Below are 52,845 nucleotides of genomic sequence, written 5' to 3' on the forward strand. Positions count from 1 at the left end.
GCCTCGCCCCCCAACGCGTGGATTTCGGCGACCACCGCACGGGCGGCATCGGAATGCCCGGCGCCGTCGCGCGCTGCGCCCAGATCGTTCACCACGACGCGCGCACCGCCGCCCCCGGCCGCGGCCCCCGCACCGGCCATGGCTGCAGCGCCCCCGCCGCCGTCCGATCCGGCGAGCTATCCGCGCTGCTCGCGCACGGTAAAGGACCATTGCCGCCAGCCCGGCGGCAAGTAAGCCCTGACCCCCCTCCCCTCCCGCTTGGGAGGGGAGCGTGGTTGGCGTCTTGACCAACCTGCCCTAGGCTCTCCGCAGAACATTGGACGGAGAGCATTGCCCATGACCATCCGCTTCGACGATCGCGTCGCCATCGTTACCGGTGCCGGCGGCGGAATCGGCCGCGCCTATGCGCTGGAGCTCGCCAGGCGCGGTGCGCGCGTCGTGGTGAACGATCTGGGCGCAGCGCGCGACGGCGCCGGGCATTCCGATGCCGCCCGTGCGGTGGTCGCCGAAATCCACGCGTTGGGGGGCGAGGCCATCGCCGATGGCGGCAGCGTCACCGATGCCGCGGCGATGACGGCGATGGCCGAGACCGCCAAGGCGCGCTGGGGCCGGATCGACATCCTGATCAACAATGCCGGGGTGCTCCGCGACCGGAGCTTCGCCAAGATGACGCCCGAGGATTTCGCCTTCGTCGTCGACGTCCATCTGATCGGGTCTGCCAATGCCACCAAGGCGGTGTGGGAGACGATGCGCGAACAGGGCTATGGCCGCATCCTGATGACCGCCTCCTCCACCGGCCTGTTCGGCAATTTCGGCCAGGCGAATTATGGCGCGGCCAAGCTCGGCCTCGCCGGGCTCGCCAAGACGCTGCACCTCGAAGGCGCCAAGCATGGCATCCGCGTCAACACCATCGCGCCGGTCGCGGGCACCCGCATGACCGAGGACATCTTTCCCGAAGCCGCCTTTGCGGCTTTCGCGCCGGAACAGGTCGCGCCGGCCGCGCTGTTCCTGGTCTCCGAGGATGCGCCCAGCAACATGATCGTCGGCGCGGGCGCGGGCGTGGTGCAGGCGGCCTATGTCACCCTCACCCAGGGCGCGGTGCTGGCCGAACCCACGCCCGAGGCGGTGGCGGCGCAATGGGCGCAGATCACCGATCGCACGGGCGAGGTCGTCCCCGGATCGGGTGCCGAGCAGACCATGGCGATACTGAGTAAATTGCAGCGCTGAGCGTCTGCGTCGTACCGTATTGCATCACCAATACACCTGTGGCATTCTCGATGCTTCGAAGGAGAAGGCCGATGTATAGCGAAAGCGAACTGGCAAGTGCCGTAGAAGCGGGGGCGCTCACGCCCGAAGCTGCCACGGCGTTCCGCAATCATGTCGCCGCGAGCCGGGCCACCCCGGCGGTGGACGAGGAGCATTTCCGGCTGCTGAGCGGCTTCAACGACATTTTCGTAACCATCGCGGCGGCACTGATCCTGCTGGCCATTGGCAAGCTGGGAGGGAGCCTGATACATACGCTGGTGGGCGGCGGCACGGAGCCGCAGGTGATCGGCGCCAATTTGATTGGCGGCGGGGCGGCGGTGGCCGCGACCAGCTGGATGCTGGCCGAATATTTCACGGCGCGGCGCCGGCTTGCCCTTCCCTCGATCCTGCTGCTTCTCGGCTTTGTCGGCGGTGCGGGCGCGACGATCGCGGGGCTGTTCGTGATCAACATCCCCTGGATCGAAACCGCCTTCCAGATCACCACCGAAGGGCAGCAGGAACGGCTGGCCGGCGTGATCGCCGCCGTCGCCGGGACGCTTACCGCCGCCGCCGCCTGGGTGCACTGGCGCCGCTTCATGGTGCCGATCACGGTGGCAGCGGGCGCGCTCGCTGTCGTCGGGGTCTCGGTGGGCCTGATCACCTCGCTGATCCCCGCCGCCAAGGACTGGGTCAACGCGATCCTGCTGGTCGGCGGCATCGGCACCTTCATCGCGGCGATGCGCTGGGACATGACCGACCTCGAACGCCGCACCCGCCGTGCGGACGTGGCCTTCTGGCTGCACCTGGCCGCGGCGCCGTTGATCGCGCACCCGGTATTCCACATGCTCGGCGTGTTCGACGGTCAGATCGGCGCGCCGATGGCGGCGCTCGTCTTCGCGCTCTACCTGTTCTTCGCCTTTGTCGCGCTGGCGGTGGACCGGCGGGCGCTGCTCGTCTCCAGCCTCGCCTATGTGTTGTGGGCGATGTATTCGCTGTTCAACCAGAGCGGCGCGGTGGAACTCAGCGCCGCGCTTACCGGGCTGGTGATCGGCTCGGCGCTGCTGTCGCTCTCCGCCTTCTGGCACCCGATGCGCCGCGCCGCGGTGGGCGTGCTCGGCGATCTGGCCCGGCGCCTGCCGCCGACCCAGCAGGGCGCGCCCGCCTGATCGAACCGCCTATGCTCCCCCCACCCCGGGGGAGCAGGGCGCGTCCTATTCTTCCACCAGCTTCATCAGTCGGCGCTCGACCGGCGCCAGCACCGGGCCAAGTTCATGCCCGCGCTTCAGCACCGCCCCGCTTTCGTTGACCAGCGCCCACATGCCCTGGCGATTGCGCAAGGACGGCCGCTTCTCGATACGAAATTCGGGTCGCTCGGCCGCCCGACGGAAGGCGGCGAAGACGGCGAAGTCCTTCTCGAACTGCATCGCATAATCGCGCCAGTGCCCGGCCGCGACCATCCGGCCATAAAGATCCAGGATCCGGTTGAGCTCCAGGCGGTCGAAGCCGACCTGTTCGGGGCGGGCGAGAGGAAGCGGGGTGACCGTTCCCATCAGGCCCGGTCGCGCCGTTCGGCATCGGCCTCGCGCTCGGCGATCATCGCGTCCAGCCGCTTGCGCAGCGTTTCGATCTCGCAGCGCATCAGTTCAAGCTTCTGCGTCGACGGATCGAACACGTCGCTGCACGGCGTGCCATAGGGGACGAAGTCCTTCTGCCAGGCGACCGCCTCGACCAGCGTCGGCTTGGCGGGGATCCCGACCATCACCGCGCCGGGAACCACATCCTTGGTGACGACGGCATTGGCCCCGATGCGCGCGCGCTCGCCCACCGTGATCGGGCCCAGCACCTGCGCGCCCGAGCCGATGATCACCCCGTCGAGCAGCGTCGGGTGGCGCTTGCCGCCCACGCCGTTGTCCGGACTGGTCCCCCCCAGCGTCACGCACTGGTAAATGGTGACGTTGTCGCCGATCGTCGCGGTTTCGCCGATCACCACGAAGCCATGATCGATGAAGAAGTTGTGGCCGATCGTGGCGCCCGGATGAATGTCGATCGCGGTCATCCAGCGCGACCAATGGTTCACCAGCCTGGCGAGGAAGAAGAAGCGGCGACGGAACAGCGCGTGCGCGATGCGATGATAGCCAAGTGCCCAGACACCTGGATAGAGCAGGATTTCCAGCCGGCTGCGTGGCGCGGGATCGCGCGCATGGATGGAATCAAGATAGCGCTTCAGACGCTGGTACATGGCCGGACCCCTTTGCAGCACGCAAAATAGGGGAGCATCTCCGCAATTTCCAGCGTCGCCCCGTGCCATGCCGGTGCGGCGCATACACTATCGGGCTTGTAGGATTTGGCGGAACCCGCCATCTCGGGGGGCCGACCCATCGCAGCAGGGGCATGGATGTTCGCTGGAATTACGCTCGCCGAGATGTTGCCCTATGTCGCCGTCGGTTTCGCCGCCCAGTTGGTGGACGGCGCGCTGGGCATGGCGTTCGGCGTGATTTCGAGTACGCTGCTGGTCAGCGTCCTCGGCATCGCGCCCGCCACCGCCTCTGCAGGCGTGCATCTGGTGGAGACCATGACGACCGGGGTTTCGGGGATCAGCCATGTCCTGCACCGCAACGTCAACTGGCGCCTGTTTGCCCGGCTGCTGATCCCGGGCATGATCGGCGGAGCGCTGGGTGCCTATGTGCTGACCTCGCTCGACGCATCGGTAACGCGGCCGTTCGTGATGGCCTATCTGTCCGCGATCGGCCTGTATCTGCTGTTCCGCGCGATCCGCTTCGCACCGCAGCACCGCGAACCGAGGATCGTCGAGCCGCTGGGGCTGGCGGGCGGCTTTCTCGATGCCGCAGGCGGCGGCGGCTGGGGGCCGGTGGTGACCAGCAACCTGCTCGTCCAGGGCGCGCAACCGCGCACCACGATCGGCACGGTCAACACTACCGAGTTTTTCCTGACGCTGACCATCTCCGCCACCTTCCTGTTCCACATCGGCGCGCAGGGCTTCACGCCTGCCTTCTGGCATCCGGTGCTTGGTTTGCTGATCGGCGGCGTGGTCGCCGCGCCCTTCGGTGCGATGTTCGCCAGGCGGATGCCGACGCGGCTGTTGCTGAGCCTGGTGGGCACGGTGCTGACCGCGACCAGCGCGTTCAGCCTGTATCGGGCGCTCGCCTGAGAGCATCGCTTCAGCGCAACGCGTGCAACGAAAGTGGGTGCATGGTAGTGCGCGAAGCCACCCCGCCGTGACAAGAGGTTAACCTACGTGCGTATACCGGTCGACGCCCTCACGCTGAGCTTCCTCTTCTTCTACGTCGCATCTCTTGTCGCCGCGGTGCTGGTGGGCGGCACGCTGCGGCGCAGCGGCTTCCCGGTACCCAAGGGTCCGCGTTTCGGCCATATCGATGGCCTGCGCGGCTTCCTCGCGCTGTCAGTGCTCAGCCATCACTTCTGGATCTGGACGCACGTCGTGATGTTCGGCCGACCTTGGTCGGAGGCCGACCTGCCCTTCGTCAACCAGCTCGGCGCTGGCGCAGTGGCGCTGTTCTTCATGATCACCGGACTGGTCTTCTACCCCACCGCGCTCAAGGGGATCGGCAACATTTTCTGGCCAAAGGTCTATATCAGCCGCTTCTTCCGCATTGTGCCGCTGGTGGCGGTATCGTTCCTGCTGATCTCGCTGGTCATCATGCTCCGCACCGGCGCTCGGCCGGACGCCCGCTACGCCCTGGCGGCGCTGGAATGGATCAGCGCGCACCGCGAAGTGCCGATCATGGGCTATGCCGACAGCGGACTGGTCAACGCGCTTGTGCTTTGGTCGCTGTGGCAGGAATGGCTATTCTATCTGCTTCTTCTCCCGGGCGTTGCGCTGGGCCTGCAAGTCGCCAAGAGGATCCAGCTGCCGAGCTGGACGGTCCCTCTTCTGGTCCTTGCGACGGGATCCATCGCCCGTCTGTTGGGACTCGGCGGCAACCTCCTCGCCTTCTGGCCGCTCTTCGCTGCGGGCATGCTCACCTATGAACTCTGCGCGCGCGAAGCGATCCGGTGTTGGCTGGCGTCGCGTACCGCTGCGATCCTCGCCGCGCTCGGCATGATCGCTGCGGTCACGCTGTACAGTCACGCACTTAGTCCCGCCTTCGTGCCCTTTGCCTTCTTCTTTTCCTGCGTCGCGGCCGGGAACCGGTTCGGCGGCATCTTTTCGCTGCCGGGTGCTGCGGTCGTCGGCGAGATTTCCTTCGGCATCTATCTGCTGCACGGCATTCTGCTCAACCTGCTGTTCGTAGACGCCGCGGCGATCGTTCGGGGCATTCCGCTCGCGGCGCTGCCGCTGCTCATCCCCATATTGGCGGTGCTGATCGTGCTGGTCACCGCGGCAACCTATTTGCTGATCGAGCGGCCGGCATGGCGCTTCGGCAAGCGGCTGGGCGAGCGGCTTCGCCCCAATCAACCCGCGGCCAAGGCAGCGGCGGCGGAACCAGCGCGCGCACCAAAGCGAGGCTGATCGCCGTCGGATCATCCCGGCAGCTCCGCAGCCTGTCAAAACCATGGGCCTCCGCTTCAAAAACGCGCAGATGAGCGATTAAAACTCGGCCACTGAGTGACCCACTCGATCAACGCGAGCGGGTCTTCCAATTTCACACCGCAGGTGCGTCCTCCTATATGCTGCTTTGCAACAGCAACCCCGTTCTGGAGGAACAAGACTCATGGCTCTCATCGGCAGCACCATCAAGCCGTTCACCGCGCAGGCCTACAAGGAAGGCAAGTTCGTCGAAGTCACCGACGCCGACGTGAAGGGCAAGTGGGCGGTCTTCTTCTTCTACCCGGCGGACTTCACCTTCGTGTGCCCGACCGAACTGGAAGACCTGGCCGATATCTACCCGACCCTGCAGGGCATGGGCGTTGAAGTCTACTCGGTCTCGACCGACACCCACTTCAGCCACAAGGCGTGGCACGACACTTCGCCCGCGATCGGCAAGATCAACTACTATATGCTCGGCGACCAGAACCACACCATTTCGAACAACTTCGACGTTCTGCGTGCGGGCCAGGGCCTTGCCGACCGCGGCACCTTCGTGGTGGATCCGGACGGCGTGATCCAGATCATGGAGATCACTTCGGAAGGCGTCGGCCGTAACGCCACCGAGCTGCTCCGCAAGATCAAGGCTGCGCAGTACATCGCCGCGCATCCGGGCGAAGTCTGCCCCGCCAAGTGGGAAGAAGGCGCCGAGACCCTCGCGCCGTCGCTCGATCTGGTCGGCAAGATCTAAAGGCCATCTTCCCGGCTTCGGGAAGAGGTTTAGGACTACGGCGCCTGCCCTGCCCCCCTTGCGGGCGTCGGTTGCGACCCGGAGCGGATCCCCCCTCCGCTCCGGGTCGTTTTAGTAGAAGATACAGGAGTTTTCCCATGCTCGACGCCAATCTGACGCAGCAGCTCAAGGGCTATCTCGTGAACATCCGCGAGCCGATCGAGCTCGTCGCCAGCCTCGGCGACGACGCCAAGTCGCGCGAGCTGGGCGAGCTGCTGGCGGCCATCGCCGCGCTTTCGGACAAGATCGACCTTGTCCATACAGATGACAAGCGCAAGCCCAGCTTCATGATCCGCCGCAAGGGCACCGATATCGGCGTGCGCTTTGCCGGCATCCCGATGGGGCACGAGTTCACGTCGCTGGTGCTCGCGCTGCTCCAGGTCGGCGGCCACCCCAGCAAGGCGGCGCAGGAACTGATCGAGCAGGTGCGTAACATCGAGGGCGATTTCACCTTCGAGACCTATTTCTCGTTGTCGTGCCAGAACTGCCCGGATGTGGTGCAGGCGCTGAACCTGATGGCGGTGCTCAACCCCAATATCCGCCACACGGCGATCGACGGCGCGCTGTTCAAGGACGAGGTCGAAGGCCGCAAGATCATGGCCGTGCCGACCGTGTATCTGAACGGTGAGCCCTTCGCCTCGGGCCGGATGGACCTGGAGCAGATCGTCGCCAAGATCGATACCGGCGCCGAGGCGCGCGCGGCCGAGAAGATCAAGCAGAAGGATCCGTTCGAGGTGCTTATCATCGGCGGTGGTCCCGCAGGGGCGGCGGCGGCGATCTACACCGCGCGCAAGGGCATCCGCGTCGGCGTCGCTGCCGAGCGCTTCGGCGGCCAGGTGCTCGACACCATGGGCATCGAGAATTTCATCTCGGTCTCGCACACCGAGGGGCCGAAGCTGGTCGCCCAACTCGAGCAGCATGTGAAGGACTATGACGTCGACGTCATGAACCTGCAGCGCGCCGAGAAGCTGATCCCGGCCAAGCGCGAAGGCGGCCTGCACGAGATCGTGCTGGCCAATGGCGCGAGCCTGAAGGCGAAGGCGATCATCCTCTCCACCGGCGCACGCTGGCGGCAGATGAACGTGCCCGGCGAGGACGAGTACAAGAACAAGGGTGTAGCCTATTGCCCGCACTGCGACGGCCCGCTGTTCAAGGGCAAGCGCGTCGCGGTGATCGGCGGCGGCAATTCGGGCGTCGAGGCCGCGATCGACCTGGCGGGCATCGTCGCGCACGTGACGCTGATCGAGTATGACAGCCAGCTTCGTGCCGATGCGGTGCTGCAGCGCAAGCTCGCCAGCCTGCCCAACGTCAAGATCCTCACCTCGGCGATGACCACGCGGGTCAACGGCGATGGCGAGAAGGTCTCCGGCCTGACGTACAAGGACCGCAACAGCGGCGCCGAGCATGACATCGCGCTGGAAGGCATCTTCGTCCAGATCGGCCTGGTGCCCAACACCGAGTGGCTGAAGGACGCGGTGGCGCTAACCCAGCGCGGCGAGATCGAGATCGACGCGCGTGGCGAGACCAGCCAGCCCGGCATCTTCGCGGCGGGCGACTGCACCACCGTGCCGTACAAGCAGATCGTGATCGCGATGGGCGCGGGTTCGACCGCGGCGCTCTCGGCGTTCGACTATATGATCCGCCTGCCGGAAGAAGAACTCCAGGCTGTTGCCGCCTGAGCCCCTGCGCTCCCCCGATTGTCCCTGCGATCGGGGGAGCGCCTATTCGCTTCCCATGTTCGATACAGCCACTATATACCCGCTCGACAATCGAGAGAGGCGATCAGTGGCGCAAACCTACCTCCCTACCCTCAAGCAGCTGCAATATCTGGTGGCGCTCAACGATGCGGGTCACTTCGGCCGCGCGGCGGAGGCGTGCTTCGTCACCCAGTCGACCCTGTCCGCCGGCATTCGCGAGCTGGAGACGCTGATTGGCGTCGTGCTGGTCGAGCGCACGCGCCGGGTGGTGCGCTTCACGCCGCTGGGCGAGCGGATCGTGGAGAAGGCCCGCCGCGTGCTGCGCGAGGCCGACGAACTGGGTGACCTCGCCCGCGCCGCCGGTCGGCCGCTTTCGGGCGAGATGCGGATGAGCGTAATACCCACCATCGCGCCCTTCCTGCTGCCGCGCATCCTGCCGCGGCTCCGCGAGCAATATCCCGACCTCAAGCTCTATCTGCGCGAAGAGACCAGCGGCCAAGCCTGCGAGGCGCTGAGCCATGGCCGCACCGATTGCGTGCTGCTGGCCCTGCCTTTCTCGTGCGGCGACGTGGAAAGTGCGCGGCTGTTCGACGACCGGCTGTTCGTGGCTTTCCGCGAGGGCGAGATGGACCCGACCGGCGCGATCCATCCCAATGCGATCGACGAGACCCGGCTGCTGATGCTCGAAGACGGCCACTGCCTGAAGGACCATGCGCTCGCCGCCTGCAACCGCCCCGAGATGCGCGCCGAGGCGACGATGCTCGGCACCTCGCTCCATACCATGGTGCAGATGGTCGACAATGGCCTGGGGGTGACGATGCTGCCGGAGATGGCGGTGGATGCGGGCATCCTGGAGCATACGTCGGTCAAGGCGCGGCCGCTGGATTCGGACAATGCCGCACGCAACATCGCGCTGGTCTGGCGCAAGGCTTCCCCGCGGGAACGCGACTTCCGGCTGCTCGCCGACGTGCTGACCGCCGCGCGGACTTAAGGCTCCCAAACGGCGCGGAGGTGTTCGAGCAGGTGCATCCGCTCGTGGAGGATCGCGACGATCCGAAGCTGGTCGTCGCTCGTCACTCGCCAGTAGAGGAAATGGTGCTCACAGCGGCAGAGATAGCCGTCCGCACCAAATTCGGCACCGATCCTGCGCCACACGACCCGCCGAGCGGCGACCGCGTCGAAACAGTCGAAGATTTGGCTATAGTAGCGATCCGCCTGCGCGCGCCCCCATATCGAATGCGTATAAGAGTAGATCTCGGCGACCTGCTCCTTGGCCAAGGGCGACAGGTGGTGGCAACTCATTCGTGCCGCTGCCGCAGCTCTTCGAGGAAGGTGTCGCGATCCACTTCGACATAGTCTTCATCCGGCGTAGCAAAGGCGCGCTGTAGTTCCGCCTTCAGCGTCTCGAAAACCTCGCGCTCGACGCGTTCCTTGTCACGCCGGATGAGATCCCGGACATATTCGCTGACATTCTCGTACAGCCCGTCGTCGCCGACATTGCGCGCGACGAAGTCGCTCAGGGGGCCGGAGACTCGGACGTTGAGGTTCATCGGCTTGGTCATGCGCGTACAGATATCATGGAATATCCTGTACAGCTACGCCCAGCCAGCGGCCGCCTCCGCATCGGTGGCGCGCGGTTCCACCCACCGCGTGCCGCCCGCCAGCCATTCGCGCTTCCAGAAGGGCGCGTCGGTCTTCAGCCGGTCGATCAGATAGGCGCAGGCCTCCAGCGCCTCGCGCCGGTGCGCCGCCGCGGTGCCGACGAAGACGATGCGCTCGCCCGCGGTCATCCGCCCGACGCGGTGGACGATGGTGACGCCGAGCAGGTTCCAGCGGTCGATCGCGCTTTCCGCCAGCGCGCAGAGCGCCGCCTCGGTCATGCCGGGATAATGTTCGAGCTCCAGCGCCTCCACACCGTCATCGGTCCGCACCACGCCGGTGAAGGTGGCCACACCGCCGGCGCCGCGCTCCTCCAGCGCCGCGACTTCGATGCCCAACTCGATCGGTGCGGGATCGACCGAGACGCGGATCATCCGCCCGTCACCGGCGGGAAGATCGCGACCTCGCGCGCATTGCCGAGCAGCGCGTCGAGCGGCACGAAGGTCTGGTCGATCGCCGCGCGCAGTCTGGACGGCTCGGAAAAGGCGGCGGCATGACCGTCGCTGCGCTGCGACAGCCAGTCGATCAGGTCGGCAACGTTGCGTACCGCCTCCGGCGGCTCGACCTGTTCCTCGCCGGCCCCCACCGCCTCGCGCACCCAGGCGAAATAGAGCATCGAAATGGCCATCAGCTGTCCATGTGGCTCAGGCCGACGCGGAGATAGTCCCAGCCGGTGATCGCGGTCAGTAGCGCGGCGCCCCACAGCGTCGTCAGCCCGACCAGCAGCACCCAGCCCCATTCGGGCACCGCGCCGGAGAGGATCAGCGCGCCCAGCGACACCAGTTGCAGCGTCGTCTTCCACTTGGCCAGGCGAGAAACCGGCACCGAGACCTGGATGCCGCCGAGAAACTCGCGCAGGCCGGACACGGCGATCTCGCGCAGCAGGATCACCAGCGCGGCGATGATGTGCCAATCGGCGATCACGCCCTTGCCGACCAGGATCAGGATCACGGCTGCCACCATGATCTTGTCGGCGATCGGATCGAGGAACACGCCGAGCTTCGACACCGTGCCCTGCGCGCGCGCCAGATAGCCGTCGAAATAATCGGTGATGCCCATCAGGCAGTAGAGCGCGAAGGCGACCGCATATCCGACCGCCCAGGCCGGCCACCACAGAAACCCCACCAGCAGCGGCACCGCAAAGATGCGCGACAAGGTTAGAATGTTCGGCAACGTCAACATCGGCACAGCCCTAGCACCGCCGCCCGCGAAGCGGGAGGGCCAAAGCCCCGCGGCATCAGAAGAATTCGTCGAGCCGCAGGTGAAAGTCCAACCGCGCGGGATCGGGCATGACACCATAGGCCGCCAGCATCGCCGCTGCGGCATCCTCTCCGAATTCCGAGAGGCTGTGCCAGAGGATGGCGAGATCCTGCCACGGATCGGCGATGCCCACGCGCCCCAGATCGATGCAGCCGGTCACCTCGCCGTCGACGACGAACAGATTGTCGAGCGAGAAATCGCCATGCGTCACCACGCGCTCGAACCGGTCAGGGAGCGCGCCCAGCATTTCGTCCCACAGCGCGCGGGCCGACATGCCCTGACGGGACTCGTCGAAATCGTCCTCGTCGACGAGCCCCGCCGCCATCCGCGCCTCCGCCGATGCGAGCCGCAGCGCATGATCGGCGTTGAACGGGCAGCGCTCGACCGGCACGGCGTGCAACCGGCGCAGGAAACGCGCCAGCGACACCGCCAGCGCCGGCGCGGCGGCGGGGTTCGCTTGCAGCGCCTGATAGGCGGTCTGCCCCGCCAGGCGCCCGGTGAGCATCCAGCCGCCCCCGCTCTCCAGCCCGAAGCCGTGCAGCGGCGGCACCGGCAGATAGGACGACAACCAGCGCAGCCGCACCATCTCGTCGACCAGATCCCCCAGCGTGTCGGCATCCGCCATCTTCAGGTAGAGGTCGTTCTTGCCGTGCTCCGCCAGCCGATAGACCGCGCAGCCGGATTCCCCGACCTGGTCGCGGAACCACGACCTTCCGGTGACCGCCCCCGCCAGCCCTGCCGGCACCGCAACCGCCGCTGCCGCCACTTCCCGTTCCATGTTCCCCACCCGTTCCCGTCCTTCCCGATTAATCGATTGAAGCCGCGCGCGCCCCCCGGTATGCCGCCCCTTCACGATGCGGAACACCGCGGCAGGGAGCTTTTATCGAATGATCGGTGCGCTCGGGCTCATGAAGGAGCGCCGGTTCCTGCCCCTTTTCATCACGCAGTTCCTGGGAGCGTTCAACGACAACCTCTTCAAGAACGCGATGATCTTTTTCGCGACCTACCAGATCTTCAACTCGGTGGAGCAGGAGACGCAGTTCAGCGCGATCGCCACGGGTATCTTCATCCTGCCCTTCTTCCTCTTCTCCGCGCTGGCCGGGCAGCTCGCCGATACGCATGACAAGGCGAAGATCATGCGGATCATCAAGGCCGCCGAAGTCGTCATCATGCTGGTCGGCGCCGCGGGCATCTTCGTCAAGAGCCTGCCGCTGATGCTGGTCGCGCTGGTCGGCATGGGCATCCACTCGACCTTTTTCGGCCCGATCAAATATGCGGTGCTGCCGCAGCATCTGGCGGACGACGATGTGCTGGGCGGCACCGGCATGATCGAGGCGGGCACCTATGTGGCGATCCTCTGCGGCACGATCGCCGGCGGGCTGATCAGCGCCCATGCCGCCGCCTTCGCGGTGATCGGCGTGGCGCTGGCCGGCTGGCTGGCGTCGCTGAAGATTCCGCCCGCGCCGCCGCTGACCCATCTCGAGATCGACCTCAACATCTTCCGCGCCTCGGCACGGCTGATCTCCGCCACCATGCACATCCGCCGGCTGTTCCTGGCGATCGTCTCGATCAGCGTGTTCTGGTCGATCGCGGCGGTGCTGGGCGTGCTGTTCCCGCCGCTCGTCAAGAACGTCTTCCATGCCCAGAAGGACGTGGCGAGCGTGTTCCTCGGCATCTTCTCGATCGGCATCGCAATCGGATCGGTGATCATCAACAAGCTGCTGAAGGGCAATGTCTCGGCGCGCTACTGCGTGCCCTCGGTGCTGGCGATGACCGTGTTCGTGATCGATTTCCACTTCACCGCGCGCTACTGGCCGGTGCACGAAGGGCCGCTGCTCAAGACGATGGACTTCGTCCGGATGCCCGCCGCCTGGCATGCGCTGGGCGACCTGATCATGATCGCCACCACCGGCGGCATGTTCGTGGTGCCGCTCTACGCCTTCCTGACGACCACCGTCGAAAAGTCGCAGACCGCGCGGACCGTGGCGGCGAACAACGTCGTCAATTCGGGCGCGATGGTGCTGGGGTCGGTGGGCATTTTCGGTTTCACCCGCATCCCGGGCGTCAATGTCGAGGATGCTCTGTGGGTGGTGGCGGTGCTGGCGCTCGCCTCGGCCTGGTGCGCGCGCAAGCTGCACAAGGAAGGCGACGTGCCCCGCCGTGGGGAAGCGCCCGAGGCCTGAGCCCGGATTAGAGCAGGAACGTGTAGAAGCAGACGAAAAAGGCAGTGAAGCTCAGCGCGAAGAGCTTCACATCGCCATCCTCGCTCGCCTTGCGCTGGGTAGCGATCACCCGCCGCACATGGCGGCGAAACGGATGGCGGCGGGTGCCGCGAAGGGCGAACGGCTGCTGCATGACGGCAGGTTAACGCGCCGTTTACGATCTCGGCCAGCGCCAAGCATGGTTAACGCCGTCCCGGCGCGGGATAGCGGCGTGGCCGATCAGGCTTTCGGCGCCGATCCCGTGGTGGCGCGGACTTTCAGTTCGTGCTCCAGCATCACCTGCGGCGTGACGGCGTTGCCCGCCAGCATCAGGTCCGCCGCGGCATAGGCAAGCTCGCGCACCGGCTGGCGGATCGTGGTGAGCGGCGGCCACACCGCGCGGGCGAGATCGGAATCGTCGAAGCCCGCGATCGACAGCGCATCCGGCACGGCGATGTCCGCCTCATGCGCCGCCGCCAGCGCGCCTGCCGCCATGTCGTCATTGCCGGCGAAGATCGCGGTCGGCCGCGGTTCGCGCGCGAACAGCACCCGCGCCGCTGCGCCGCCCGACTGGAAGCTGTAGTCGCCCGCGATGACGAGCGCCGGATCGAAGGGGATGCCGTGCGCTTCCAGCTCCTGCCGATAACCGGCGAGACGATCGGCGGACGAGACGTGGCTTTCGGGTCCGCGCAGGAAGGCGATGGCACGATGACCCAGATCGATGAGGTGCCGGGTAATCTCCCGCGCCGCCGCCACGTCGTTCATCGTCGTGGCGAGGCCATGGTCCTTACGAAGACCCGGCGCGATGCGGACATAGGGCAGCTTGCGCTTGTCGAGCGCCTCGAGCAGCTCGGGCATCTCGGTGAGCGGGGGCGAGAGGATCAGGCCGTCCAGATGCGCCTCGTCGACCAGCGCCAGCACGTCCGGCACCAGATCGCGCGATGCGCTTTCCAGCGGCTGCATCAGCAGGCGGTAGCCCAGTTCGTGGCAGCGCTCCAGCGCGCCCGCCTGGATGTGGAAAACATAATAGGGGCTGGGATTGTCGTAGAGCAGTGCCACCTGGAACGATCGCCGCCCCGCCAGCGTCCGCGCGGCATGGCTCGGACGGAAGTTGAGCTGCGCCACCACCTCCTCGACCCGCCGCCGCGTCTCCTCGCTGACATGCTTTTCGTTGTTGAGCACGCGAGACACGGTCTTGAACGACACGCCGGCGATCTTCGAAACTTCCTTGATCGTCGGGCGGCTGGACATTCTCACTCCTTCGCGAACGCGCTTCATCACGGCATTGCAACATGCTCTCTGTGCCAGCTTGTAGCGCGCCCGTTCCGGCTTTGCACTGATTTTGGACAGCGCTGCCAGGCGGCCGGCCCGGCAGCGCCCCGCCTCAGCGCTTGCGACCCTGGTGGCGGATGTTGCCGGGGCGGCCGCGCCGGTGGATCACCCGCTTGGGCGCGCCCTTGCCCGGCCGGCCGGTGCGCTGCGGTCCGCCCGCCGACCCCTTGCCGTCGGGCAGCTCGAAGCGCAGCGCGCCGGAGACCGGATTGGCCTCGACCAGCCGCAACTCGATCCGCTGGCCGAGGGTGAATTCCTCGCCGCTATGCTCGCCGACCAGGCGCTTGCCGGCTTCGTCGAAGTGGAAATATTCGGCGCCCAGGTCACGGGCCGCGACCAGGCCGTCACCACCCACGCCCTCGACCGTCGCGAAGAAGCCGAAATTCTGCACGCCGGTGATCCGCGCCTCCATCACCTCGCCGACATGCGCGGCGAGATAGGCGGCGACATAACGGTCGATCGTCTCGCGCTCGGCCTCCATCGCGCGGCGTTCGAGCTGGCTGATCGACTGGCCGATCCGGTCCATGCTGCCGGCTTCCTCGGCGGTCAGCCCGCCCGGCCCCAGCCGATAGGCATCGACCAGCGCGCGGTGGACGAGCAGATCGGCATAGCGGCGGATCGGCGACGTGAAGTGGGCATAGGAGCCGAGCGCCAGGCCGAAATGGCCGACATTCTCCGGCCCGTAATAGGCCTGGGTCTGGGTGCGCAGCACCTGCTCCATCACCTGGGGGCGGAATTCCTCCTCACCGACGCGATCAAGGATGCGGTTGAAGGTGGCCGGGCGGATCACCTGGCCTAGCGCGAACTCCACGTCGAAGGTCTTGAGATATTCCTTGAGCGCGGTCAGCTTCTCGCGCGCCGGCGGCTCATGGATACGGTACATCACCGGCGTCTTCTTCGCCTCCAGCGCCTTGGCGGCGGCGACGTTGGCGGCGATCATGTAATCCTCGATCAGCTTGTGCGCATCGAGCCGCTCGCGCGGCGCGACCGAGAGGATGCGGCCCTTCTCGTCGAGCACGATGCGGCGCTCGGGCAGATCGAGGTCGAGCGGCTCGCGCTTCTCGCGCGCGGCGTTGAGCGCGTGCCAGCAGTCCCACAGGGGGCGGAGGGCATCCAATAGCCCCTCCCCTTCAGGGGAGGGGTTGGGGGTGGGGCCTGAACTGGGAGCGAGTCCTTCGCTGGAAGTGGAGTCCCCCACCCCAACCCCTCCCCTGAAGGGGAGGGGCTTATCGAGAGTGCCATCAATAATCGCCTGCGCATCTTCATAGGCGATGTTGGCCGCCAGCCGCACGACCGCCCGCGTGAAGCGCCAGCTCTTGAGCGCTCCGCTCTTGGTCACCTGCAGATGGCAGGCAAGCGCAGCGCGATCGACGTCTTCCTTGAGCGAGCAGACGTCCGCCGACAGTATCTCGGGCAGCATCGGCACGACGCGATCGGGGAAATAGACCGAATTGCCCCGCTTGCGCGCCTCGCGGTCCAGCTCCGAACCGGGGCGGACGTAGAAGGACACGTCGGCGATCGCGACGATCGCCTTCCAGCCGCCCTCGTTGGCGGGGTCGTCGTCGGGGGTCGCCCAGACGGCATCGTCATGGTCGCGCGCGTCTGCGGGATCGATCGCGACGATCGGCAGGTGGCGCAGATCCTCGCGCCCCTCCCCCAGCGGCTGCTTCGCGACGCGCTCGGCTTCCTCCAGCAACTCCTCGGAGAAGACGTTGGGGATGCCGTGGCGGTGGATCGCGATCAGCGAAAAGCTGCGCGGCGCGAACGGATCGCCGAGCCGCTCGACCACCCGCGCAGTGATCCGCGGCGGGCGCCCGGCCTTCTCGGCGAGCACCAGGTCGCCCACTTCGGCACCGCCGGCGTCGGAGACGGGCCAGCTGCGCCGTTCCTTCTTCTCGACACCCTGCAGCCAGAGCTTGCCGCCCTCCTCGTGGAGCACGCCCAGCATCAGTTCCTCGCCGCGAGCGAGAGTCTTCATCGGATGCGCGATCCAGCCGTTGCCGGCCTCTTCGGTGCGCGCGAGGATGCGGTCGCCTACCCCCAGCGCCGAGCGCTTGCCGCGCATCTCGCGGACCCGCAGCCGCGGCGCGGGGACATGCTCGGCCTCCCAGCGCTCGGGCACCGCCCAGGTGGTGTCGCCGTCGGCGTCGGTGATCCGCAGCACGGTCACCTTGGGCAGCCCGCCCATCTTGTGAAAGGCGCGGCCGGGGGCGACGTCGATCAGCCCCTCGTCGCTCATGTCCTTCAACAGCGCCTTGAGCAGGATCTTGTCCTGCGCGCTCAGCCCGAACGCCTTGGCGATCTCGCGCTTGCCGGCGGGCGTGTCCGAGGAGGCGATGAAATCGAGAATCTGCTGCCGCGTCGGCAACCCTGCGCTTGTTCTGTTCTTAGCCATTGGCCCGCAACATAGGCGCGATCCGGGCAAACGTCACCTGCGGGCTCCGTAAAAGCGCGGGGCATGCCGGAGTAACCGCCGCGTTGACTATAATGGACTGTGGATCCTGTGTTGTTTGAGGAGTCCGTCCATGGCCATTTCGCGTTGTCTGTTGATCGGTGCCGCGCTCGGCACCTGCGCGGCGTTCGTTGCGCACGCCACTGCCCCGCATTCCGCCAAGCCCGTGCGAGCCGTCATGCAGGTCGCGTCGCTCGAAAGCGTTACCAGCGATAGTTGAAGCTGACGCTGATCCGCTTGTCCTTGGCCGCGCCCGGCGGCACTTCGTGGCGCAGCCAGCTTTCCCAGAGCAGCACCGTGCCGACGTCCGGCACCACTTCGATGAAGGGCTGGAGCGATTCCGGCGCGTCGGGCCGCCGCGTCGGCGCGGCCATCATCATCGCGAGTCGCGGATCCTCGAGCTTGAGCCCGCGCGCGCCCGGCGGCAGCGCCACATAGAGCGTGCCCGATACGACGCTGTGCGGATGGATGTGCGCGCCGTGGCCACCCTTCCCGTCGAGCACGTTGACCCACAAGCTGTCGAGCTTGAGCTTGCGCCCGGCAAGATCGAACGCGCAGGCCTCGGCGAACTTCGCCACATGCTTGTCCAGCAGGCGCTTGAGATCGGCGAAGGCCGGATCGCGGATCGGCAGGTCGTTCAGCGAGGCATAGCTGGTGTAGCCGCGATAGTGGTTCTCGCGGCACCAGCGGCGGCCGGCGCTGTCGTCCTCGGCCAGTTGCAGACACGAGGCTTCGAGATCGGCGAGGAGGGCGGCGTCGCCCAGCGGCTGCTGGTAGAGCAGGGTGGAGAATAGCGTGCGCACCGGCGCGCTATCGCGGGAACGGGGCGCCGACGCAATGCCTCGGCACCCCATCCGATAATCCGGTCGGGCGAATGTCTCAGGCGGCCAGGCGGCGCGTGACCTGTCCGCGACGGCGCAGCACACCGCCCACCATGCCGAAGCCAAGGATCATCAGGCCCCAGGTCGCGGGTTCTGGGACCGCGGACAGCGACACATTGGCCACTTCGTTGCCGTACGACGCCCGGCCGCGGGTCGCGATCGCCTGGAACGCGATCGGCGTCAGGCCGCCCTCAGCAACGAAGCTGAACGACTGGCCGGTCCAGCTGCCCAGGCTGCCGGTCAGCGGCGCGGCATTGAGAAGCGTGTTGCCCGCCAGCACGTTGAGCTTCTGCTCACCCCCGCCCACGCGGCCGCCGTACAGGAAGCTGAGGACGTAGCGCTGACCCGCGACCAGATTGACGTTCTGGTAGACATAGCCGAAGTTGTTGGCGTTGACTTCGAGGTTCTGACCGCTCGGCGTGACCGACGGGAGACCGTAGATTTTGGACGCGCCGATTTCGACGCCGGCACCGTTGCCGCTGATCCAGCTGCCGACCGCCTTCTGGATTACATAGCTGCCGCGCGTGCTGGTGCTGGAGAAATCGCCGTTGACGATCAGATTGGTCGCCGCGCTCGCCGAGCCCGCCATGCCACATGCGACCAGCGCCGCCGCCGCCAACATCGTCTTACGACCGGCCGAATACATCCGGATCTTCATGCAAACCTCCGCTAAATGCCCATGGCGTCTTCGTTGCCGAACAATTAGGCGGACGACATCCAGAAGAGAACGCATTCCTATGGTTAACAAAAGCGCGTTTGCTCTGTTTCAGAACAGATAACGGTAAACAAAGCACTGCCACTATTGATTAGTGAATATGGTTAACTGCGCCGCCTTGACTTGCAAGCCGCACGCACATGCCGGCATCGCATCCGGGATGATCAGGTCGCGGCGAGGCGTTCAGGCGGATTCGACCATGCTCACTTCATATTGCGCGCGGCGCAGCGCGGTGATCAGCCGATCGAGATGGTTGCGGTCGCGGGTCTCGCACTCGATGTCGGTCACCAGGCCCTTGGCGGGCAGCGAGGTGAACACGCGCTGGTGATAGACCTCGATGATGTTGACGCCCTGCTCGTGGAAGATCCGCGCGACATGGAACAGCGCGCCCGGACGATCCTGCAGCCGGATGCGCAGGCGCGCGAGCCGGCCCGAACGGGCGAGGTCGCGCAGCAGCACGTTCGCCAGCAGGCGCGTGTCGATATTGCCGCCGCACAGGATGGTGCCGACGGTCTTGCCCTTGAAGCGCTCGGGCTCGGACAGCAGCGCGGCAAGGCCCGCGGCCCCTGCCCCTTCTACCACCGTCTTCTCGATCTGGAGCAGCAGGCTCACCGCCTCCTCCAGCCGCCGCTCGCCGACCAGGATGATATCGTCGACCAGCGCCTCGACGATGCTGGCGGTGACGTTGCCGGGGTACTTGACCGCGATACCCTCGGCGAGCGTGTCGCCCGCGCAGGGCATCTCGGTATGGTGCACGCGGTTGTACATCGACGGGTAGAGCTCGGCCTGGACGCCCAGCACCTCGATCGGCCGGTCCTGCGCCTTGGCGACCACCGACGCCCCCGAGATCAGCCCGCCGCCGCCGATCGGCACGACCAACGTGTCGATGCCGGGCACATCCTCGAGCAGTTCCAGCGTCGCCGTGCCCTGGCCGGCGATCACGCGGGGATCGTCGAACGGGTGGATGAAGGTGAAGCCGCGCTCCGCCTCCAGCTCGCGCGAATGCTGGTAGGCGGCGTCGAAGGTTTCGCCGTGGAGCACGACATTGGCGCCGTGCCCTTCGGTCTGGGTGACCTTCACGATCGGCGTGTTCTTGGGCATCACGATCGTGCTGGGGATGCCCAGCCGCGTCGCGTGATAGGCGAGTCCCTGCGCATGGTTGCCCGCCGAAGCGGCGATCACGCCCTTGGACCGCGCTTCCGCATCCAGTTGCAGCAGCGTGTTGAGCGCGCCGCGTTCCTTATAGGCGGCGGTGAACTGGAGATTCTCGAACTTGAGGTACACGTTCGCGCCGGTCAGCTGCGAGAGCGTGCGGCTGTGCAGCGTCGGCGTGCGCACCACCGCGCCCGAAATGCGCGTCGCCGCCGCCCGGACATCGTCGATGGACACGGGGAGCGAGGCGGGAGCGGATGCTGCTTTGGTAGCCATAGCCTTCCCGCCTAGACCATCTGGCGCGCGGGGGGAACAGGCCCTATGCCCGCATCCATGTTCATCCGCCTCAAGCGGCTCGCCGCCGCCGCCACTGCCCTTCTGCTTGCACCCGCCGCCCAGGCCGATGGAATCGTTGACAATGTCAACGGCATCACGCTCGACGCCAAGGGCGCGGTCGTACGCTTCGAGGCGCTGCAGATCGATCCTTATGGCAAGGTCGTCGCGCTCTATGCCAAGGGCCAGAAGCGGCGGAAGAAAATGGTCTGGCGGCTCGATCTGAAGGGCGCGACGATCGTGCCGGGCATGATCGATGCGCACGGCCATTTCATGGGCCTCGGCTTCCAGCAGCTGCAGCTCGATCTCTCGGCCACCACCAGCCTCGACGACGCGCTGGCCCGGATCGGCGACTATGCGGGCAAGAGCCGGACGAAATGGGTGCTCGGCCGCGGCTGGAACCAGGAAGCCTGGAAGCTCGGCCGCTTCCCCACCGCCGCCGATCTCGATCGCGCGGTGAACGATCGGCCGGTGTGGCTGGAGCGGGTGGACGGCCATGCCGGCTGGGCGAACAGCAAGGCGCTCGAACTCGCCGGCATCACCGCCGCAACCAAGGACCCCGCCGGCGGCCGGATCGAACGCGACGCCAGCGGCAAGCCCAGCGGCGTGCTGGTCGACGCTGCGACCGACCTGATCGCCAAGGTCGTGCCGCAGCCGACCCCGCGCGAGCGCAACGCGGCCTTCCTGGCGGCGCAGCAGAAATTGCTCTCGCTCGGCATCACCGCGACGGCCGACATGGGCACGACCGTCGACGACTGGGAGACGATGCGCGGCATGGCCGATATCGGCCAGCTGTTCATCCGGATCATGAGCTATGCGCACGGCGTCGACACCGCGCTGCGCGTGGCGGGTGCGGGCCCGACGCCGTGGCTCTATGGCGATCGGCTGCGGATGGGCGGCATCAAGCTCTATGCGGACGGCGCGCTTGGCTCGCGCGGCGCGTGGCTCAAGGCCGAGTACAGCGATGCGCCGGGCAACAAGGGGCTGGGCTTCCTCACCGACGACCAGCTGCTCAACCTGATGGCGCGCGGCGCGATGGACCATTTCCAGCTTGCCGTCCACGCGATCGGCGACCGCGCCAACCAGCAGGTCCTCGACGCGATCGAGATCCTGTCCGAGACCTACAAGGACGATCGCCGCTGGCGGATCGAGCATGCCCAGATCATCGACCCCAAGGACCTGCCGCGCTTCGCCAAGCTGGGCGCGATCGCCTCGATGCAGCCGGTGCACCAGACCAGCGACCGGACCATGGCGGAGGCACGGCTGGGGGCGGACCGGCTGGCGGGTGCCTATGCCTGGCGGACGATGCTGCGCGACGGGACGCGGATCGCCTTCGGTTCGGACTATCCGGTGGAGAGCCCCGACCCCTGGGCCGGCTGGGCGGCGAGCTTCACCCGGCAGGACGCACAGGGCAACCCGCCAGGCGGGTGGCGGCCCGAGGAGAAACTCACCCGCGAGGAGGGCTGGGCCGGCTTCACCATCGGCGCGGCCTATGCCGGGTTCGCCGAGGACAAGATCGGGCGGCTGGCGCCGGGGCTGTGGGCCGACTTCCTGATCCTCGATCGCGACCCGCTGACCGCCTCGCCCGCCGAGTTGCGCGCGACCAAGGTGGTCGAGACCTGGGTAGGCGGACGCCGCGCCTGGGGCGCGAAGCCCTAAGCGCATGTTCCGGCTGGTGATGGCCGGCGCGCAGTGGCGCGACCGGATCGGCGCGGCGCTGGGCGGCGCGATCGGCATCGGGCTGACGGCGTGGGTGACGGCGCTGGCGGGGCTCGACTCGACGACAGCGATCCTCCTCGCAGCGCCGATCGGCGCTTCGGCGGTGCTGGTGTTCGCGGTGCCGTCCAGCCCGCTGGCGCAGCCCTGGCGGGTGATCGGCGGGAATATCGTTTCCGCACTGGTGGGGCTGGTTGTCGCGCAGTGGCTGGGCCATGGCGCGCTAGCCGCGGGGATTGCGGTGGGATTGGCGATCCTCGTCATGTCGCTGACCCGCAGCCTCCACCCGCCGGGCGGCGGCACCGCGCTGCTGCCGGTGCTGGCACCTGCCGTGATGGCGCAGGGGCTGGGGTTCGTCCTGCTGCCGATCGGGGTCAATGCCGTGCTGCTGACGCTGTGCGGGCTGCTGGTCCACCTCGTGACCGGCCACAGCTACCCGCACCGCGTGCAACCTGCCCCGCCCGCGCCGGGGCTGCTGCCGGAGGACATCGACGCGGCGCTGGCGGAGGCTGGCGAGGCGTTCGACGTCAGCCGCGAGGATCTGCTGGCGTTGCTGGCGCGCGCCGAACACCATGCAGCGGCGCGACGCGGCTAAAGCCTCCCCAACCCCTCCCCTGACGGGAGGGGCTCGAATAGCAACGAAGAGGCCGCCGCCACCCGGAGGTGACGACGGCCCTGCCCCTGCGTGATCTCGGGAAAATCAGGCGACCTGGGTATCCGCCTGGATCGCCTCGTCCGGCTCGCGCAGCACATAGCCGCGGCCCCAGACGGTCTCGATATAATTGTCGCCTTCGCAGGCCATGCTCAGCTTCTTGCGCAGCTTGCAGATGAACACGTCGATGATCTTGAGCTCGGGCTCGTCCATGCCGCCATAGAGATGGTTGAGGAACATCTCCTTGGTCAGCGTGGTGCCCTTGCGGAGCGAGAGCAGCTCCAGCATCGCATATTCCTTGCCGGTCAGGTGGACGCGGGCGCCGTCGACCTCGACGGTCTTGGCATCCAGGTTCACCGCCAGCTTGCCGGTGCGGATGACCGACTGCGAATGGCCCTTGGAGCGGCGCACCACGGCGTGGATGCGGGCGACCAGCTCTTCGCGGTGGAACGGCTTGGTGACGTAATCGTCCGCGCCGAAGCCGAACGAGCGCACCTTCGAATCCATCTCGCTGATGCCCGAGAGGATCAGCACCGGAGTCTGCACCCGCGCGGTGCGGACCTTCTTCAGCACGTCATAGCCGTGCATGTCCGGCAGGTTCAGGTCGAGCAGGATGATGTCGTAGTCATACAGCTTGGCGAGATCCAGGCCTTCCTCGCCGAGGTCGGTCGTGTAGACGTTGAACCCTTCGCCCGAAAGGATCAGTTCGATCGCCTTGGCTGTGCTAGGCTCGTCTTCGATCAGCAGCACGCGCATTGCCGGTTCCCCTGTCCACACCACACGGCGGAGCCCCGATGCCCGACGCGCTGGACGCTTCATTAACCTAAGCGTCAATGAAGCCGAAAGGTTAATTTCTCGTAAGTCGGGAGGTTCCGCAAGCCCCGTGGAATCTACGCATCGGATACGCCCTGATCCGGGGAATCCTGGGGCCTTAGCGCGATGTCTTCACCCAGAACCTCACGCAGATACAGGCTTCGCACCAGCGTGAAGATCACCACCAGCAAGGCGGCGGAAAAGAACAGCCCGAACAGCCCGAAGACGAAGCCGATGCCGATGATCGCGAACAGCGTCACCGCGGGCGGGATCGCGATCACTCGGCTCTGCACGAAAGGCGTCAGGAAATTGGTCTGGACGATTCGCACGCCGGCGAAAACGAGCAGGCAGCCGATCAGCGCGCCCGATCCGCCCGTGGCGGCGAGGCCTAGCGCGGGCAGCATCGCCGCGGCAGGGCCGACATAGGGAATGAACTCGCTCAGCCCCGCCAGCAAGCCCAGCGCGGCGGGGGACGGCACGCCAGCGATCCACAGGCCCAGGCCCACCAGCAATCCCATGCTGGTCATCAGAATGAGCTGGGTGCGCAGCCATAGCCGCAGCGTGGTGCCGACGTCCGCCAGCGCATCGGCGACCGCGTCGCGCTGGTTCCCTCGCGGAACGAGCAGCAGCAGCCCGCGCAAATAGACGCCCGGATCGGCGGCCATGAACAGCGCCCCCACCAGCAGCAGCAGCGCGTTGAGAAACAGCTCGAACGAGCCGAGCGCGAAGCCGCTCGCGTCGCGCGCCACGCGCGATCCGGCGAACGCCGCCTCGCCCGCGTCGTAGAGCTTGGCCGCCATAGGGCTTTCCTGCGCCCATGCCTTCAGCCGCACCACCAGCTGCGGGATCGAACGGACCAGCGCTTCCACCTGCGGACCGAACTGCACGGCGAACAGCCAGACGAGGAAGCCGATCGCCGCGAGCACGGTGAGCATCGCGCTCACCACCGACCAGCGCTTCGGCACGCCGAGCTGGACGTAGCGATCGGCGATTGCACGGATCACCACCGCCCCCAGCACCGCGCCGAAGGTGAGGATCAGCAGATCGGCGGCACGCACCAGCGCCACCACCACCGCGCCGACGGTGAGCAGAATCAGGACGCGGCGGATGAACCGCGCATCGGCATCATCGGGAACAAGGCGTTTCACGCTGCCCGAACGCAGATGCTGCGCAACCGCTCCGTGAGGAACGCGATCAGCGCCTCCACCCGCACCGGTCGGCGCGATCCCGGCGGCGTGACGAGGTGCAGCCCCACCGATCCGGCAACCCAGTCGGTCAGCACGGCTTCCAGCCGGCCGGCGGCAAGTTCCGCATCGACCAGGAAGCCCGGCAGTCGCGCCACACCCAGCCCCGCGCACAAAGCCGGCAGCATCGCCTCGCCATTGTCGGTGCGCAGCGGCCCCTCGACGCGCACCGCCGCTTCCTCGCCCCCGGCCTTCTTGAAGCGCCAGACGCCCGGCGTCGCGGTGTTGGTGTAGATGAAGCAGGCATGGCGGGCGAGTTCGGCCGGATGCTGGGGGCGTCCGGCGCGCTCGAAATAGCCGGGGGCCGCGACGACATGGATGTTGACCGGCCCCAGCCTGCGCGCGCGCAAGGAGCTGTCCGGCAGCTCGGCAATGCGGATCGCGACGTCGATTCCTTCCCCGACGATGTCGACAAAGGAGTCCGAAAGCGTGAGTTCCACCTTGATCTGCGGATGCGCGATCATGAACTCGGCGATCAGGCCGGAGAGATGCCGCGACCCGAAGGTCAGCGGCGCCGCGAGCCGCACCACGCCCGAGGGCGAACTCGCGCTCTCGAAGGCCGCTTCCTCCGCCGACTGGCCGTCCTCCAGAATGCGCTGGGCGTGCTCGGCAAGCTGCTGGCCACTGTCGGTAAGGGTCAGCCGGCGCGAGGTACGGTGGAACAAAGCGGTGCCCAGCCGCTCTTCCAGCCGGGTGATCGCCTTGGACACGGTCGCTTTGGAGACGCCCAGCGCGAGCGCCGCACCGCTGAACGAGCGATGCTCGACCACGCTGGCAAACACCGCCCAGGCCTCGAAATCCGGTAGCTTCATCCCCGCCCCTCCTGCTCGGCCAAAGCCATATCACGAAACGATTGGTTTCCAACGTTTCCGTTTACGCAGTGATGCGGATGCCTATCTTGGCGGCAACAGATGGGAGATCAGCGATGATCGACAAACGCAGTTTCGAAAGCCTGGGCGGTGCCGATCACGGCTGGCTCAAGGCCAAGCATCACTTCAGTTTCGCCGACTATCACGACCCGTCCCGCATGGGCTGGGGCGCGCTTCGGGTGTGGAACGACGACGAGATCGCCCCCAATTCGGGCTTCCCGCCGCACCCGCATCAGAACATGGAAATCATCACCTATGTCCGCTCGGGCGCGATCACGCACCAGGACTCGATGGGCAACAAGGGCCGCACCGAGGCAGGCGACGTGCAGGTGATGAGCGCCGGCAGCGGCGTGCGCCACGCGGAATATAATCTCGAGCCGGAGACGACCCGGATCTTCCAGATCTGGATCCTGCCGCGCGAGGCCGGCGGCCAGCCGAGCTGGGGCGCCAAGCCCTTCCCCAAGGGTGATCGCTCGGGCCGTTTTGTCACGCTGGCGTCCGGCTTCGCCGAGGACAGGGATGCGCTGCCGATCCGTGCCAACGCCCGGGTGCTGGGCGCAACGCTGAAGGCGGGCGAGAGTGTCACCCACAGCGTCGGCGATGGCCGCCACGCCTATCTCGTCCCGGCGGTGGGTGCGGTCACCGTTGACGGCGACGCGGTGAACGCCCGCGACGGCGCGGCGCTTTCCGGCGGCCGGACCGTTACCATCACCGCCGTTCAAGACGCCGAGATCGTTCTCGTCGATTCCGAATAACCGGGGCCCGTCCCCTCGCCCATTCGACTAGGGAGTTTTCGCCATGACCAAGATCCTCGTTCTCTATTATTCCTCCTATGGCCACCTCGCGAAGATGGCCGACGCGGTAGCCGAGGGCGCGCGCAGCGCCGGTGCGGACGTAGACGTCCGCCGCGTCGCGGAAACCGCACCCGCCGAAGTGGCACAGGCCGCCGGCTTCCGTGTCGACGACAGCCACCCGCTGTTCGACGATCCCAACCAACTGGCGCAGTATGACGGCATCATCGTCGGCGCGCCGACCCGCTTCGGCCGCATGGCCAGCCAGATGGCGGCGTTCTGGGACAAGGCCGGCGGCGTGTGGTTCCAGGGCCAGCTGAACGGCAAGGTCGGCGGCGCCTTCACCTCCACCGCCTCGCAGCATGGCGGCCAGGAGACCACCTTGTTCTCGATCCTCACCAACCTGCTGCACTTCGGCATGACCATCGTCGGCCTCGACTATGGTTTCCAGGGCCAGATGGGCGTCGACGAAGTGAAGGGCGGGACGCCCTACGGCGCCAGCACCATCGCCGATGGCGACGGCAGCCGCCTGCCGAGCGATGTCGAGCTGGAAGGCGCCCGCTACCAGGGCCGCCGCATTGCGGAAACTGCCGCCAAGCTGAAGGCGTAATCCCTGGATATCCTCCCCCGGAGGGGGAGGGGGACCGCCGCCAAAGGCGGTGGTGGAGGGGTGTCCCCGCTGCGGTTCGCGTACCAGGCCGCAGCCGAGGACACCCCTCCGTCAGCCCTTCGGGCTGCCACCTCCCCTTGCAGGGGAGGATTTTGTGAGTTCCCCGGACTCGCGCTGCGGCAGAACCCCGCTATATCCCGGCGATGTTCAAGGACCGGGTACTCTTCATCGACGGCGAAGCGCTGATCATCGACAAGCCGGCGGGCCTGCCCGTCGATCGGCCGCGCGACCGCAGCGAGAGCCTGGAGGATATGCTCGACCAGCTGACCTTCGGCTTCGAGCGCCTGCCCGTCCCCGTCCACCGGCTCGACCGCGACACCAGCGGCTGCCTGCTGCTCGCGCGCAACCCCAAGGCGATGAAGCGCTTCGGTCAGGCCTTCGAGGCCGGGCAGGTCACCAAACGCTATGTCGCGATCCTCGACGGCGTGCCCGAGACGGAGAGCGGCGAGATCGACCTTCCGCTGGGCAAGATCTCCAGCATTGAGGAAGGCTGGCGGATGACGCATGATCCCAAGGGCAAATCCGCACGCACCCGCTGGAAACGGATGGAGGTGCACGATGGCCGCGCGCTCGTCGCCTTCTATCCCGAGACCGGCCGCACCCACCAGATTCGCGTCCATGCGCTGGAAGGCATCGGCATCCCCATCGTCGGCGACCCCGTCTATGGCCGCGGCGGCCCGGCGATGATGCTCCACGCCCAGTCGATCACCGTGCCGCGCCCGGGCAAACCCGACGTGCACGGCGACGCGCCGCTGCCCGCGCGCTTCCACCATATCGGCTTCGGCCGCCCGGCCAATGGCTGAGATCCCCGACGCGGCGATCCTCGAGGAGAAGTTCCTCGCCGCGACGGGACCCGGCGGGCAGAACGTCAACAAGGTGGCGACCGCGGTGCAGCTGCGGGTCGACGTGTTCCGGCTGGGGCTTTCGCCCTATGCCTATGAGCGGCTGAAGGAACTCGCCGGCACGCGCATGACCTCGGCGGGCGAGCTGCTGATCACCGCGCGCCAATATCGCACCCAGGACGCCAACCGCACCGATGCGCGCCAGCGCCTGTCCGACCTGATCGACAAGGCGCACGAACGCCAGGCCAAGCGGATCAAGACCAAGCCGAGCAAGGCCGCCAAGGCCCGGCGGGTGGACGCGAAGAAGGGCCGTTCGGTAGTGAAGGCCGGTCGCGGCAAGGTCGGCTTCGACTGACCCCTCGCGCCCTGCCCCGTGATCTCCTACATCGCCGGCATGTACAGCTTCGACATCACCGCCGAAACCAAGGCCGAGCTCTATCGCGATCTCGCCGCCGCGCTCGATTCGCTGACCGCCGACGAGCCCGATCCGATCGCCAACATGGCGAACGTCTCCGCGCTGATCGGCCAGTATCTGCCCGATCTCAACTGGGCCGGCTTCTACCGCAACGTGGCGGACGAGCTGGTGCTCGGACCCTTCCAGGGCAAGGCGGCGTGCATCCGCATCCCGTTCGGCAAGGGCGTGTGCGGCGCCGCCGCCGCAACGCGCGAAACGCAGTTGGTGGAAGACGTTCACGCCTTTCCCGGCCATATCGCCTGCGATGCCGCGAGCCGCTCCGAACTGGTCGTGCCGATCGTGCACCAGGGCGCGCTGCTGGGCGTGCTCGATCTCGACAGCCCGGTGCCCGCACGGTTCGACGCCGGCGACGCGGCCGGGTGCGAAGCGCTGATGCGGATCCTCGCGCCCCGTATCGCGGGCTGAAAACACAGCTGCTGGAAGGTCCTATGTCAAATAGTTGATCCGCATCAGTCGGGGAACGCGGGGAAAACTGGGCCGTTGGAGCGGCTCAGGCGCTGGTTCCCGGTGCCCCTTCTTGAGGTCAACTATGACAGCGTTGGTGCAGCCGGCCGATTTCGCGCGCCCGGCTTCGGCATACGGCATGCGGGTGCTCGAACGGAGCATCTATCGCGGGCCCCACCTCTACAGCACCCGCCCGATGATCCGTATCCAGGTCGACCTGCGCGATCTGGAGCAATGGCCGAGCGACAAGCTGCCGGGCTTCACCGACGCGCTGCTCGCGCTTCTCCCCGGCCTCGCTATGCATGGCTGCAGCTATCAGCGCCCCGGCGGCTTCGTCGAGCGGCTGCGCGAGGGTACCTGGCTGGGGCACATCGTCGAGCATGTCGCGCTGGAGCTGCAGTCGCTCGCGGGATCGCGTGTCACGCGCGGCAAGACGCGCTCGGTGAAGGACCGGCCCGGCGTGTACAACATCCTCTACACCTATCGCGACGAGACGCTGGCGCTCGCCGCAGGCCTTGCCGCGATCCGGCTGGTCGCCGATCTGCTGCCCGAGCCCTTGCGCAAGGTGGAGGGGCTGCAGCTGCTCGGCGTGCCCTCGCTCGACGCGCCGCAGGACGTGCGCGCGATCATCGCCGCGCTGCAGGCGCTGCTGAAGGCAAACGCGCTCGGCCCCACCACCCGCGCGCTGGTCGAGGCGGCGGAGCGGCGCGGCATTCCCGTCACCCGCCTCAACGAGCAGAGCCTGATCCAGTTCGGCCAGGGCAGCCGCCAGAAGCGCATTCGTGCGAGTATCACCGGCGACACCGCGCAGATCGCGGTCGACATCGCCGGCAACAAGGCGATGACCAAGCAGCTGCTCGGCGAGGCAGGGCTGCCGGTGCCGCGCGGCGTGGTCGTGCGCCGGGTGGAGGAAGCGATCGCAGAGGCCAAGCGGCTGCGCTGGCCGGTGGTGATCAAGCCGCTGGACGGGAACCATGGCCGCGGCGTCACCACCGGCATCGCCGACGAGGATGCGGTGCGTGTCGCCTTTGACCTCGCGCTCCAGCATGGCCGCCGCGTCATCGTCGAGCAGCAGGTGCCGGGGAACGACCATCGCATCCTGGTCGTCAACGGCAAGGTCGTCGCGGTCGCCGAGCGGGTGCCGGCGCAGGTGATCGGCGACGGCTTCCACTCGATCGCGCAGTTGATCGACGATCTCAACCAGGACCCCCGCCGGGGCGTCGGGCATGAGAAGGTGCTGACCCGCATCGTCATCGACGACGCGATGCTGGCGCTGCTGGAGAAGACCGATCGCACCCCCGCCACCATCCCGATGGCCGGCGAGATCGTGGTGCTGCGCGACACCGCCAATCTCTCCACCGGCGGCACCGCCGTGGATCGAACCGACGTGATCCACCCCGCCAACCGCGCGATCGCCGAGCAGGCGGCGGCGGTGGTCGGGCTTGACGTCTGCGGGATCGACTTCCTCTCGCCCGACATTCGCCGCCCGGTGCGCGAGACCGGGGGCGGGATCGTCGAGGTCAATGCGGCTCCCGGCTTCCGCATGCATCTGGAGCCGTCCAGCGGTACCCCGCGCGATGTCGCCGCGCCGGTCATCGACATGCTCTACCCGCGCGGCAGCCGCAGCCGGATACCGATCTTCGCGATCACCGGCACCAACGGCAAGTCGACCACCGCGCGGATGGTCTCCCGCATCCTGCAGCAGGCAGGCAGGAATGTCGGGATGACCTCGACGAGCGGCATCTATTTCAACGGCCATCTGATGGTTGAGGCCGATGCCAGCGGGCCGAAAAGCGCACGCACCGTGCTGCGCAACGCTAAGGTCGATGTGGCGGTGCTGGAGACCGCGCGCGGTGGCATCCTGCGCGAGGGGCTGGGCTTCGACGGCGCCGATGTCGGCGCGGTGCTCAACGTCACCGCCGATCATCTCGGGCTGAAGGGCATCGACACGGTCGAGGACCTTGCCAAGGTGAAGGGCGTGGTAGTCGAGAGCGTCGCGCGGCGCGGGCATTCGGTGCTCAACGCCGATGATCCGATGTGCCATCGCATCGCCCGGCATGCGCGCGGCACGCTCGTGTGGTTCTCGTTGGGCGGCGGGCCTGATCTCTCGGACCATCTGCGCCGCCACATCGCCGAGGGCGGCATGGCGGTGGTGCGCGAGCCCGGCAGCTATGGCGGCTGCATCGTGCTGCACCGCGGCAGGGAACGCATCGAAGTGATGGCGGCCGCCGACATCCCCGCTACGCTGGGGGGCATCGCCGATTTCAACATCGCCAATGCCCTCGCCGCGGTGGCGATGTGCGCGGCGCAGCGGGTGCCGATCGAGGCGATCCGCGACGGGCTCAGCGCCTTCAGCATCTCGTTCGAGGATTCGCCGGGCCGGCTCAACATCCATGACGCGCATGGCCGCCGCCACATCCTCGACTATGCGCACAACCCCGCCGGGCTGCAGGCGCTGGGTCAGGTGATCGATCGCATGCGCGGGCGCTACAACCGCGTGATCGGGATGGTCAGCATCCCCGGTGACCGGCGCGACTGCGACATCGTCGAGATGGGCCAACTCTCCGGCGCGATCTTCGACGAGATCGTGTTCCGCGAGGCCCCCGACGGCCGCGGTCGCCCCCGCGGCGAGACCAACGGGCTGATGTCCGAAGGTGCGATGGCGGCAGGCATGCGGCCCGAGCAGGTCCACCGGATCGTCGACGAAATGGAAGCGGTGGACATGGTGCTGCAGCTGGGGCGCCCCGGCGACCTGCTGGTGCTGATGCCCAGCGCGATCCAGGCGGTCTGGGACCGGATTCTCGCCTTTCAGCCCGAGCCGGCGGCGCGGGAGAAGCTCCATGCCTGACGCGATACGCTGGGCGATCCTCGTTCATGGCGGGGCCAAGACGATCGACCCGGCGCTCCACGACCGCAATCGTGCCGGGTGCGCCGCCGCCGCCGAAGCCGGTGCAGCGGTACTGCGCGCGGGCGGCGGCGCGGTGCTGGCGGCGGAAGTGGCGGTACGAGTGCTGGAGGACGATCCCGTCTTCAACGCCGGCTTCGGCTCCGTCCTCACCAGCGACGGCACCGTCGAGATGGACGCGGCGATGATGGAGGGCACCGGGCTGAGGATCGGCGGCGTGGCCGGCGTGCGGCGGGTGCGCAATCCGGTCAGCGTTGCCCGTGCCATGCTCCCGGCGCGCCCGGTACTGCTCGCGGGCAAAGGTGCGGAGCGGTTCGCAGCGGACAACGGCATCACGCTTGTTGCCCCCGAGACGATGTTGTCGCCCGAAGCGCTGGCTTCGGAGAACAGCAAGGCGCACGATACCGTCGGCTGCGTGGCGATCGACACCACCGGGGCGATCGCCGCGGCGACCTCGACCGGCGGACTGCCCGGCAAGCATCCCGGCCGGATCGGCGATTCGCCCGTGCCAGGCGCGGGCCTCTATGCCGATGACACGCTGGGCGGCTGCGCCTTTTCGGGCGATGGCGAAGCGATCCTGCGCACGCTGCTCGCGAGCCAGGTGATGCACGCGCTGGAGCGCGGCGGCTCGGCCACCGAAGCAGCGGCGCACGCGATCGCCCGGCTCGGCCGGGTTGGGGGCGAGGCCGGCGCGATCGTGATCGAGCGGTCCGGCGCCTTCGGCATTGCCCACAACAGCGACCATTTCGCGCTGGCACTGCATGCCGCCGGGCTCGATGCCCCGTGCGCGGGCGTCCACCGCGACGAACTCAAGGAACATCTGCATGGCTGATCACGGCGGTCCTCTCATCATCATCGGCGGGCACGAGGACAAGGAGGGCGACAAGACCATCCTGAAGGAGGTCGCGCGACGCGTGAAGGACGGCAAGCTCGTCATCGCCACCGTCGCCAGCCACCAGCCCGACGGCTATTTCGACGCCTATCAAAAGGCTTTCGGCGCGCTGGGCATCGACAACCTTGTCGAGCTCTACGTCCATGAGCGCGGCGAAACCTTGGCAGAGGAAACCCTCGGGGTGTTCGAAGGCGCCGCCGGCATCTTCTTCACCGGCGGCGACCAGCTGCGCATCTCCAGCCAGATCGGCGACACCCCGGTCGAGCGAATGGTGCGCGACATTCACGCGCGCGGCGGCGTGGTGGCGGGCACCTCCGCCGGCGCCTCGGTGATGAGCGCGACGATGCTGGTGAAGGGCTCCAGCGCCGAATCCCACCGCATCGGCGACCTCCACATGGCACCCGGCCTGGGGCTGGTGCGGGACGTGATCATCGACCAGCATTTCGCGGAGCGCGGCCGGATCGGCCGCCTGCTCGGCGCGGTGGCGCAGAACCCGCGCGTGCTCGGCATCGGCATCGACGAGGATACTGCTATCGTGCTGGAGGGCAGCTGCTTCCGGGTGATCGGTGCCGGCGCCGTCACCATCGTCGACGGATCGGGCGTCACCCGCTCGAACATCGCCGAGGCGAGCCCGGAGCGAACGCTATCGATGCACGACGTCCGCCTGCACGTCCTGAGCCACGGCGATGCGTTCGACCTCGAACAACGTCGCCCGATTTCCGGCAGGGACTGACCGCGCCGTTCAGTCCTGCTCGGGGACCAGCACCGCGGCGAGCGCGTCCGCGGCCTGGACGCGACGCTCGACGATCGTCGCGGTCATTCGCAGCACGAGCTCGCGCGCGCCCTGCCAATGGCTGCCGCTGCGCCGGGCGTGCGGGAGCTGGGGCATCCCGCCCAGCGCGCTGCCCCAGCCGGTGGCGAGCGCCTTCACCCGCTCCGCCACGGCGGTGTCGGGCGTCTCACCGCTGAGCAGCAGCGAGGGGAAGGGCAGCTCTATCTTCGGCGAGGCGAAATGCGCGGCATCGTCCTCCCCTGCCATCGGATCGATCAGCAGCGCCCCCGCTACCCTGGCGATATAGTCGCGGGGCGACAGCCGTGCCCACCATGTGGCGGCAAAGCAGCTTGCGCCATTTGCCACCAGCAGCACCGGCCGCTCCGCATGAAGGATCGCCGAATCGAGCTTCGCCGCCCACAGGCTGCGCTGGCGGGGCGTTTCGTGCGAATAGTCCAGATGCGCGTCGGTCCGCAGCGGCGCCCCGAACAGCGCCGAGAGCGCGCGTGCCGGGCCAGTGCCGGTGCTGATCACCGAGAAGCGATCCAAGGAGGTCGTCACGAGCGTCATGGCGAATCTTCCCGTGTACAAGTCGATGGAGGCTATATCTGCATGGCGGGCCTGGCAATGCTTGGCGAGCGGCCGACATCGCAACCGGCGCACCCTTCGGCGCGATGCCGGCCCGCAGTCCGCCGCAAATATGCCGAGAGCCGCTTGCGTCTGCATTGTTTCTGACCGATGAAGAAAGCTGCCCGGACGTTCCCCCCGAAGAACGGCCCGTGTTCAGGGCGGGGCCGGGGCAACGGGTGGCAATGCATTCCTTTCATCCTACGCTGGAACATCTCCCGCTGCTGGCGGGGCGGAGGACCCTGGCCTATGCGATCACGCTGGTTTTTTGCGTGGTGGCATGGTGGCTGCGGCTGGTACTGGATCCCTATTTCCCGCCGGGCTTCCCCTATCTGACCTTCTTCCCCGCAGTGATCCTCGCGTCGTTCCTGTTCGGGCGAGGTCCGGGGATCGTTGCTGCCCTGCTGTGCGGCCTTCTCGCCTGGTACTTCTTCATTCCGCCGGTCCATAGCTTCTCGATGGGGCGTGGAACCGGTGTCGCCCTGTTCTTCTATGCCGGCGTGGTTACCGTGGACATCCTGCTCGTCCACTGGATGCAGGTCGCCAACGCGCGGCTGGCTGCCGAACGGGCGCGCAGCGACGCGCTCGCCGCCAGGACCGAGATCCTGTTCGAGGAACTGCAACACCGGGTTTCGAACAATCTGCAGATGGTGGGTGCGATGCTGGCACTGCAGCGCCGCGCGGTGGCCGATGGCGAGGCGAAGCGCGCGATCGGAGAAGCGGCAAGCAGGCTGCAGTTGATCGGCCGCATCCAGCGTCGGCTATATGGCAGTCGCGGGGAGCCGCTGGCGCTCGATGCCTTCCTGACCGCACTTGTCGAGGATCTGGCGGAGAGCGCCGGCCGGCCGGGCATTCGGCACATCGTGGAGGCGCACACCGCCGTGCTGCTGCCCCCCGACCGCGCCATTCCGCTGGCACTGATCGTCGCCGAGGCGATCGCCAACGCGATCGAGCACGGGTTCGCCGATCGTGATACGGGCACGATCCTGCTCCAGGTCTGCGCCCAGGCGGCGCATGTCTCGCTGACGATTCATGACGACGGTGTCGGCGTGGCAGAGGGATTTGACGTCGCGACCGTCGACAGCCTCGGCCTGCGGATCGCCCGCAGCCTGTGCCATGGTCTCGGCGCCGAATTGCGCATCCTTCCCGGCCATCCCGGCACGCGCGTGGAGCTGTCCAACATTCCGATCGCGCCGACAGCTCCCGTGCTCTGACCGCGATCAATGCCGCTGGCGCGGCGGAGGTCCATCCTGTAGGCTCATCCAGAGGAGGGCGGCGATCATGGAACAGCGTTCTGGCACCCCGATGGCGACGCGGCTCGGCTTCAAGCCCGGCATGCGGGTGTGGTTCCATGACATGCCGCAGGCGGTACGCGACGCGATCGCTCCCGAGCGCGCCGCGCTGGAAGAACTGGGATGCGCCACCGACGGCGTGCAGGCCGTGCATCTGTTCACTTCGCGGCGCGATCATCTGGAACGCGAACTGGGCGCGCTGCGCGGGCTGCTCGCGCGCAACGGGTTCTGCTGGGTTTCGTGGCCCGAACAGGCGGAAACATCCGAACTGGCGGGCGGCACGGTTGCCGATATCGCCGCCGCCCATGGCTGGGAGGAGCGCGATCGCTGCACCTTCCAGGGCTGGTCCGGCGTGAAGCTCACGCCCTGCGGGCCGCTTCACCCGGACCAAGGCGCGGTCTAACCACCGCTCCGCACAACAACCGAATAGACATATCGCGCGGGTTCGGCGAGGTTCTGCGCAAACTTCCCTATGAAACCTGATATGCGGCCCTGGACTCCTGACATCGATCTGCCCGATCCCGAGCGGGTCGCCCGTGCCGCTGCCTTTTGCGAGCGGATGGAAACCCGCCACAGCTGCCGGAGTTTTTCGCCGCGCCCGGTGCCGCGCGCCATCATCGAAACCGCCATCGCGGCAGCAGGCACCGCCCCCAGCGGCGCCAATCGCCAGCCCTGGCACTTCGCCGCCATCTCCTCCCCAGGTGCCAAGACCGCGCTGCGGGTGGCGGTGGAAGAGGAAGAGCGCAATTTCTACGGCGGCATCGGCGGCAGCGAATGGCAGGGGCTGCTGCGCGACCTCGGCACCAAGGCCGACAAGCCCTATCTCGAGATCGCGCCGTGGATCCTTGTCGCCTTCGGGCAGACCAAGACGCACGAGACCGACCGCTTTCCCAATCCGCACGTCACCGAAAGCGTGAGCATCGCCTGCGGCCTGCTGCTGACGACGCTGCACCTGGCGGGGCTCGCGACGCTGGTACATACGGCGACACCGGCCCGGTTTCTCAACCGGCTGTGCCGCCGCCCGGAGCATGAGCGGCCGATCATGCTCATCGTCACGGGCCACCCGGCGCCCGACGCAACCGTGCCGACGGCCGCGCTCGAGCGCAAATCGCTCGATCAGATCGCCAGCTGGCTCTAAGCGTCGGGGGTGCAATCCCCCCTTCCCCCGCGCCTGCTTTCGCTCGATCTCGTCCGCGGCGCCGCGCTGCTCGGCATTCTGCTGCTCAACATCGTCAGCTTCGGCATGCCCGAGGCCGCCTATTTCAACCCGCGCGCCTATGGCGGCTGGCATGGGGCGGATCTCGCCGCCTGGCTCGTCAATTTCCTGTTCTTCGACGGGCGGATGCGCGGGCTGTTCTCCTTCCTCTTCGGCGCCTCGCTGCTGATCGTCACCGATGCGGCCGAGGCATCCGGGCGCGACCCCGCCCGTGCCCATTATGCGCGCATGGCCTGGCTGCTGCTGTTCGGCCTCGCCCATCTCTGGCTGATCTGGCACGGCGACATCCTCGCCCATTATGCGCTGGTCGGCATGCTCGCTTTCCCACTGCGCAAGCTGCCGATCGCGCACCTGATAGGCTTGGGCGCAATGCTGGTGCTGGCGAGCACCGCAATGTTCGGCATGCTGGCATATGATGCGTGGCGCATGTCCTTGCTTCCCCAGCTGGCGCAGGGCGGCCATGCCTCGCTCGTCCACACATTTGGCGTGCCGCCGCCGTCGCGAATTGCGGCAGAGCTCGCGCTGCATCACGGCGGCTATGCGGGGTTGGTCGCGCAGCGCTTCCGCGACTATGCGACCACGCCGATCGCGATGCTGACGCTCTATGGGGGAGAAACGCTCGGCTATATGCTGTTCGGCATGGCGGCACTGCGCAGCGGGCTGCTGGCCGGCACATGGCCGCGCGCCGACTACCGGCGCTGGTGGCTATATTGTTGGGCGATCACCCTGCCGGTCTATGCGCTGCTCGCGCTGTGGCTGATCGCCGCGAAGTTCAGCCTCTTCGCGGTGGTGATGGCAGCGGCGACGCTGCCGGGGCTGGTGCGGCCGCTGATGATCCTTGGCTGGGCCTGCCTGATCCTTTCCATCGCAAGCGACGACGGCTGGATCACCCGCCGCGTCGCTGCGGCGGGACGGATGGCCTTTTCCAACTATCTTGCGACCAGTCTGCTGTGCGTGCTGATCTTCGACGGCTACGGCCTGGGCTGGTTCGGGCGTCTTTCCCGCTGGCAGCTTTATCCGGTGGTGCTCGGCATCTGGGTGCTGCTGCTGCTCTGGTCGCGGCCTTGGCTCGTCTGTTTCCGTTATGGACCGCTCGAATGGCTCTGGCGCACGCTCGCGCGGGGCTCCCTGCAACCTATTCGCAACAACCTTGCGAATCGCTCGCAGTTGCACTAGATCGGCTGCAGCGACGGATTCGAGGGATTTCCGATGGTTGTGTGCGTGTGCAATGCCCTGCGAGAGCGTGACGTGCGGGAAGTGGCGCGGCAGGGCGCACAGAGTGCCTGCCAGGCCTATCGCGCACTCGGCTGCCAGGCGAAGTGCGGCCAATGCGTTCCGTTCGCGCGAGCCATTATCGCGCAGGAACGTGCGGCTGCGTGACACTCGCAAGTAAAAAGTCGCTGATTTCCGTAGTTTTTTTCTGACTTCATTCGCGCTAGGGAACGCTTCGAAAGGAGTTTCGCGCAATGAAGGGCGATGCCAAAGTCATCGAGTATCTGAACGAAGTTCTCAAGAATGAACTGACTGCGATCAATCAATATTGGTTGCATTATCGCATGCTTGACCATTGGGGCGTGCAGAAGCTGGCCGAATTCGAGCGCCACGAATCAATCGACGAGATGAAGCACGCCGATTGGTTGTCGGAACGTATCCTGTTCCTGGATGGCCTGCCCAATTTCCAGCTGCTCGGCCGACTGCGCATCGGCGAGAATGTCGAGGAACTGCTCCGCGCCGATCTGGCGCTGGAAGTGGAGGCGATCGCCGTGCTGCGCGATGCGATCCAGCACAGCGAGAGCGTCCGCGACTTCGTCAGCCGCGACCTGTTCCTTAAGATCCTCGAGAGCGAGGAAGAACATGTCGACACGCTGGAGCGCCAGTTCGACATGATCGAGCGCATGGGCCTGGAGAATTACATCCAGCTCAACAGCAAGCCCGCCGAAGCCGAATAAGCCTGGCCGCTCGCCTTTCCGATCCCCTCCCGCATGCGGGAGGGGAGCAGGTGCTTACGCCTTGTCGCGGTCGAACGGGTTCTTCGGCGCACGCAGCACCAGGCGCACCGGCACAGCGCCGAAATCGAATTCGCGCCGCAACCCGTTGATCAGATAGCGCTGATAGCTGGTCGGCAGCAGGTCCACGCGCGTGCCGAACAGCACGAAGCTGGGCGGGCGCGTCTTGTTCTGCGTGACGTAGCGCGGCTTGATCCGCTTGCCGCCGGGTGCGGGCGGCGGGTTTGCTTCGATCGCGCGCTCGAACCAGCGGTTCAGCTGGCCGGTCGACACGCGGCGCGACCAGGCCTCGCGCGTCTCGAACGCGACGCGCATCATCGTGTCGATGCCCTTGCCGGTCACCGCCGACACGGTGAGCAGCGGCACGCCCTTCACCTGCGCCAGCCCCTCTTCCAGCGCGCCCTTCACGCCGTTGAACAGGCTGGAGGCATTCTCCGCCACGTCCCACTTGTTCATGACGATGATCAGCGCGCGGCCTTCCTGCAGCACGCGATCGGCGATCTTGAGGTCCTGCACCTCCAGCCCGCGGGTCGCATCGAGCAGCAGCACCACGACCTCGGCGAAGTCGATCGAGCGCAGCGTATCGGCGACCGAAAGCTTCTCCAGCTTCTCCTCGACCCGCGCCTTCTTGCGCAGCCCGGCGGTATCGACCAGCCGCACCTTGCGCGGCTTGTTCTCGAAATCGGTCCACTCGTAATCGATCGAGATCGAATCCCGGGTGATCCCGGCCTCGGGCCCGGTGATCATCCGGTCCTCGCCGAGGATGCGGTTGACCAGCGTCGACTTGCCCGCATTCGGGCGGCCGACGATCGCCAGCTTGAGCGGCGCATCGGGGCTTTCGGGATCCTCCTCCGGCTCCTCCTCGTCGCGATCAACATGCGGCAGCAGCGCCTCGAACAGGTCCACCACGCCTTCGCCATGCTCGGCCGAAAAGGGGATGGGATCGCCGAGACCCAACGCCATCGCCTCCAGCACGCCGGTCTCGCCCGCGCGGCCCTCCGCCTTGTTGGCCATGAGTACCACGGGACGGTCCGTCGAGCGCAGCCAGCGGGCGATTTCCTCGTCGAGCGGGGTCACGCCCGCGCGCGAGTCAATCAGGAACAGCGAGACGTCCGCCTCGCGCACCGCCGCCTCGGTCTGCGCGCGCATCCGGCCGGGGAGCGTGGCCGCATCCTCGTCCTCATAGCCGGCGGTGTCGATCACGCGGAATTCCAGGCCGAGCAGATTGGCATCGCCCTCGCGGCGATCGCGGGTGACGCCGGGCTGGTCGTCGACCAGCGCGAGGCGCTTTCCGACCAGCCGGTTGAACAGCGTCGACTTGCCCACATTGGGGCGTCCGATGATGGCGACGGTGGGCAAAGGCATGATCGATTCTCTAACGCAGTCGAAAGGGCGACGCAAAGCCGCCGAAAAAACGAGAGGGGCCGGAGCGCTGCGCCCCGGCCCCCTTGTGGGTGTTATGCCCGGCGCACGGCCGGAACAGCAGACTCAACGATAGGCGGTCAGCCGGCCCTTATCGTCGAGGAGATACAGCGTGCTGTTGGCGATTACCGGCGGCAGCGACAGCGAATCCTTGGTTTCCTTGGTGGAAAGGATGCTGCCGTCTTTCGGCGATACCGACACGATTTCGCCCAGCGTGTTGATCAGCACCAGGCGACCGCCGGCGGCGATCGGGCCCTTCCAGGCGATCGGGTTCTTCAGCTTCTTCTCGTTCTTGTACTTGCGCAGCTGGACGATCCAGCGCGGCTTGCCGCTGCTGCGCGACAGGCACAGCAGGCGGGCATCGTCGGTAACGACGAACAGCCACTCGCCGACCGCATAGGGCGACGAAAGGCCGCCGATGCTCTGCTCCCACAGCGTCGAGCCGCTGGTGATGTCCACTGCGACCATCCGGCCGCCCTCGCCCAGCGCGTAGACGCGACCCTGGTCGATCACCGGCTCGGCATCGATGTCCGACAATGCCGATACCGAGGTGGTCATGGTGTTGCGGGTCAGCACGTCGCCCCACAGCGACAGGCCGTTCTCGTAGCGATAGGCGTTCAGCTCGCCCGAGGAGAAGCCCGCGATGACGGTGCCCTGCGCCGAGGCGGGCGCCGCGACGCCGAACACGCCCTGCGATTCGAGGCTGGCAGTGGCGGTCCAGGAGACGTCGCCCTTGTCCTGGGTCAGCGCGAACAGCTGGTTGTCCTGCGTGACGACATAGACATTGCCGTTGGCGAGCGTCGGTGCGCCGCGCAGCGGCCCGCCGGGACGCTTGCGCCAGATTTCCTTGCCGTCGCCGATCTCCAGCGCGACGACGTCCCCGAGGCCGTTCGAGGCATAGACATGATCGCCATCGACGCTGACACCGCCGCCGAACAGGGCACCGCGGCTGCGCTTGTCCGCACCCGCGCCGGTCCGGGCGTTCCACAACTCCGCGCCGGTATCGGCCGCCATTGCGTGAACGGTCCCTGCTTGGTCGATCACGAACAGCTTGTTGCCCTGGATCACCGGCGACGCGGCCAGCCGCTCGCTCTTGGACGGCTTGGCGACCTGATGCGACCAGATGCGCGAAAGCGACTCGCCGAGCGCGAGATGGCCCATCGCCTTGGACGCGCTGCCCCCCGGCTGGCTCCAATTCTCATTTACCGCCGCCTCGGGCAGCTGCACCTCGATGCCCGCCAGCGTCTTGTCGGCGGTGATGTCGTTCTCGGTCACCAGGATCGGCACGCGCTCGCCGAGCACCGGAGTCTTCTTGCTGCCGCTGCCCTTGAAAACGCCGCAGCCGCTGACCAGCGCGAGCGCCGCGACCGCCGTTACAACGCGAACCTTCGTGTTCATTTAGCTTGCTTTTCCTGGGTCTGAGCGGTCGTCGTCGGAGCGACCGAAAGCGTCTTGGCGAGTTCGGCGGTGCGTTCGCGGATCGAATCCGGCACGCGGGGACCGGCTTCGCTCAGCTGGCGATAGAGCTTGGCGGCCTCGGCGCGCTTGCCCGATTTCAGATAGGCGGCCGCCACCATCTCCCCGGCGCTGCCGAACCACGGCGAATCGGGGTTGGCGAGCGTGCCGAGCCGCTGGATCACGTCCTGCGGATTGAGCGTGTCGAACTCGGCCTGGGTCTGGCGGACGAGCGCGAGGTCGCGAAACGGCTGGTCGAGCTTGGCATCGGTCACGATGCTCGCGAACTTGGCCGCTGCACCCTTCTTGTCGCCCTGCTGGAACAGCAGGTTGCCCTGCGTGAAGCGCGCCATCGCGGCATAGCCGTCCTCTCCCTGCGCCAGCTTGTCGAGGCCGGGCTGCGCCTGACCGAGCTGGTTCTGCGCGGCAAGCTGGAGCGCGGCGTCATATTCCTCGCCCCGCGCCTCGGCCGCGCTGCGCTGGCTGTGATCGTAGAACAGCCAGCCGGCGACGGCGACCAGAAAGGCCACCACGCCCGCGACGATCCAGATGCCATAGCGACGGCCGGCGCGGATCAGCTGATCGCGCCGATATTCCTCGTCGACTTCGCGAAGGAAGGCCTCGTCGGTGGTACCGGAAGGAGGAAGCGCCAAAATCTACTCCATGGGTCTGATGCGGTCGCGGACCTTAGCGCCGCGTGCCGTGAACGCAAATCGCCCTACTCCGTCAGTCCTTCGGCGCATAGACCTGATCCGGTCCCGGAAAGGCCCGCGACCGTACCTCGCCCGCATAGGTTTCAACCGCGGCGGAAATGCGGCCAGCCAGATCGTCATAGCGCTTCACGAAGCGCGGGGTGCGCTCGAACAGGCCGAGCATGTCCTCGGCGACCAGCACCTGGCCGTCGCACTGCGCAGACGCGCCGATGCCGATGGTGGGGCACTTCACCGCCTTGGTGATCTCGACCGCGATCGGCTCGACCACGCCTTCGACGACGATCGCGAAGGCGCCGGCCTCGTCCATCGCCACCGCGTCTCCAACCAGCTTGGCATGCTCCGCCTCGCTGCGGCCGCGCGCGCCATAGCCGCCGAGCACGTTGATCGCCTGCGGGGTCAGGCCGATATGGCCGATCACCGGGATGCCGCGCTCGTTGAGGAACTTGACCGTCGGCGCCATCGCCGCGCCGCCTTCGAGCTTCACCGCCGCTGCGCCGGTTTCCTTGAGCAGCCGCGCGGCGCTCTCGAACGCCTGCTGGGGCGAGGCCTCGTAGCTGCCGAACGGCATGTCGATGACAACGAGTGCGTGATAGCTGCCGCGAACGACCGCCGCGCCGTGCGCCGCCATCATCTCGAGCGTGACCGGCACCGTGGAGGGCAGGCCGTAGATCACCTGGCCCAGACTGTCCCCGACCAGCAGCATGTCGCAGGCTTCGTCCATCAGCTGCGCCATGCGGACGGTGTAGGCGGTGAGCATCACCAGCGGTGCGCCGCCCTTGCGCTTGCGGATCGCCGGCACGGTGACGCGCTTCATCGGCGCGGGCGTGGGGTTGGCGCGGCTGGTGGCGGTATCGAGGGTGAGCTGGTGCGACATGGCGCGCGGTCTAGCGGGTTGGGGCCAGCGTTGCCAGTACTGCCATGGATCCTCCCCCGGAGGGGGAGGGGGACCGCCGCCGCAGGCGGTGGTGGAGGGGTGAACCCGCTAAGAGAGAAGTCCGCCAAATCAGCGTCGACACCCCTCCGTCAGGCCTTCGGCCTGCCGCCTCCCCTTTCAGGGGAGGATCTAAGGATCAGCGCAGCCAGCCCCGCCGCGTCGCCATGCCGGCAAGCCAGATCTGGAAGATCGCCACGCCGAGGATGAACGCCGGGATGACGAGCGCCTGCACCGGGCCGGCCAGCCCGCCGGTAGCGAACAGATAGCCGAACTGGACGATCACCGCCGCAAGCGAGACGATGTAGAGGAGATTCGCCTTGCGCGAACGGCGCAGCATGGCGAGCGAGCCCAGCAGGCTGGCTCCGACCCCGATCGCGTAGTCAATCAGGAACCAGCGCGGCACCGCCTGATAATATTCCCAATTCCAGAAGCTTGGCGCACCGGCGCGCTGCGCCGAGAGGGTGGCGTGCGCATAGAAGACGAGGCAGCCGAGCAGCCCCCACAGGACCAGCATCGTTGCGACCGTGCGAAACCAGCTGGCTGGCCGTTGTCGAATATAAGATGCCATGCGATCCCGGTAACCCGTCCCAATTATCGTGTTAATTTAGGATAAACACGGTGGTTAGGCCATGAAGGTGTGAATATTTCGTGCTCAGAGCAACGCGCGGGCATAGCGTTCTGCCGCGAATCCGATCAGCAAACCGCCCGGATATTCCAGAACGGGCCGCTTGATCATTGATGGCTGCGCGATCATCAGCGCACGCGCCTTGGCCGAATCAAGGTCGATCTTGTCAATCTCGGGGAGCTTGCGAAAGGTGGTACCGGCGCGGTTCAGCAGCGGTTCCCAGCCTTCGGAAGCGATCCAGCGATCGAGCCGCGCGGGATCGACACCCTCGGCCTTGTAGTCATGGAAGACATAGCGAACGGCATTGGCGTCGAGCCAGACCCGCGCCTTCTTCATCGTGTCGCAATTCTTGATTCCATAGAGCGCGATGGTCATTCGCGCTTAGTGGAGGAAACGGCCGAGCGTCACAACCGGCTGGGGCTCAAGTCCCAACGCGCGATAGAAACCGATCGCCGCATCATTGCCCTCGCGGACCATCAGCTGGAGCTTGGGACAGCCGCGTGCCCGCAACCAGGATTCGGCGGCGGCCATCAGCGCCCGGCCATGGCCCTGTCCCCGCGCGGCTTCGGCCACCGCGACATAATAGACCCAGCCGCGATGCCCGTCCTCTCCCACCATGACGGTACCGAGCAGCGCCTCGCCATCCCGCAGCAGCAGGATCGTCGAGGTGGCACCGGCCACCGCTCGATGAAAATCGGCGTCAGGATCGTTCCACGGCCGGGTGAGGCCCGCTGCCTGCCACAGCATGACCACCGCCGAACGATCGGCGGCGGTCGCTTCGAGGAGGTGAGTCACTTCGCGTCAGCGGCGAAGCGGAAGGTTATCGCCACCGCATCGGGAATGGTTTGAGGGTCGCTCCACTGCCCCTTGCCGACGCCGAAGGCCAGACGCTTGACCGTCGCGGTGCCGCTCGCCTGCGCATGGTCTCCGTCGATGATGAGCTTGAACGCGACCGGCATCGGACGGGTGACCCCCGCCAGCGCCAGCGTGCCGTCGGCGACATAGCCGCTGCCCTGCTTGCGGATGCGGGTGGCGGTGAAGCGCGCGCGGGGCTGCGTGGCGACGGAGAAGAAGTCCTCGCCCTTCAGCGTGTCGTCGCGTTCGCCGTCGCCGCTGCTCACCGAGGCGAGATCGATATCGATCGCGATCTTCGAATGAGCCAGATCGTCGGGGCTGAACCGGATATCGGCGGTCCAGCGGGCAAAGCGGCCGTTGATCGCCTCGCCGCTGTAGACGGTGCGGAACCCAAGGGAGCCGCCCGGCGCGACCTTCCAGCTGCGCACCGGCACCGCCGCCGTGCCGGAAGGCGAGGGCGAGGGGCTTGGCGCGGGCGATGCTGCGGGTGACGGCGTCGGCGCGGGCGCAACTTCGGGCGTCGATCCGGATGCGGGTACCGGCTGCGACGGCGCCGGCACCTCGGCATGGCCGCGATAGCGCCAGGAACCCGCAAGGAAGGCCGCGACGCACCCCGCCAGCGCCGCCACCACCGCGATCGACAGCGCCGGGCGCCGTGCAACGCCAGCGGGCATCATCCGCCCGATCAGGTCGTCGCGCAGCAGGTGATGGCGCAGCGCACCCGCGACGTGGAGCAGGAACAGCCCGGCGAGCAGCCAGCCGATCAGGCCATGGATCGTCTCGGCAGGCTGGTTCCAGGCGGAGCCCAGCGGCAGATGCGGCAGAGGAATGGTGCCGAACAACAGGGTCGGCAGCTTGACCCGGGCGGTGGAGACGATGATCCAGCCGCTCAGCGGCCCGAGGATCATCACGCCGTACAGCGCCCAGTGCACCGCGCCGGCCAGCAGCTTCAGCGGAAGCGTGCCCTCCGCCGGTGGCCGTGGCACGACCAGGCGCACCAGCAGCCGCGCAAGCGAGAACACCAGGATAAGGATGCCCACCGATTTGTGAAACTGGAAGGCCACGAACATTGTCGAGCGCGGCAGATCCTCCAGCGCCCAGCCCAGCCCCAGCTGGAACAGCAACAGCAAGGCCAACGCCCAGTGGAGCAGGATCGCAATCCCGCTATATCGTTCCCGCAATCCCGCCACGCACAGCCTCGCTGACTTCAATGCGCACGCGGCGACACCGCGCACGGCTGCGCACGAACCGGAAGCCGAATCGATTGCGCAACGAGCGGATGGTGCGCTCGCTGCGGCATGATCGACAAGGCTGCGGGCGGAAACACTGGGTTCCGCGCCGCAGCCCAAGCATCAGGCGAAGAGGATCTGGCGCAGCACCCGGCTGCTTTCCGGCGCTGCCAGCGCGGCCCGCGCCGTCGCCTCGATACCGAAGCTGAGCAGGCTGCCGAACATCAGGAAGCCGCCGATCGCCGTCCCCAGCTCGGCCAGGCTCGGCGTGGTGCTGTCCGGCCCATAGATCTGCCCGGGCTTGGTGAGGTCCGCATCGGCCTGCGTCACCTTGCTGCCGAGTTCGGTCTGCCAGCCACTGGCCGCCTCGTGCACGGTGAAGCCATCGCGATTGGCCGCATCCAGCGCATGGCCGTTGGCGGAGACGCTGACCGAAAGGTCGCCAAGCTGCTGCTGGCTGATGCCGTCGATCACCACCGCGTTGGTGCCGCGCGTCACCACCACCTGACTGGCGAAATAGACGTTGGGATTCCCCTTGGCCTGTTCGGTGTTCACCGTGATCTTGGTACCGTTGTCCAGCTCGAAAGTGGTGGTGCCGTAAAAATCGAACTGGTGGCTCCCGTCCACTCCGACATGTGGGTCGCCCCATATGCGGGTGCTCTGCCCGGTTGCGTCGTTGACGATCGTCATCTGGCTGTTCCGCTCGTCGACGGCGAGATGATAGCCGTCCCCGAGGTCGATCTGGGCAGTATTCTGCCCGGTGGTCTGCGCGGTGAAGCCCGCCTGGGGCTGCAGCTGCGCGCCGTTTGCCAGCGTGCCAAGCTGGATCGAAAGCAGTGACGGCAGCATTGCCGTGGCGAGCGGCCCTGCTCCGAGCGGCATGAAGTGCTGTGCGAGTACGCCGCCGGCCAGCATCAGGTTGGCGGCTGCAAAAGGCGTAGGGGCGGCGGTGGAGATCGTCGTCATGTCCATGCTCCTGCAAGTGCGGTTGGGGTGCGAACCCGGTAGGATGCCGCTGCTTCCCATGGCCGCCGCCGCCACGGCATCGGCGGATCGCGTAGGCCGCCTAAACGAATCGTCTAGCGACGGCCGCGCGCCGGCGTGGCAACCGAGGGACAGACGGCCCCCCGGCAAGGTACCAGGCAAATGATGTCGGCTGACCAGCTTTCGCGAACTACCGGCATCGCGCCCTCCTCGCCGGCGTCGGATGCGCGACCCCGCGCCGCGAACGACGATTTCCAGATCCGTCACCTGCCTCCGCGCGAGCTGCTTGCCTGGCAGCAGCCCGTGCCGCCGGTCCCGTTCGTCCGCGGCGAAGCCCCACCGCTCGCGGCCGAACGGACCGGCGGACCTTCCTCTGCCGATCTCGCGGCAATGGCAGCCGACGTCTACAGCGATACGCCGGCCCCGCCCGCCGGCTACCGGGTCGCAAGCAGCGACGACCTCGCCCAGATCGGCCTGCGCAGCGAGGATCTCGCCTCGCCGCAGAGCAGCTTTCGCGCGCGCGTCTATGTCGCCGAGGGTGATGGCGGGCCTCACTATGTCGTCAGTTTCCGCGGCACCACCGACGGCAGCGACTGGAAGGCCAATGCCCGGCAAGGCGTGGGGCTGCCGTCGGACCAATATGGCCGCGCGCTGCTGATCGCGAAGGCGATCGGGCGCCACCCCGACGCTCCGGTAACGATCACCGGCCATTCGCTGGGCGGCGGCCTAGCGTCGGCGGCGGCGCTGGCCAGCGGACGCGACGCACAAACCTTCAACGCCGCCGGGCTCAGCGACGCGACGATCCGCCAGGCGCAGACGATCCGGGGGGACGCCGCGGCGCCCAAGATCGCCGCCTTCTATGTGCGCGGCGAGATCCTCTCGGCGATCCAGGACGGCGGCGACCGGGTCGCCGGGGCGATCCTCGGCGGCATTCCCGGTGCGATCTTCGCCGACGCGCCCGAGGCCTATGGCACCCGCATGCCGCTCGACGGCCAGCAGCCCGCCGGACAGCGCTGGTATCAGGACACGCCGCTCGCCCGCCACGGGATGGATTGGGTGGAGAGCAGCCTGCGCGCACATTGACCTGCGCCCCTCCCACTCCCTACAGCAATTGCCCGTGAGCCGCCGCCTTCGCATCCTCGCCGCGCTGGTGCTGGCGACCCCGACCGGAGGATGCATGGCCGCAGAGCCTTCCTGCTATACCAAGCGCGCCTCGGTGGTGCTCCCCGAACCGACCCGCGTGCTCGCGCATCTTAGCAACGGCGCCGCCGGCCGCGCCCTGGCCGAGGCGATCTTCGACGGCCGCGTCGAGGATGCCCGTGCCATGCTCGCCCGCGATCCGCGGCTGATCAGCACCGCGGTGGTCGACGATCCCAAGGTCCCGCAACCGCCCGCCGGCCGCTATGGTGACCTGCTCACCTTTGCCGTCGCGCGATGCGACGCCGACGCCGTGACGATGCTGTTCGCCGCCGGCATGCCGAAGGACGGGGTGAAGCCGGGCAATGCGCTGTCGCTCGCGATCCTGGCGGACAGCCCGGCGACCGCCGAGCAGCTGCTCGCCGCCGGCGCCGCGCCGGACCCGCAGGCGACGGGCGGCGAAAGCCCGATGCGGAATGCGATCAGCTTCGGCCATCTCGGCGGCGTGATGACGCTGCTGCGTCACGGTGCCGATCCGCGCGAGGCGGACGGCTTCGGGATCGATCCGGTGCGCCTGGCAATGGACGCGGAGCAGGCCGGAATCGCCGAACTGCTGGTCGAGAAGGGCGGCACGCTGTGGAGCGTCGCCGACGACGGCAGCATGGCGGCACACGCCCTGCTGGAACCGCCGGTGATCTTCACCAGCCCCGAAGTGCTCGCCGCCCGCGCGCGGCTGGTGGAGCGCGCCCGCAGCGCCGGCTTGGGCTGGCCCCCGCCGGATCGCGCGACCGTGCGACAGCAGGTGGCGAGCGGCGCCTGGCCGACACCCGCCATGGCCCAGGCGGGCATGACGGTCGCTCCGCCGGTACTCGATCGGCTGCGTGGGGGCGGACGCTGAGGCAACCACCGCCTGCGGCCGCCCCAAGACGGCGCGAAATTGCCATATCCTTAATAACTTATGAATTGCCGACCGACAGAACGCCGGGTAGGTTGCGTTCGTGGAATCGGACGGTGTCTAGTCACGTCCGTCTTGGGGGAGTGCCTGCATGAAAGGGATTGCTGTTCTTGCGCTCATCGGTTTGGCGAGCGCGGCGCCGGCGCTGGCCGACACGATCGATACCAGCGGAAGCTATGCGGGGAAGATCGATTATTTCGGGGCGAGCTACACCCCCGTCTATGGTCAGACCTTCACCGTGGGCAGTGCAAATGCGCTGAACGGCTTCACCTTCTTCCTGGGTGGCGGCGCGACCAATGTTCGTGCCTATATCTATTCCTGGAACGGCCATGGCCTGATCGGCCCCGCCTATTACGCCAGCGACGTTCGTAGCTTCGGCGGGACGGACGGCGATGCCTATCAGGCGCTGCGCTTCGATGTCGGCGCCATCGACCTGCGCGCCGGGCAGCGCTATGTCGCCTTCCTCACCACCGCCGGCATCGAGCAGCCGGCAGACGGCGGTGTCACCTGGATGCCGACCGCCGGCAGCTTCGGCAGCGACGCCTATACGGGCGGTGATTTCGTCTACAGCAATGCCGGACAGAGTCTTGCCGCCGTCGCCGGCAATCCCTGGGATGACAGCAACGGCGCATTCGGCGACGTGCAGTTCAAGGCCGATTTCAGCGTCGGCGCGACGAACGGTGCCGGCGTTCCCGAGCCGGCAGCCTGGGCAATGCTGATCGGCGGGTTCGGGATTGCGGGCGGCGCATTGCGCCAGCGCCGCGCGCGCCTGCGGCTCGCCTAAACGAATCGTCGAGAGACACGCCCCTGGCCGGATGCGACCGTGCATCCGTCCGTTTCAGGGAGGCGTTCCATGCTCGACTCGATCAGCCGCACCGGTGGGACCGGCCTCCGTGCCGGTTCGGCGGACGGCTACACCGTTCGCCCGGGCGACACGCTGTCGAGCATCGCGGCTCGAAGCGGCGTGTCGCTCGCCGCGCTCCGGGCGGCAAATCCGCAGATCCGCAACCCGAACCTGATCTTCCCGGGCCAGACGATCGCGCTGCCGCAATCGGGCACCGCCCGCTACACGGTGCAGGCGGGCGACACGCTGTCCGGCATCGCGGCGCGCTTCGGGCTGGACTGGCACGATCTCGCGCTCGACAACGGTCTCGCCAATCCGGGCATGATCCTGCCGGGCCAGACGCTGCGGCTGAACGGCGGCGGCGCCGCGCGTGCCGGCGGTGCGGAAGCCTTGGGCGGGGTCGACAGCGGCAGCGGGCGCAACGCCGCCGATGTCGCGCGGCAATATCTCGGCCGCAACGCCGCGGACCTGCGCGGCGACCGCAGCGACAATCTGCCGATGAACGCGCAGGTGCCGGCCAATGTCTGCTGCGCCAATTTTGTCTCGGCGGTGCTCACCGAAGCCGGGCAGCTGCCCGCCAATCTCCATACGGATTCGGTTGCCCAGCTCGACGACACCTTGCGGGCCCAGGGCTGGACCGAGGTGAGCGCCGCGCAGGCCAAACCCGGCGATGTGGTGATCATTCAGGGCGGCGGCGTCTCGCACACCGTGCTCTATGCGGGGGGTGGCCAGACGATCGGGTCCAACAACCGCAATGCCGACGGCAGCCAGAAGGTGACCACGGGCAACCTATCCTGGGCGCTCTCGCACGGTGCCAAGATCCTGCGCGCACCGAGCGCCGCCACCGCGCCTGCGCAGGCGGGCGCCACCACAGGAGTCGGTGCGCCTTCCGCGACGCGCCAGGGCCGCATCGATCAGGCAATGACCTATTTCCAGGCGCAGGGATGGACGCGCGCACAGGCGGCGGGGATCGTCGCCAATCTCGACGCAGAGAGCCGCATGGAGGCGAACATCCGCCAGATCGGCGGCGGCCCCGGCTATGGGCTCGCCCAGTGGGAGGGGCCCCGCCAGGCCGATTTCGCCGCCTGGGCCGGACACGACATCCGCGCCTCGACCTTCGAGGAGCAGCTCGCCTTCGTCCAGCACGAACTCACCGGTAGTGAGAGCGCCGCAGGCCGGCGCCTTGCCCAGGCGACCAGCGCGGGCGATGCGGGCGCAATCGTCTGCCGATATTATGAACGGCCTGCCGATATTGCGGGGGATTCGGCCTATCGCGCGCAGCTGGCCGCCACCATCTTCCAGCGATGATCCTGCTTCCGTTCGCCGCGCTCGTCGCTGCCGCTGCCGCCGAACCCGCCACCTGCGTGTTCGACATTGCCCCGCCCGAGCCCTGCACCATCCAAGTACAGGCCGGGCCCGGCGGCACCACCCGGCTGCGCGCCAAAGGCAGAAGCGGCAAGCAGGTCGTCTTCAGCGGCAAGCGCGCCAATGGCTGGTGGGCCGGCACGCTAGACAATGCACCCGTCATGGGCTTCGAGCGAAACCGCGGCCATGTGGTGTTCTCCACCCGCGCGCTCGACCGCAGCTTTGAATATTGGACGCGCGGCAACGAGCACGGGACCTATTGATCGGTCAGCCGAAGATCGCCTTTGGCGCGCCGTGCTTCTCCGCCCAGTCCGCCCAGGCGACATCGGTCGGGCCGAGCGCTTCCTCGACCACGCGCCATTCCTTGCCCGAACGGCGGAACAGCGCGACATACTCCTTGGAGATCATGCCTTGCGCCTCCGCCGAGGCGAGGGGCGTGCCGGCATAGCTGATCGGGCGCCCCGCCTGGTCCTGCATCGTCGCGACGAGGAACACCCAGTCCCCCTGATGGCCCAATGTGCGGACCAGCAGCTTCGGCGTCTTGCCGATGCGGCGCGCGATCGCCTGGTGCGCGGTCTGCAGGATCGCTGCCCGTTCGGCAGGGGCGACCTCCACGGCAGCGGCGACAGCCAGGGGAAGGATCATCACGCAACTCCCGCAAATGGCGAGTTGGTTCCGTAGCATCCCCTAAGCGATTTGTGGAGCGCGCGAGCGCCGGGAAGCGGCTATCTACGCCGGCATGTTCCATTCCACGGACGAGACTCGGCGATGACGCAGCCCATCGGAATCAGCGGCCCTCGCGCCGCGGCGCTTGGCGCCATCGGCGCGACGGACAATAGGCCGCGCGCGCTTGCCGGCCAAGCGATGACGGTGCTGTCCAACCGGGTAGCCGGAACGCTCACCCGTGAACTCGGCCTCGCGCAAGGCGCGGCGACACCGCTCCGCTCGGTGGATCCCTATGGTGCCGAGAGCATGGCGCGCGAACTCGCCACCGCCGTCGGGGCAAGCCCGGCCGATGCCGGTCGCCTGGCGCGTGCGCTGAACGACTTCACCAGCGAAGTCGCGTCGCTGGTCGCCGCGAGTCCGACCAGCGACGTGCTCGATCGGCTCTCCGGCCTCGGTTATGCGCTGCTCGATCCCGACGGCCGCCCGGGCATGACCGATGCCGATCACGCCGTCTCGGCGATCGACGGCGCGATTTTCCAGCTCCGCGAGGCGCCTGTCCGCACGGACCGGTGAGCGGCGAGCGTCAGCGCGGCGCTACCGACGGGGCCGCACTTCCCTGCACCCCCACCTTGCCGACGCGTACCTCCCGGCGCAGCAGCCGCTCGTGCAGCTGCTCGCTCCACTGCGCGGCCACGGCGGGCGGCACGGCGGCGGAGGGGAGCAACAGCACATTGACCTGCCCGGCGAGGTCACGTCCCAATACTGCGCCTTCCACCTTGTAGCTGCCCAGCGGCAGCGACAGGTGCACCTCGGGCTGCGCGGTCTTGCTGACTTCGGCGATGGCCGCGGCAATCCGATCGAGCTGTGCATGCTGCGCCGGATCGACGGCACCCGCCGCTGCGGGCCGCGCCGCCACGGCGAGCGCGGCGAAGTCGCGCGGCGCGATCATCGCCGCCAGCCCCTCCGCCTTGTCCATGCCGGGATCCGTGGCCGCGCGCTTGCCCGCGTGCCGGGAGAGCGCATCAGCGAACGCCTTGCGCTGCTTCGGCGCGGTGTCGGGCTCGCCCTTGGACGGCACGTCACGCGGCTTGGGCGCGGATTTGGTCTGGACCGGGCCGCTGGTCGGGGCGCCGTTCATGCCCAGCCCCGCGACTGGAGAAAGGCTGCAGCCTCGGAGTCGATGCGGTCCTCGGCGCGGCGCTGCTCGGCGC

At 67.5% G+C, this 52,845-nt stretch carries 61 protein-coding genes and 1 pseudogene (1 of these 62 only partly in view); 31 read left to right on the plus strand and 31 right to left on the minus strand.

All coding sequences use genetic code 11. The features are described 5' to 3' along the window. Nucleotides 1-107 (minus strand): annotated as a pseudogene (locus tag S2M10_RS22500) (3-oxoacyl-ACP reductase); the annotation flags it as partial. A gap of 229 nt (nt 108-336) precedes the next feature. On the opposite strand from S2M10_RS22500, the gene S2M10_RS00410 reads away from it, so the two are divergent. Together S2M10_RS00410 and S2M10_RS00415 are read left to right on the plus strand one after the other, a co-directional pair. Then, a complete protein-coding gene (locus S2M10_RS00410) occupies nt 337-1,227 on the plus strand; it encodes an SDR family NAD(P)-dependent oxidoreductase (protein ID WP_168844341.1) in 891 nt (296 codons plus the stop codon). A 71-nt stretch (nt 1,228-1,298) separates the two neighbouring features. Next, nucleotides 1,299-2,411, plus strand: a complete 1,113-nt coding sequence (locus S2M10_RS00415; protein ID WP_168844342.1) for a hypothetical protein — start codon at nt 1,299-1,301, stop codon at nt 2,409-2,411. A gap of 45 nt (nt 2,412-2,456) precedes the next feature. Here the strand turns inward: S2M10_RS00415 and S2M10_RS00420 are convergent, their stop codons facing one another. Continuing rightward, the gene (locus tag S2M10_RS00420) at nt 2,457-2,795 is read right to left on the minus strand and encodes a DUF2794 domain-containing protein (RefSeq protein ID WP_168844343.1); all 339 of its coding nucleotides are present in this window, start codon (nt 2,793-2,795) and stop codon (nt 2,457-2,459) included. After that, nucleotides 2,795-3,484 (minus strand): serine O-acetyltransferase EpsC, encoded by a 690-nt coding sequence (gene epsC / locus S2M10_RS00425; RefSeq protein ID WP_168844344.1) that lies wholly within the window; start codon nt 3,482-3,484, stop codon nt 2,795-2,797. Before epsC ends, S2M10_RS00420 begins: the two co-directional genes overlap by 1 nt. Before the next feature lie 156 nt (nt 3,485-3,640). Between epsC and S2M10_RS00430 the strand changes: the two genes are divergently transcribed. The 5 genes from S2M10_RS00430 (at nt 3,641) to S2M10_RS00450 (ending at nt 9,230) form a co-directional block, all read left to right on the plus strand. Then, nucleotides 3,641-4,414: a sulfite exporter TauE/SafE family protein gene (locus S2M10_RS00430; protein ID WP_168844345.1), complete on the plus strand. Its 774-nt coding sequence runs from the start codon at nt 3,641-3,643 to the stop codon at nt 4,412-4,414. An 87-nt stretch (nt 4,415-4,501) separates the two neighbouring features. After that, nucleotides 4,502-5,737, plus strand: a complete 1,236-nt coding sequence (locus S2M10_RS00435; protein ID WP_168844346.1) for an acyltransferase family protein — start codon at nt 4,502-4,504, stop codon at nt 5,735-5,737. Nucleotides 5,738-5,939: 202 nt separating this feature from the next. Continuing rightward, the gene (ahpC, locus tag S2M10_RS00440; protein ID WP_125976577.1) at nt 5,940-6,503 is read left to right on the plus strand and encodes an alkyl hydroperoxide reductase subunit C; all 564 of its coding nucleotides are present in this window, start codon (nt 5,940-5,942) and stop codon (nt 6,501-6,503) included. 137 nt (nt 6,504-6,640) lie between these two features. Beyond that, nucleotides 6,641-8,221 carry an alkyl hydroperoxide reductase subunit F gene (gene ahpF / locus S2M10_RS00445; RefSeq protein WP_168844347.1) on the plus strand — a complete coding sequence of 527 codons (1,581 nt, stop codon included), beginning with the start codon at nt 6,641-6,643 and terminating at the stop codon, nt 8,219-8,221. 106 nt (nt 8,222-8,327) lie between these two features. Next, a complete protein-coding gene (locus tag S2M10_RS00450) occupies nt 8,328-9,230 on the plus strand; it encodes a hydrogen peroxide-inducible genes activator (protein WP_348770500.1) in 903 nt (300 codons plus the stop codon). Here S2M10_RS00450 and S2M10_RS00455 read toward each other — a convergent pair. The 6 genes from S2M10_RS00455 to S2M10_RS00480 are packed head-to-tail and all read right to left on the minus strand — an operon-like array spanning nt 9,227 to nt 11,936. After that, complete coding sequence (locus tag S2M10_RS00455) at nt 9,227-9,541, minus strand: type II toxin-antitoxin system RelE/ParE family toxin (RefSeq protein WP_168844349.1); 315 nt, start codon at nt 9,539-9,541, stop codon at nt 9,227-9,229. The genes S2M10_RS00450 and S2M10_RS00455 overlap by 4 nt on opposite strands. After that, the gene (locus S2M10_RS00460) at nt 9,538-9,801 is read right to left on the minus strand and encodes an addiction module antitoxin (protein ID WP_247650527.1); all 264 of its coding nucleotides are present in this window, start codon (nt 9,799-9,801) and stop codon (nt 9,538-9,540) included. Before S2M10_RS00460 ends, S2M10_RS00455 begins: the two co-directional genes overlap by 4 nt. A gap of 33 nt (nt 9,802-9,834) precedes the next feature. Further along, nucleotides 9,835-10,272 carry a molybdenum cofactor biosynthesis protein MoaE gene (locus S2M10_RS00465; RefSeq protein ID WP_168844350.1) on the minus strand — a complete coding sequence of 146 codons (438 nt, stop codon included), beginning with the start codon at nt 10,270-10,272 and terminating at the stop codon, nt 9,835-9,837. After that, nucleotides 10,269-10,526 carry a molybdopterin converting factor subunit 1 gene (moaD, locus tag S2M10_RS00470; RefSeq protein ID WP_168844351.1) on the minus strand — a complete coding sequence of 86 codons (258 nt, stop codon included), beginning with the start codon at nt 10,524-10,526 and terminating at the stop codon, nt 10,269-10,271. The genes S2M10_RS00465 and moaD overlap by 4 nt, the downstream gene beginning before the upstream one ends. Continuing rightward, the gene (gene pgsA, locus S2M10_RS00475; RefSeq protein ID WP_168844423.1) at nt 10,526-11,080 is read right to left on the minus strand and encodes a CDP-diacylglycerol--glycerol-3-phosphate 3-phosphatidyltransferase; all 555 of its coding nucleotides are present in this window, start codon (nt 11,078-11,080) and stop codon (nt 10,526-10,528) included. Before pgsA ends, moaD begins: the two co-directional genes overlap by 1 nt. A gap of 55 nt (nt 11,081-11,135) precedes the next feature. After that, nucleotides 11,136-11,936 carry an APH(3') family aminoglycoside O-phosphotransferase gene (locus S2M10_RS00480; protein ID WP_168844352.1) on the minus strand — a complete coding sequence of 267 codons (801 nt, stop codon included), beginning with the start codon at nt 11,934-11,936 and terminating at the stop codon, nt 11,136-11,138. A gap of 109 nt (nt 11,937-12,045) precedes the next feature. Between S2M10_RS00480 and S2M10_RS00485 the strand changes: the two genes are divergently transcribed. Then, entirely contained in the window at nt 12,046-13,341 is a 1,296-nt protein-coding gene (locus S2M10_RS00485) for an MFS transporter (protein WP_168844353.1), read from the plus strand. A 7-nt stretch (nt 13,342-13,348) separates the two neighbouring features. Here S2M10_RS00485 and S2M10_RS00490 read toward each other — a convergent pair whose 3' ends face one another. The 3 genes from S2M10_RS00490 to S2M10_RS00500 all read right to left on the minus strand — a co-directional run bounded on the left by S2M10_RS00490 (nt 13,349) and on the right by S2M10_RS00500 (nt 17,086). After that, the gene (locus tag S2M10_RS00490) at nt 13,349-13,513 is read right to left on the minus strand and encodes a hypothetical protein (RefSeq protein ID WP_168844354.1); all 165 of its coding nucleotides are present in this window, start codon (nt 13,511-13,513) and stop codon (nt 13,349-13,351) included. A gap of 86 nt (nt 13,514-13,599) precedes the next feature. Next, nucleotides 13,600-14,610 (minus strand): LacI family DNA-binding transcriptional regulator, encoded by a 1,011-nt coding sequence (locus S2M10_RS00495; protein WP_168844355.1) that lies wholly within the window; start codon nt 14,608-14,610, stop codon nt 13,600-13,602. A 133-nt stretch (nt 14,611-14,743) separates the two neighbouring features. Then, complete coding sequence (locus S2M10_RS00500) at nt 14,744-17,086, minus strand: RNB domain-containing ribonuclease (RefSeq protein WP_168844356.1); 2,343 nt, start codon at nt 17,084-17,086, stop codon at nt 14,744-14,746. A gap of 130 nt (nt 17,087-17,216) precedes the next feature. Here S2M10_RS00500 and S2M10_RS00505 point away from each other — a divergent pair, with 130 nt between their 5' ends. After that, a complete protein-coding gene (locus S2M10_RS00505) occupies nt 17,217-17,363 on the plus strand; it encodes a hypothetical protein (protein WP_168844357.1) in 147 nt (48 codons plus the stop codon). Here S2M10_RS00505 and S2M10_RS00510 read toward each other — a convergent pair. The 3 genes from S2M10_RS00510 to S2M10_RS00520 all read right to left on the minus strand — a co-directional run bounded on the left by S2M10_RS00510 (nt 17,347) and on the right by S2M10_RS00520 (nt 20,167). Continuing rightward, the gene (locus tag S2M10_RS00510) at nt 17,347-17,997 is read right to left on the minus strand and encodes a TIGR02466 family protein (protein WP_168844358.1); all 651 of its coding nucleotides are present in this window, start codon (nt 17,995-17,997) and stop codon (nt 17,347-17,349) included. The genes S2M10_RS00505 and S2M10_RS00510 overlap by 17 nt on opposite strands. A 25-nt stretch (nt 17,998-18,022) precedes the next feature. Next, nucleotides 18,023-18,682 carry a PEPxxWA-CTERM sorting domain-containing protein gene (locus S2M10_RS00515; RefSeq protein WP_168844359.1) on the minus strand — a complete coding sequence of 220 codons (660 nt, stop codon included), beginning with the start codon at nt 18,680-18,682 and terminating at the stop codon, nt 18,023-18,025. Between the two features lie 240 nt (nt 18,683-18,922). Beyond that, a complete protein-coding gene (locus tag S2M10_RS00520; RefSeq protein ID WP_168844360.1) occupies nt 18,923-20,167 on the minus strand; it encodes a threonine ammonia-lyase in 1,245 nt (414 codons plus the stop codon). Between the two features lie 57 nt (nt 20,168-20,224). On the opposite strand from S2M10_RS00520, the gene S2M10_RS00525 reads away from it, so the two are divergent. Beyond that, nucleotides 20,225-21,883, plus strand: coding sequence for an amidohydrolase (locus tag S2M10_RS00525; protein ID WP_168844424.1), 1,659 nt, complete (start codon nt 20,225-20,227; stop codon nt 21,881-21,883). Between the two features lie 4 nt (nt 21,884-21,887). After that, a complete protein-coding gene (locus S2M10_RS00530; RefSeq protein WP_168844361.1) occupies nt 21,888-22,535 on the plus strand; it encodes an HPP family protein in 648 nt (215 codons plus the stop codon). Between the two features lie 105 nt (nt 22,536-22,640). On the opposite strand, the gene S2M10_RS00535 is transcribed toward S2M10_RS00530, so the two are convergent. The 3 genes from S2M10_RS00535 to S2M10_RS00545 all read right to left on the minus strand — a co-directional run bounded on the left by S2M10_RS00535 (nt 22,641) and on the right by S2M10_RS00545 (nt 25,461). Beyond that, nucleotides 22,641-23,348, minus strand: a complete 708-nt coding sequence (locus S2M10_RS00535) for a response regulator transcription factor CtrA (protein ID WP_168844362.1) — start codon at nt 23,346-23,348, stop codon at nt 22,641-22,643. A 134-nt stretch (nt 23,349-23,482) separates the two neighbouring features. Further along, on the minus strand, nt 23,483-24,553 hold the full coding sequence (locus tag S2M10_RS00540; RefSeq protein ID WP_168844363.1) for an AI-2E family transporter: 1,071 nt from the start codon (nt 24,551-24,553) through the stop codon (nt 23,483-23,485). After that, nucleotides 24,550-25,461 (minus strand): LysR family transcriptional regulator, encoded by a 912-nt coding sequence (locus S2M10_RS00545; RefSeq protein WP_168844364.1) that lies wholly within the window; start codon nt 25,459-25,461, stop codon nt 24,550-24,552. Before S2M10_RS00545 ends, S2M10_RS00540 begins: the two co-directional genes overlap by 4 nt. Before the next feature lie 113 nt (nt 25,462-25,574). Here S2M10_RS00545 and S2M10_RS00550 point away from each other — a divergent pair, with 113 nt between their 5' ends. From S2M10_RS00550 to S2M10_RS00585, 8 genes are all read left to right on the plus strand, one after another. Next, a complete protein-coding gene (locus S2M10_RS00550; protein WP_168844365.1) occupies nt 25,575-26,273 on the plus strand; it encodes a pirin family protein in 699 nt (232 codons plus the stop codon). A gap of 43 nt (nt 26,274-26,316) precedes the next feature. Then, a complete protein-coding gene (gene wrbA, locus S2M10_RS00555; protein WP_168844366.1) occupies nt 26,317-26,919 on the plus strand; it encodes an NAD(P)H:quinone oxidoreductase in 603 nt (200 codons plus the stop codon). A 203-nt stretch (nt 26,920-27,122) separates the two neighbouring features. Continuing rightward, entirely contained in the window at nt 27,123-27,782 is a 660-nt protein-coding gene (locus tag S2M10_RS00560) for an RNA pseudouridine synthase (protein ID WP_168844367.1), read from the plus strand. Beyond that, nucleotides 27,775-28,176, plus strand: coding sequence for an alternative ribosome rescue aminoacyl-tRNA hydrolase ArfB (arfB, locus tag S2M10_RS00565; RefSeq protein ID WP_168844368.1), 402 nt, complete (start codon nt 27,775-27,777; stop codon nt 28,174-28,176). The genes S2M10_RS00560 and arfB overlap by 8 nt, the downstream gene beginning before the upstream one ends. 39 nt (nt 28,177-28,215) lie before the next feature. After that, entirely contained in the window at nt 28,216-28,701 is a 486-nt protein-coding gene (locus tag S2M10_RS00570; protein ID WP_168844425.1) for a GAF domain-containing protein, read from the plus strand. 124 nt (nt 28,702-28,825) lie between these two features. Next, nucleotides 28,826-31,588, plus strand: coding sequence for a cyanophycin synthetase (cphA, locus tag S2M10_RS00575; protein ID WP_168844369.1), 2,763 nt, complete (start codon nt 28,826-28,828; stop codon nt 31,586-31,588). Beyond that, a complete protein-coding gene (locus S2M10_RS00580) occupies nt 31,581-32,477 on the plus strand; it encodes an isoaspartyl peptidase/L-asparaginase family protein (protein WP_168844370.1) in 897 nt (298 codons plus the stop codon). Before cphA ends, S2M10_RS00580 begins: the two co-directional genes overlap by 8 nt. Then, nucleotides 32,470-33,270, plus strand: coding sequence for a cyanophycinase (locus S2M10_RS00585; RefSeq protein WP_168844371.1), 801 nt, complete (start codon nt 32,470-32,472; stop codon nt 33,268-33,270). Before S2M10_RS00580 ends, S2M10_RS00585 begins: the two co-directional genes overlap by 8 nt. A 9-nt stretch (nt 33,271-33,279) precedes the next feature. Here the strand turns inward: S2M10_RS00585 and S2M10_RS00590 are convergent, their stop codons facing one another. Next, complete coding sequence (locus S2M10_RS00590) at nt 33,280-33,879, minus strand: alpha/beta hydrolase (protein WP_168844372.1); 600 nt, start codon at nt 33,877-33,879, stop codon at nt 33,280-33,282. A gap of 242 nt (nt 33,880-34,121) precedes the next feature. Between S2M10_RS00590 and S2M10_RS00595 the strand changes: the two genes are divergently transcribed. From S2M10_RS00595 to bfr, 6 genes are all read left to right on the plus strand, one after another. Then, nucleotides 34,122-35,150 carry a DUF4118 domain-containing protein gene (locus S2M10_RS00595; protein WP_168844426.1) on the plus strand — a complete coding sequence of 343 codons (1,029 nt, stop codon included), beginning with the start codon at nt 34,122-34,124 and terminating at the stop codon, nt 35,148-35,150. Between the two features lie 67 nt (nt 35,151-35,217). Further along, nucleotides 35,218-35,631, plus strand: coding sequence for a hypothetical protein (locus S2M10_RS00600; protein WP_168844373.1), 414 nt, complete (start codon nt 35,218-35,220; stop codon nt 35,629-35,631). Between the two features lie 69 nt (nt 35,632-35,700). Further along, nucleotides 35,701-36,366 (plus strand): nitroreductase family protein, encoded by a 666-nt coding sequence (locus tag S2M10_RS00605; protein WP_168844374.1) that lies wholly within the window; start codon nt 35,701-35,703, stop codon nt 36,364-36,366. 9 nt (nt 36,367-36,375) lie between these two features. Beyond that, nucleotides 36,376-37,620, plus strand: a complete 1,245-nt coding sequence (locus tag S2M10_RS00610) for a DUF418 domain-containing protein (protein WP_168844375.1) — start codon at nt 36,376-36,378, stop codon at nt 37,618-37,620. A gap of 33 nt (nt 37,621-37,653) precedes the next feature. Further along, nucleotides 37,654-37,824, plus strand: a complete 171-nt coding sequence (locus tag S2M10_RS00615; RefSeq protein ID WP_168844376.1) for a (2Fe-2S)-binding protein — start codon at nt 37,654-37,656, stop codon at nt 37,822-37,824. Between the two features lie 86 nt (nt 37,825-37,910). After that, nucleotides 37,911-38,393 (plus strand): bacterioferritin, encoded by a 483-nt coding sequence (gene bfr / locus S2M10_RS00620; RefSeq protein ID WP_168844377.1) that lies wholly within the window; start codon nt 37,911-37,913, stop codon nt 38,391-38,393. Nucleotides 38,394-38,447: 54 nt separating this feature from the next. Here bfr and der read toward each other — a convergent pair whose 3' ends face one another. The 9 genes from der to S2M10_RS00665 form a co-directional block, all read right to left on the minus strand. After that, on the minus strand, nt 38,448-39,815 hold the full coding sequence (gene der, locus S2M10_RS00625; RefSeq protein ID WP_168844378.1) for a ribosome biogenesis GTPase Der: 1,368 nt from the start codon (nt 39,813-39,815) through the stop codon (nt 38,448-38,450). Between the two features lie 123 nt (nt 39,816-39,938). Then, nucleotides 39,939-41,270 carry a PQQ-like beta-propeller repeat protein gene (locus S2M10_RS00630; RefSeq protein ID WP_168844379.1) on the minus strand — a complete coding sequence of 444 codons (1,332 nt, stop codon included), beginning with the start codon at nt 41,268-41,270 and terminating at the stop codon, nt 39,939-39,941. Further along, the gene (locus S2M10_RS00635) at nt 41,267-41,980 is read right to left on the minus strand and encodes a tetratricopeptide repeat protein (RefSeq protein WP_168844380.1); all 714 of its coding nucleotides are present in this window, start codon (nt 41,978-41,980) and stop codon (nt 41,267-41,269) included. The genes S2M10_RS00630 and S2M10_RS00635 overlap by 4 nt, the downstream gene beginning before the upstream one ends. 73 nt (nt 41,981-42,053) lie before the next feature. Beyond that, nucleotides 42,054-42,914, minus strand: coding sequence for a 3-methyl-2-oxobutanoate hydroxymethyltransferase (gene panB, locus S2M10_RS00640; RefSeq protein ID WP_168844381.1), 861 nt, complete (start codon nt 42,912-42,914; stop codon nt 42,054-42,056). A 196-nt stretch (nt 42,915-43,110) separates the two neighbouring features. Continuing rightward, nucleotides 43,111-43,488 (minus strand): hypothetical protein, encoded by a 378-nt coding sequence (locus S2M10_RS00645; RefSeq protein ID WP_168844382.1) that lies wholly within the window; start codon nt 43,486-43,488, stop codon nt 43,111-43,113. 138 nt (nt 43,489-43,626) lie between these two features. Further along, on the minus strand, nt 43,627-43,974 hold the full coding sequence (locus S2M10_RS00650) for an ArsC family reductase (RefSeq protein ID WP_168844383.1): 348 nt from the start codon (nt 43,972-43,974) through the stop codon (nt 43,627-43,629). A gap of 6 nt (nt 43,975-43,980) precedes the next feature. Next, a complete protein-coding gene (locus tag S2M10_RS00655; protein WP_168844384.1) occupies nt 43,981-44,394 on the minus strand; it encodes a GNAT family acetyltransferase in 414 nt (137 codons plus the stop codon). Continuing rightward, nucleotides 44,391-45,644, minus strand: a complete 1,254-nt coding sequence (locus S2M10_RS00660; RefSeq protein ID WP_348770501.1) for a YceI family protein — start codon at nt 45,642-45,644, stop codon at nt 44,391-44,393. Before S2M10_RS00660 ends, S2M10_RS00655 begins: the two co-directional genes overlap by 4 nt. A 162-nt stretch (nt 45,645-45,806) precedes the next feature. Continuing rightward, on the minus strand, nt 45,807-46,649 hold the full coding sequence (locus S2M10_RS00665) for a DUF1521 domain-containing protein (RefSeq protein ID WP_168844385.1): 843 nt from the start codon (nt 46,647-46,649) through the stop codon (nt 45,807-45,809). Nucleotides 46,650-46,829: 180 nt separating this feature from the next. Between S2M10_RS00665 and S2M10_RS00670 the strand changes: the two genes are divergently transcribed. The 5 genes from S2M10_RS00670 (at nt 46,830) to S2M10_RS00690 (ending at nt 51,231) form a co-directional block, all read left to right on the plus strand. After that, the gene (locus S2M10_RS00670) at nt 46,830-47,750 is read left to right on the plus strand and encodes an Mbeg1-like protein (protein WP_168844386.1); all 921 of its coding nucleotides are present in this window, start codon (nt 46,830-46,832) and stop codon (nt 47,748-47,750) included. Between the two features lie 34 nt (nt 47,751-47,784). Next, nucleotides 47,785-48,702 carry a hypothetical protein gene (locus tag S2M10_RS00675; RefSeq protein WP_168844387.1) on the plus strand — a complete coding sequence of 306 codons (918 nt, stop codon included), beginning with the start codon at nt 47,785-47,787 and terminating at the stop codon, nt 48,700-48,702. 148 nt (nt 48,703-48,850) lie between these two features. Beyond that, nucleotides 48,851-49,543: a PEPxxWA-CTERM sorting domain-containing protein gene (locus S2M10_RS22505; RefSeq protein WP_168844388.1), complete on the plus strand. Its 693-nt coding sequence runs from the start codon at nt 48,851-48,853 to the stop codon at nt 49,541-49,543. Between the two features lie 69 nt (nt 49,544-49,612). Continuing rightward, the gene (locus S2M10_RS00685) at nt 49,613-50,911 is read left to right on the plus strand and encodes a phage tail tip lysozyme (RefSeq protein ID WP_168844389.1); all 1,299 of its coding nucleotides are present in this window, start codon (nt 49,613-49,615) and stop codon (nt 50,909-50,911) included. Next, nucleotides 50,908-51,231, plus strand: a complete 324-nt coding sequence (locus S2M10_RS00690) for a hypothetical protein (protein WP_168844390.1) — start codon at nt 50,908-50,910, stop codon at nt 51,229-51,231. The genes S2M10_RS00685 and S2M10_RS00690 overlap by 4 nt, the downstream gene beginning before the upstream one ends. 4 nt (nt 51,232-51,235) lie before the next feature. Here the strand turns inward: S2M10_RS00690 and S2M10_RS00695 are convergent, their stop codons facing one another. After that, nucleotides 51,236-51,613 (minus strand): hypothetical protein, encoded by a 378-nt coding sequence (locus S2M10_RS00695; protein WP_168844391.1) that lies wholly within the window; start codon nt 51,611-51,613, stop codon nt 51,236-51,238. A gap of 123 nt (nt 51,614-51,736) precedes the next feature. On the opposite strand from S2M10_RS00695, the gene S2M10_RS00700 reads away from it, so the two are divergent. After that, a complete protein-coding gene (locus tag S2M10_RS00700; RefSeq protein WP_168844392.1) occupies nt 51,737-52,207 on the plus strand; it encodes a hypothetical protein in 471 nt (156 codons plus the stop codon). A gap of 10 nt (nt 52,208-52,217) precedes the next feature. On the opposite strand, the gene S2M10_RS00705 is transcribed toward S2M10_RS00700, so the two are convergent. Together S2M10_RS00705 and S2M10_RS00710 are read right to left on the minus strand one after the other, a co-directional pair. Next, the gene (locus tag S2M10_RS00705; RefSeq protein ID WP_168844393.1) at nt 52,218-52,772 is read right to left on the minus strand and encodes a hypothetical protein; all 555 of its coding nucleotides are present in this window, start codon (nt 52,770-52,772) and stop codon (nt 52,218-52,220) included. Next, a protein-coding gene (locus tag S2M10_RS00710; RefSeq protein ID WP_168844394.1) for a hypothetical protein crosses the window boundary here: on the minus strand, nt 52,769-52,845 show its 3' portion. The gene runs 379 nt beyond the window's last position; 77 of the gene's 456 nt are visible here — the last part of the coding sequence; the start codon falls outside the window, past its right edge; it ends in the stop codon at nt 52,769-52,771. Before S2M10_RS00710 ends, S2M10_RS00705 begins: the two co-directional genes overlap by 4 nt.

It is taken from the genome of Sphingomonas sp. S2M10 (assembly GCF_012650175.1).
Lineage (GTDB): Bacteria > Pseudomonadota > Alphaproteobacteria > Sphingomonadales > Sphingomonadaceae > Sphingomonas.

What these genes read in the sequence shown, in the direction of transcription:
- S2M10_RS00410 (WP_168844341.1), top strand. Translation starts at nt 337, where the DNA reads ATGACCATCCGCTTCGACGATCGCGTCGCCATCGTTACCGGTGCCGGC.
- S2M10_RS00415 (WP_168844342.1), top strand. Translation starts at nt 1,299, where the DNA reads ATGTATAGCGAAAGCGAACTGGCAAGTGCCGTAGAAGCGGGGGCGCTC.
- S2M10_RS00420 (WP_168844343.1), bottom strand. Translation starts at nt 2,795, where the DNA reads ATGGGAACGGTCACCCCGCTTCCTCTCGCCCGCCCCGAACAGGTCGGC.
- epsC (WP_168844344.1), bottom strand. Translation starts at nt 3,484, where the DNA reads ATGTACCAGCGTCTGAAGCGCTATCTTGATTCCATCCATGCGCGCGAT.
- S2M10_RS00430 (WP_168844345.1), top strand. Translation starts at nt 3,641, where the DNA reads ATGTTCGCTGGAATTACGCTCGCCGAGATGTTGCCCTATGTCGCCGTC.
- ahpC (WP_125976577.1), top strand. Translation starts at nt 5,940, where the DNA reads ATGGCTCTCATCGGCAGCACCATCAAGCCGTTCACCGCGCAGGCCTAC.
- ahpF (WP_168844347.1), top strand. Translation starts at nt 6,641, where the DNA reads ATGCTCGACGCCAATCTGACGCAGCAGCTCAAGGGCTATCTCGTGAAC.
- S2M10_RS00455 (WP_168844349.1), bottom strand. Translation starts at nt 9,541, where the DNA reads ATGAGTTGCCACCACCTGTCGCCCTTGGCCAAGGAGCAGGTCGCCGAG.
- S2M10_RS00460 (WP_247650527.1), bottom strand. Translation starts at nt 9,801, where the DNA reads ATGACCAAGCCGATGAACCTCAACGTCCGAGTCTCCGGCCCCCTGAGC.
- S2M10_RS00465 (WP_168844350.1), bottom strand. Translation starts at nt 10,272, where the DNA reads ATGATCCGCGTCTCGGTCGATCCCGCACCGATCGAGTTGGGCATCGAA.
- moaD (WP_168844351.1), bottom strand. Translation starts at nt 10,526, where the DNA reads ATGGCCATTTCGATGCTCTATTTCGCCTGGGTGCGCGAGGCGGTGGGG.
- pgsA (WP_168844423.1), bottom strand. Translation starts at nt 11,080, where the DNA reads ATGTTGACGTTGCCGAACATTCTAACCTTGTCGCGCATCTTTGCGGTG.
- S2M10_RS00480 (WP_168844352.1), bottom strand. Translation starts at nt 11,936, where the DNA reads ATGGAACGGGAAGTGGCGGCAGCGGCGGTTGCGGTGCCGGCAGGGCTG.
- S2M10_RS00485 (WP_168844353.1), top strand. Translation starts at nt 12,046, where the DNA reads ATGATCGGTGCGCTCGGGCTCATGAAGGAGCGCCGGTTCCTGCCCCTT.
- S2M10_RS00490 (WP_168844354.1), bottom strand. Translation starts at nt 13,513, where the DNA reads ATGCAGCAGCCGTTCGCCCTTCGCGGCACCCGCCGCCATCCGTTTCGC.
- S2M10_RS00495 (WP_168844355.1), bottom strand. Translation starts at nt 14,610, where the DNA reads ATGTCCAGCCGCCCGACGATCAAGGAAGTTTCGAAGATCGCCGGCGTG.
- S2M10_RS00500 (WP_168844356.1), bottom strand. Translation starts at nt 17,086, where the DNA reads ATGGCTAAGAACAGAACAAGCGCAGGGTTGCCGACGCGGCAGCAGATT.
- S2M10_RS00505 (WP_168844357.1), top strand. Translation starts at nt 17,217, where the DNA reads ATGGCCATTTCGCGTTGTCTGTTGATCGGTGCCGCGCTCGGCACCTGC.
- S2M10_RS00510 (WP_168844358.1), bottom strand. Translation starts at nt 17,997, where the DNA reads ATGGGGTGCCGAGGCATTGCGTCGGCGCCCCGTTCCCGCGATAGCGCG.
- S2M10_RS00515 (WP_168844359.1), bottom strand. Translation starts at nt 18,682, where the DNA reads ATGAAGATCCGGATGTATTCGGCCGGTCGTAAGACGATGTTGGCGGCG.
- S2M10_RS00520 (WP_168844360.1), bottom strand. Translation starts at nt 20,167, where the DNA reads ATGGCTACCAAAGCAGCATCCGCTCCCGCCTCGCTCCCCGTGTCCATC.
- S2M10_RS00525 (WP_168844424.1), top strand. Translation starts at nt 20,225, where the DNA reads ATGTTCATCCGCCTCAAGCGGCTCGCCGCCGCCGCCACTGCCCTTCTG.
- S2M10_RS00530 (WP_168844361.1), top strand. Translation starts at nt 21,888, where the DNA reads ATGTTCCGGCTGGTGATGGCCGGCGCGCAGTGGCGCGACCGGATCGGC.
- S2M10_RS00535 (WP_168844362.1), bottom strand. Translation starts at nt 23,348, where the DNA reads ATGCGCGTGCTGCTGATCGAAGACGAGCCTAGCACAGCCAAGGCGATC.
- S2M10_RS00545 (WP_168844364.1), bottom strand. Translation starts at nt 25,461, where the DNA reads ATGAAGCTACCGGATTTCGAGGCCTGGGCGGTGTTTGCCAGCGTGGTC.
- S2M10_RS00550 (WP_168844365.1), top strand. Translation starts at nt 25,575, where the DNA reads ATGATCGACAAACGCAGTTTCGAAAGCCTGGGCGGTGCCGATCACGGC.
- wrbA (WP_168844366.1), top strand. Translation starts at nt 26,317, where the DNA reads ATGACCAAGATCCTCGTTCTCTATTATTCCTCCTATGGCCACCTCGCG.
- S2M10_RS00560 (WP_168844367.1), top strand. Translation starts at nt 27,123, where the DNA reads ATGTTCAAGGACCGGGTACTCTTCATCGACGGCGAAGCGCTGATCATC.
- arfB (WP_168844368.1), top strand. Translation starts at nt 27,775, where the DNA reads ATGGCTGAGATCCCCGACGCGGCGATCCTCGAGGAGAAGTTCCTCGCC.
- S2M10_RS00570 (WP_168844425.1), top strand. Translation starts at nt 28,216, where the DNA reads ATGTACAGCTTCGACATCACCGCCGAAACCAAGGCCGAGCTCTATCGC.
- cphA (WP_168844369.1), top strand. Translation starts at nt 28,826, where the DNA reads ATGACAGCGTTGGTGCAGCCGGCCGATTTCGCGCGCCCGGCTTCGGCA.
- S2M10_RS00580 (WP_168844370.1), top strand. Translation starts at nt 31,581, where the DNA reads ATGCCTGACGCGATACGCTGGGCGATCCTCGTTCATGGCGGGGCCAAG.
- S2M10_RS00585 (WP_168844371.1), top strand. Translation starts at nt 32,470, where the DNA reads ATGGCTGATCACGGCGGTCCTCTCATCATCATCGGCGGGCACGAGGAC.
- S2M10_RS00590 (WP_168844372.1), bottom strand. Translation starts at nt 33,879, where the DNA reads ATGACGCTCGTGACGACCTCCTTGGATCGCTTCTCGGTGATCAGCACC.
- S2M10_RS00595 (WP_168844426.1), top strand. Translation starts at nt 34,122, where the DNA reads ATGCATTCCTTTCATCCTACGCTGGAACATCTCCCGCTGCTGGCGGGG.
- S2M10_RS00600 (WP_168844373.1), top strand. Translation starts at nt 35,218, where the DNA reads ATGGAACAGCGTTCTGGCACCCCGATGGCGACGCGGCTCGGCTTCAAG.
- S2M10_RS00605 (WP_168844374.1), top strand. Translation starts at nt 35,701, where the DNA reads ATGAAACCTGATATGCGGCCCTGGACTCCTGACATCGATCTGCCCGAT.
- S2M10_RS00615 (WP_168844376.1), top strand. Translation starts at nt 37,654, where the DNA reads ATGGTTGTGTGCGTGTGCAATGCCCTGCGAGAGCGTGACGTGCGGGAA.
- bfr (WP_168844377.1), top strand. Translation starts at nt 37,911, where the DNA reads ATGAAGGGCGATGCCAAAGTCATCGAGTATCTGAACGAAGTTCTCAAG.
- der (WP_168844378.1), bottom strand. Translation starts at nt 39,815, where the DNA reads ATGCCTTTGCCCACCGTCGCCATCATCGGACGCCCCAATGTGGGCAAG.
- S2M10_RS00630 (WP_168844379.1), bottom strand. Translation starts at nt 41,270, where the DNA reads ATGAACACGAAGGTTCGCGTTGTAACGGCGGTCGCGGCGCTCGCGCTG.
- panB (WP_168844381.1), bottom strand. Translation starts at nt 42,914, where the DNA reads ATGTCGCACCAGCTCACCCTCGATACCGCCACCAGCCGCGCCAACCCC.
- S2M10_RS00645 (WP_168844382.1), bottom strand. Translation starts at nt 43,488, where the DNA reads ATGCTGGTCCTGTGGGGGCTGCTCGGCTGCCTCGTCTTCTATGCGCAC.
- S2M10_RS00650 (WP_168844383.1), bottom strand. Translation starts at nt 43,974, where the DNA reads ATGACCATCGCGCTCTATGGAATCAAGAATTGCGACACGATGAAGAAG.
- S2M10_RS00665 (WP_168844385.1), bottom strand. Translation starts at nt 46,649, where the DNA reads ATGACGACGATCTCCACCGCCGCCCCTACGCCTTTTGCAGCCGCCAAC.
- S2M10_RS00670 (WP_168844386.1), top strand. Translation starts at nt 46,830, where the DNA reads ATGATGTCGGCTGACCAGCTTTCGCGAACTACCGGCATCGCGCCCTCC.
- S2M10_RS22505 (WP_168844388.1), top strand. Translation starts at nt 48,851, where the DNA reads ATGAAAGGGATTGCTGTTCTTGCGCTCATCGGTTTGGCGAGCGCGGCG.
- S2M10_RS00685 (WP_168844389.1), top strand. Translation starts at nt 49,613, where the DNA reads ATGCTCGACTCGATCAGCCGCACCGGTGGGACCGGCCTCCGTGCCGGT.
- S2M10_RS00690 (WP_168844390.1), top strand. Translation starts at nt 50,908, where the DNA reads ATGATCCTGCTTCCGTTCGCCGCGCTCGTCGCTGCCGCTGCCGCCGAA.
- S2M10_RS00695 (WP_168844391.1), bottom strand. Translation starts at nt 51,613, where the DNA reads ATGATCCTTCCCCTGGCTGTCGCCGCTGCCGTGGAGGTCGCCCCTGCC.
- S2M10_RS00700 (WP_168844392.1), top strand. Translation starts at nt 51,737, where the DNA reads ATGACGCAGCCCATCGGAATCAGCGGCCCTCGCGCCGCGGCGCTTGGC.
- S2M10_RS00705 (WP_168844393.1), bottom strand. Translation starts at nt 52,772, where the DNA reads ATGAACGGCGCCCCGACCAGCGGCCCGGTCCAGACCAAATCCGCGCCC.